Here is a 57671-nt window from a genome sequence, read left to right as displayed (position 1 = left end):
TTGCTCGAGGAGGCACTCATGACGAGCAGAACGACGACCGCCGCCATGCCCGCCATTGCGGGCGGCGTCCCGGCACTCCGCCCCATCCGCTGGCTCCAGCGGGGCTGGTCGGACATGACGCGACACCCGGGCCCGAGCCTTGCCTACGGGCTCATCGTGACCACCATCGGGTTGCTGGTGCTGAGTTTCGGCAACCATCCCTACTTCGTGGCGGCAGCGGTGACCGGCTTCCTGCTGATCGGCCCGATTCTGTCCACCGGCCCGTGCGAGCTGTCCCGGCGCGCTGCCGCGGGCGAGGCGACCGGCTTCGAGGCATCGTTGACCCCGCTCACGCGCAATCGCGAGGGACTGACGCGCTTCGCCGCTCTCCTGCTGGCCGTCGGGGCGATCTGGTTCGGGGTTTCGACGCTGCTGCTGAGCTGGACCTTCGGCGACGCGGTACCGGCGACCACGACGGTGATGTGGGGCGACGCGCTGGCATCCGCCACCGCGGCCCAGTGGCTGTCCTACCTGAGCGCGGGCGGTGCGCTGGCGGTGCTGGTCTTCGCGCTGTCGGTGGTCGCGGTCCCGCTGCTGGTCGCGCGTGCCGACACCGATGCCGGCGACGCCATGCGCGCCAGTCTCGCCGCCTGCGGACGCAACCTGCCGGCGGCGGCGGTCTGGGCCCTGCTCATCGCGGCACTGGTGGCGGTCGGCTTCGCGACGCTGCTGCTGGCGCTGGTGGTGATCTTCCCACTGCTCGGTCACGCCACCTGGCACGCCTACCGGGATCTGACCGATTGACGCCACCCGCAACGAAGAAGCCCCGCCGAGGCGGGGCTTCCGGTACGACCGAGTGACGCGAGGCTTCAGAACATGAAGCCGACGCCGACGCGGATGTCGTCGAAGTCGGTCTCGGCGTCGCCGTCCTCGAGCTGGGTGAGGCGGTAGTCAGCGAAGATGCTGAACTGCGGCCCGACCAGGAAGCGGCCGCCGAAGCGGAACTCCGGTCCGTCGGTATCGTCGATCGACAGATAGCCGATGGAACCGTCGACGATGAAGCGCGGCGTCAGCGCCGCCTCGGCGCCGACGTGCACGCCGAAGCCGCTCTCGTCGTCGGAACCGGCGCCCGGGGCCTCGAGCTCGGCGTTGATGAACTCGGCACGCGCCAGCCACGAGGCATCGGCGTTGATCGGCGCCATGAAGCCGACACCGGCGCGCAGCTGCGTGAACTCGAGGTCGCTGTCGTCGTACTCGTTCTGCTGATACTCGCCGGAGAAGAACAGCTGGTCGGCGAACTGGGCACGGCCCTTGACACCGTAGCCATCACCATCGTCGTCGGCCGGACCGAAATCGACATCCGCGCTGGGCACGTAGTAGCCGTCGATGTAGTTCATGGCGTCGGCCTGCGCGGCCAGAGGCAGCGCCGCACCGGCGCCGAGCAGGGTGATACCCAGCAACTGCTTTTTCATGGATTGCTCCCGGTCTTGTTGATTATGGATGCCCGCACCGATGTGGGGCATCGACAGCGTACCGCACTCGCGTGTCAGCCTTCCGGCGTGCGGCGCGGCGGCGGCCCGTAGGCGTTGTCGCCGCTGTTGCCCTCCAGCACCATCAGGATCAGCAGCCAGATGCCGCCGATCAGCGGCACGAAGGCGATCAGGATCCACCAGCCCACCCGGCCGGTGTCGTGCAGGCGGCGCATGGTCACGCCGATGCCCGGCAGCAGGATGGCGAGCGCGTAGATCGTGCCCAGCAGCCCCATGCCGCCCATCATCCCGATGGTGCCGAGGGCGCCGTCGATCACCGCCAGCACGATCCCGATGATGAGATTGAAGAGGAAGAACATCCAGTACTCGGTGCGTCCGGCACGCCCGTCGAACTTGGCGTAATCCTTGAGAACCGCCAGATACCAGTTCATGCGCTGCTCCCTGCTCGTTTGCGAAGGGGCCAGACTATCCGGGGCCACCGATCACGGCAGCCCCGGGAATCCGTGACATCGTGATGCGCGTCTCAGCGCGCGGGCACGACCGCGTCGGCGGGCACCACCGGCAGCACCACGCTCGACGGCCGGTCCGGACCGGCATGGATGCTGATGACGCCGAGCAGCTGGTCGATGAGATCCGCCACCGGCGGCAGACCGTGCGGGAAGTCGCCCGGGCCGATGGCCACGCGCAGGCGGTGGCCCTCGGGGATGACGAAGCTGCTCGGGAATATCTCCACATTCACCGGCACCACGTTGCCGATGCCCGGCACGTCGCGTGCCTCACGCGTGAACAGGTGCCACGGCTGGATCATCTCGCCGTCGAGGTAGCGCGAGCGCTCCGGATCGACGGCGCGCATCGAGGCGTTCAGCAGCCCGTGCGTGAGCTCCCGCGAGCGGCCCTGCTCGTCGACCAGCGTGAGGCGCACGTTGACGCCGGTATCGGGCGCCGAACTGCTCACCCAGAGATCCGCCTGGATGGGACCGTTGACGGCGTAGTCGGCCTCCATCGGCGGCGTCGTGTAGGTGAGCTCGATGATCTCGTTGAGCCGGTTGTCGGCCGCGCACGGCGGCGCCACGATGCCGAGGATGCCGGCGGTCCACTGCGACGCGCTCGACGAGCACAGGCCGTTCACCGGGATCTGCAGCGTGCGGTCCACTCCGGCCTCCGCGGGCGCCTCGGGCGCCAGCTCGCCGCCGGGCTGCAGATACCAGCGCTCGGCGCGTGCGGCCGGATGCGGCCAGTCGGCGGCCACGGACCAGTCCTCCCGGCCCCAGTAGTACTGGGTGACGGTGGGCTGAGCCTCGGTACCGCTGCGCATGTCGCGCAGGTGCCGGTCGAACCATTGCAGCGCCATCTGATCCATGCTGGGCAGGCCGGCATCCTCGAGCCCGGCGCCGAATGAACCGCCGACGTGCTCCCAGGGTCCGATCAGCAGCTTCGCTTCGTTGTTGCGCCGGATGGCCTCGTAGAGCATGGGCTCGCCGCGCTGGAAGATATCCTTGAGCCCGCCGACGATGAAGGTCGGCACGCGCACGTCATCGGCCACCTCGATCGGCGAGCGCGTGCGCCAGAACGGGCCGTCGTAGGCGATGTCCCCGCCCAGCACGGCCTGCGCGATGATCGGCACCTGGAAGGTGGTGATGGCGGCGGTCAGGTTCTGCAGCGCCGAGCTGATGTAGAGCGCCGGGTTCTGCAGCGTGTCCACGGTCGGCACGACGCTGAGGGCGGTGACCAGGCCCATCCACAGCGGAATGAAGCCGATGTTGGTCTGCCCGCCGGAGAACACGATGTCGCGGTAGCCATCGCCCATGGGCACGATGGCGAAGGCGGCCTCGTGCGCCGGGTGCTGCTGCGCTGCCGCCAGCAGCTGCGTGATGCCCATGAAGGAGGCGCCCCAGGTGCCGATGCGCCCGTTGCTCCAGGGCTGACTGGCGGCCCAGTCGAGGACCTCGTAATAGTCCGCCTGCTCGGTCTCGCTGAATGCCTCCCAGGCGCCCTCCGAACTGCCGGTGCCGCGCACGTCGACCGACACGTGGGCGTAGCCGCGCTCGACCAGGTAGTTGTTGAAGGCGGGGATGGCGGGAATGCCGCGGTTGTAGCCGGTCAGCGTCACCAGTACCGGGAACGGCCCCGCTGCAGGCTCTCCGTCTTCGCCGGCCGGCAGCCGAACCGCCGTGGCCAGACGCACGCCGTCGCGCATGGTGATGGGCTCGGCGGGCAGCGTGACCGAGCCCGGATACTCGACGGGCCGTTCGTACGCCGTCCAGCGTGCATCGATGGTCGATTGCCCTGCGGCACCCTGGTCGCTGCCGGAGCAGGCCGCGAGCACGGCCACGGTTGCCGGTAGCAGGAGCACGCCCGCGCGGCGCAGTAGTCGGTTCACTGGTGGATCCCCCGTATCAGACACTTGTCATTTTCAGTATACGTCGTCGCGCGTTGTGGAAGCCAAAAAAAACGCCGGCAACCGAGGCTGCCGGCAAGACCCCCAACACAAATCGTCACGCCCTCGACTACGGCGACCCCCGTACCTGCACCACCTGCTGGAAGGTGGGGCGGTTGGTCCAGTGAATGGCGGGAACCGGCAGGAAGGTAAGCGGAACGTGCTCGACCGCATCGCACGCTTCGACCGTTCCACAGTCCGCGCCTTTCGCGTAACTGTCAAGCTGCGTGCCGTCCCACGCGGCGACGTTGCCGATGCCGCCGAGATCGGCGAGCGCATCGTCCAGCGCCGTCAGAACGGCATCCCGGCACACCGCCGGATCGTCGCTGCCGGCGCAGCGCAGCGCGCGGTACGGCGTGTGACCGGGCACCTCCAGTGCCATCTCTAGCAGGCGCTTCATGTGCTCGTACCAGCCGGCCTGATAGGCGGAGCCCTGGGACCGCGGAGCGTCGTACCGGCCCTGCAGCACGGTGGGCAGCCCCTCGAACTGCGGCAGCATGGTGTCGATCAGCCGCTCGTACCAGGCGTCCATCAGCACTACCGCGGCGCGCTGGTCGTAGGCACCGTCGTTGTCGCGGTCGCGACGGTAGGCACCGAGCCCGCTGCCGCCGTCGATCCAGTTGCGCGAGCCGGCATCCATCCAGTTGCGCATCAGCCCCGCCACCTGCTGCTGGGCATCGTCCAGATCGCCGGTCTCCATCAGCCGCAGCAGCAGCGGCAGCACGGTCTGGCCGCGCAGATCGGTGAACGCGGCGTCGGCGAGGATCTCGGTGACCGTGCCGATGTCGTGCTTGCGCCCGGCGTCGGCGACGGCATCGAGCCGGTCCACCAGCATGTCGACGCGATGCGTCGGACCGTAGCTGCCGTTGGCGTCCGACGCCCACCAGCCGCGCGCCGGCGCGTTGTTCCACTGCGCGATGTAGGGCTGGTTGACGACCTGCGGGTGTGCTTCCATGGCCAGATAGCCGTCGAACTCGAAGTAGCCGTCACGCAGGGGGTCGCCCTGCGCCACCGGCGTGGCCGGGTTCGGGAAGCTGACGGCACCGGCGTCGTCGTCGCCGCCGTAGGCATCGAAGAAGCCGGCGTTGAAGGGCACGCTGGCGCTGGCGATCTGGCCCTGCCATTCGAAGCGCCCGTCGCCCCACACCGGCAGCTCGGGATGGTGCTCGGGATGGCGCTCGGGATACAGGCCGCTGTGGAAGACAGCGGCGTCCTCGGCATCGGCGTACAGCCAGTTGAACGAGCCGGTGACGCTGTTGAACAGCTTGCGGAAGCTGTCGAAATCCTGCACCACGTTGGTGGTGGCGAGCGCGAAGGACGGCGCGGTCTCCAGCTCGCCGAAGAAGGTCGCCCGCTGCAGCGACAGCGCCACCGGCTCGCCACGCACGGTCCCGGTCGCGAAGATCGGTCCGTAGTGCGTGCGGATCACCGAGCGCACCACGCGCTGCGGCAGCGGCGGCCCGCCCAGCGCCACCGACGCCACCGTGGGCAGCGCCGTCCACTCGTCCAGGCGGCGATACAGCGCCCGGCACTGCATGCCCTGGCCGTCGCCGACGTCGACCAGATAGCCGTCCGCGAGCAGCGTGCCGTTGTCGTCGGTCTCGCGCGTCGCGGGCGTGCCGTCGGTATTGCAGAGCTTCGACACGCGCACGTCGACCAGATCGGAGTTGCCGGAAGTCGCGCTCCAGGCATGGTCGGGCCCGCGCCCGATGTTGATGTAGGGCAGGTCGCCGAACACCACGCCGCGGCCGTTGAAGTCGAGCGGCCCCGGATCATCGCCGCCGGACTTGATGGCGACCTCCCACAGCAGCTGCGGCGCGAAGTAGCTCGCCTGCGGTCCGAACACCGCGATGGGCGCGTTCTCGCGCGTCCGGGAGGCCGCCACGACGACGCCGTTGGACATGGTCCGGGGCAGCGGCAGACCGGCGGCAGCGAGGTGCCGGCGCGCGCTCTCGCCGGGCGAGACCCCGGCGCGGATCGCGCGCCGCCCCGGCCGCACCCGCCCGGGCCGCATCGGCGGTTCGGTGAGCGCGACCCGGACGCGGGCTGCGCGCGCATCCGACGACGCGGCGGACTGGATCGTCAGACAGGTCTCCAGCGCGCTGCCGGCATCGAGCAGGCAGCCGAGCAGGTCGCCCGCCAGCGGCAGATCCGGCAGCAGCGGCAGCCCGCCGATGCCGAGCCCGCCCAGCACGTTGCCCGTCACCGCGCCCAGCGTTTCGCCCGGTCCGGCGTTGCCGACCAGGAAGGTGGCGCGGGTCTCGAAGCTGCCCGGGTCGAGAATGGCAGCGCCTTCCGGCAGGGCCTGCGGGCAGGCCTCGCTGACCGAGGCCGGCGACTGCGTGGCGAAGGTGCGCGCGTTGACGCTGTAGTGCGTGCCCGGATCCTGGGCATGGCGCACATCGCGCCAGAACTCGCAGGCCTGCTGGGGCACCGCGCCGCTGTCCGGCCCGAACCCGGGATCGAGCGCCTGCAGCAAGCGCAGGTTCTGGTGCTCGCCGCCGCCGCCGATGGCGAAGATCGACTGGATCAGCGTGGCCGATGCCACGATGTCGGTGCGCGTCCAGTCGCGCGGCGGAAACACCGGCGGCACGCTGGGCAGATCGCCCACCTGCAGCGCCAGCGTGGCGTACTCCGGCGGGATCTCGGCGACGCCCGCACCGTTGAGGGTGTCGAGGTAGGCGTTGATGCCGTCGACCATGGCGTCGACATCCTGGACGATGAGATCGCCCAGCGCCCCGAACTTGGCGCGGGCGCGTTCGACCATCGCCTCCAGCTCGGCCTCGCTGTAGCCGGCGAATGCGGCGAGATCGGCGTCGAAGCCCAGCGTGTCGGGCGCCGCGCCGAGGAACTCGCTGAAGCGCCCGCGCCCGACGTTGCGCAGTGCGTCGTGCAGCCAGAGGCGGTCCTCGGCGGAGGCATAGCCGAAGCCGTACATCGCGTCGCGGCGGGTATCGCCCTCGACGAAGGGCACGCCCCAGCCATCGCGCCGGATGGTGACCTGCCCCCCGAACGGGGTCGCCAGCGTGGTGGTCTCGGCGACCGTATCCGGCTCCAGACCGGCCGGCTTGTAGTAGTTGCAGGCGAGATCCGACCGGGTGGCGTGCTCGCCGATGCTCCGTGGCGGCTCGCAGGGTGCTGCGCGCAGGTTCTCCTCGGCATGGGCGAGGTTCTCGTAGAGCTGCAGCTGATCGTCGTAGTTGTCCGGATAGCTGAGCACCGGCCCGACCGGCGCACCGACGCCGCCCGCCGAATTGCCGTTGCTGCCCGGCGGCACCGCGTTGAGGAACACGCTGCCGGCAGGCGAGGCGCGGTCGGGCGGGTCGCCGGGACCATCACCGGGCTGCGCGGCAGGGGGCTCGCTGCCACCGCACGCGGCCAGAAGCAGAGCGGCCGCAGCCGTCAGGCCACGGTACGGTCGGGGGTGCATCATCGGTCTCCTCCCAATCGAGATGCGCATTTCTTGTCGTGTCGCTGTGTTGCACTATCGTGAAGCGCGACCCGATGCGCCATCGTGAAAATGCACCAAGTCACCACCCTCGCCTGCCTGCCCGACGACGCCATGGAACGCTTCCTGGCCGCGCACGGCATCGCCCTGACGCGCGTCGCGGACGGCGCCGACATCCCCGCCAGCTACTGGGGCGCGCCTGAGGCCGGTGTCATCGGCGACACGCTCTACGCGCGCGGCGACACGCCGGTGCACTCGCTGCTCCACACCGCCTGCCACGTGCTCTGCATGGGCGACGAGCGGCGCGCGGCGCTGCACACCGACTGCGGCGGCAGCGACATCGAGGAAGCGGCCGTCTGCTACCTGCAGTGCCTGCTCGCCGACACGCTGGCCGGCTACTCGCGCGACCGGCTCTTCGCGGACATGGACGCCTGGGGCTACAGCTTCCGGCTGGGCAGCGCGCGGGCCTGGTTCGAGAACGATGCCGACGATGCGCGCGCTCATCTCGAAGACGCCCCGCTGCCGGACGGGACGCGCAACCACCTGCCAGGACTGCAATTTTCCTGACAGTGGCGTTCAGTCGATGCTCACCGGGCGCGCGGTACACAGGCGCCTCATTCACGACAAGGGGCGTGTCCATGCAACCCCAGGCATTGATCAGAGGCATTCTGGTGGCAGGCGCCGGCGCGACGATGCTGGCCACCGCAGGCTGCAGTGACAGCAACGACGGCAACGGACAGGGGGGTGATTCGGCTTCGGTACGCCTCTCCGTCACCGATGCGCCGGTCGACGATCTGGCAGCGGTCAACGTGCGCTTCACCGGCGTCACCTTCAATCCGGCCGGCGACGATGGCGACGATGACGGCAGCGACCGCATCAGCTTCGACTTCGAGCCGCGCACCATCGATCTGCTGTCGTTGACCGGCGGCGATACGGAGATCCTCATCGAGGAGGAGATCCCCGCCGGCAACTACGAATGGATCCGGCTGGAGGTCGAGGCCGAGCGCGGTGCCATGGATTCCTTCGTCGTGGAGAACGGCGGCGGCGAAGTCTCGCTGTTCATCCCGAGCGGATCGCAGCGCGGCCTGCAGCTCAACGGCCCGTTCGCGATCACGGCCAACCAGGGGGCGCGCTACGCCGTGGACTTCGATCTGCGGGCATCGGTCAACGATCCGCAGGGCTTCCCCGACTACATCCTGCGACCGACCCTGCGCGTGGTCGACGTCCGCGAGGCGGGCAGCATCGGCGGCACGGTCGATCCGGCGCTGTTCACCGACGTCGCCGCGTGCGACGCCGACGCGGCCACCGGCGCCGGCACGGCGGTGTACGTCTACGACGACACCGACACTGCACCCGACGACATCGGCTCCGGCAACCCGCCGGTGGCCACTGGACGCGTCACGCTGGACGAGACGTCGGGCGAGTTCGTCTACACCGTCGCCTTCCTGCCGCCCGACGACTACCGCGTCGCGTTCACCTGCCAGGCGCGCGCCGATGATCCGGAACGGGACGACGACATCGCGTTCCCGGTCGTGAACGACACCGCCGTGGTGGCGGGCGCCACCGCCGAGGTCGACTTCGCCGCCCCGGCCGACGAGGGCGAGCCCCAGTAGAACGCGCGGTCAGTGCTGCGCGGAGGGGGAATCGTCCCCCTCCGCGTCTGCCTCGTTGACCGCGTCGACGTAATGCCAGGCGCCGTTGCGGCCCTGCGACTTGACGCGGTAGAGCGCTGCATCGGCCTCCTCGATCATGAGGTCGATCTCCGCGACCTCGGCCTGCGCGGGCTCGCATGTCGTCGCTCCGACGCTGACCGTCAGCACGCCCTGCGGCGCGCGCTGATGCGGCATCCCGGCCGCCTCCACGGCTGCCCGTATGCGCCGCGCCACGCGCAGCGCGCCCGCCGCGTCGGTGCTCTGCAACAGCAGCGCGAACTCCTCGCCGCCGAAGCGCGCCGCGACGTCCACGCTCCGCCGCGCGCACCCCGACAGGAATCCGGCCACCGCGACCAGCGCTTCGTCACCGGCGCTGTGCCCGTAGTGATCGTTGTACGGCTTGAAGTGGTCGATATCCACGATCAGCAGGGAGAGCGCCTCGTGATGCCGGCGCGCGCGTCCGAGCTCGTGCTCGAACTGGTCGAGGAAGTAGCGGCGGTTGCGCAGCCCGGTCAGCGCGTCGTGATAGGCCAGATACTCCAGTCGCGCATTGCTGTCGGCAAGCGCCTGACGGCTCTGCACCTGATCGTCGATGTCGACGATGGCCCCCACCGCCTCCCGGATGGCGCCGTCCTCGGTGCGCACGACGTGGCCGCGCACGTTGAACCAGCGATGCTCGCCGCTGCGCACCCGCAGGCGGGCCGTGGCGTCGAACAGCGCGCCGTGCCCGAGCTGCCGGTCGAGCGTGGCCCCGAAGTCGACGCGGTCATCGGGATGCAGGAGCGCGACCACCGAATCGGGGGCGTCGGGATCGTCCGGCTCCCAGCCCAGCAGCTCGCAGAAGCGCGGCGAGACCCAGCGCTTCTCGCTGCCCTCCACGCGCCATCCCCATGCGCCCGCCTGGATGCTGTGCAGCACGAGCTGCAGGTAGGTCTCGCTGCTGCGCAGCGCATCCGCCGCCACCGCCTCGGCGCCCACCACGCGCAGGGCGCGGGCGTAGTACTCGAGGCTCGCCAGCATCAGGATGAAGAAGAGATTGCCGAACACCAGCCACAGCAGTAGCGCCACCATGCCGTCGCGCGCCAGATCGAAACCGGTGTGCACCGCGACCGCGGCGAGCACGACCACGAGCTGCGCCGCGTAGAACGCCCACAGTCGGCGCAGGCCGGCGCGGGTGGGCTTGAGCACGATGAGCCCGATGTAGACCAGGCCGGTGAAGCCGAAGATCGGGCGGAAGGCGCTCTGTGCCGGGTCCTGCATCGGCGGGCCCCAGGCACTGAACAGCAGGGGCAGCGCGTAGGCCGCCACGATCAGCGCCGACAGCACATCGGACAGCCGTGCCCGCGCGCGACGCGAAAGCGGCAGCAGGGCAATGCCCATGGCCACCACGCAGAGCGCGCTGACCACGAGCATCGCGGTGGCCTCGATGCGGCCGAAGGTGCCGTAGCTCTGGAGGATCAGGATGCCGGAAACCGCGCTCACCGCGGCGAAGAAGGCCCCCAGCACCTCCGTCCGGCGCCGGTATGCGGCCACGTCGGCGACGGCCGCGTGCTCGAGCGGGCGCTCGGTGTCCACGCGTCCTGCTCCGGGTCAGGTCACGATTTCGGCGCTCCGGAAGCCTGCGCGGCGACCGCTTCGGCGGCGCGCTGGGCGGCTTCGGGATCGCCCAGATAGCGGTAGTCCGTCACGCTCAGATCGTCGCCGAGCTCGAACTGCAGCGGAATACCGGTGGGGATGTTGACCTCGGTGATGGTGTCCTCGGGCACATCCAGCAGATACTTGTAGAGCGCCCGCAGCGAATTGCCGTGGGCGGTCACCAGCACGGTGGCGCCGGCGCGCAGCTGCGGTGCGATGTGGTCGTGCCAGTAGGGCAGCACGCGCTCCAGCGTCGTGGCCAGCGACTCGGTCGCCGGCAGGACGCGGGCATCGAGCGCGGCATAGCGACGATCGAAGCGCGGGTGGCCGGCATCGTCTTCGGCCATCGGCGGCGGCGGAATGTCGTAGCTGCGCCGCCAGACCTTGACCTGGTCCTCGCCGTGCCGCGCCGTGGTCTCGGCCTTGTCCAGTCCCTGAAGGCCGCCGTAGTGGCGCTCGTTGAGCCGCCACGACTTGTGCACGGGCAGCCACATCTGGCCCATGGCGTCTATGGCCAGGTTGAGCGTGCGGATGGCGCGCATCAGCACGGAGGTATGCGCCACATCGAAGGCCAGCCCCTCGGCAGCCATCAGCTCGCCGGCGGCGGTGGCCTCGGCGCGGCCCTGATCGGTGAGATCGACATCCACCCAGCCGGTGAAGCGGTTCTCGAGATTCCACTGGCTCTGGCCGTGGCGCAGGAGTACAAGCTTGCGGGTCATCGTCCTTCCCTGTTGCGTATGGGATTGCGGCGCGGCGCCTTCAGGACGCCGCATGCCGGTTCTTGAGCCGCACGTAGTGTGCGGCCGAATAGCGCAGCCATTCGCGCTCGTCGTCGGTCAGGGGCCGCGCCGCCGTGGCGGGCGCGCCCCGATACAGCCAGCCGCCCTCGAGGTGCTTGCCGGGCGGCACCAGACTGCCGGCAGCGAGATAGACCTCGTCGTCCAGCACCGCGCCATCCAGCACCAGCGACCCCATGCCGATCAGGCAGCGATCGCCGATCGTGCAGGCGTGCAGCGTGACGCCATGGCCGACGGTGACATCGTCGCCCACCACGAGGGGCTGGCCGCCCGGGCTGTAGGGCCCGTCGTGCGTGACGTGCAGCGTGCTGTTGTCCTGGATGTTGCTGCGCGCGCCCACGGTGATGCGATGCACGTCGCCGCGCACCGCCGCCATCGGCCACACCGATGCATCGGCGCCCAGCGATACCTCGCCGAGCACCAGCGCCTGCGCGTCCACCCAGGCGCCGTCGCCGAGCACCGGCGTGTGTGCCTCGAAGCTACGGATCACTGCTGCAGCTCCACCTCGTCGTCGTCGCCGATCGCGCGCGGCTTGCTGCGTTCCACCGGAGCCGGTGCGCTGGGAGTGGTCTCGGCGACGCCGGCCTGCTCGTCGATGAACGACACGATCTGGTCGAGCACGTCGACATTCTTGCGGAACGGACGCGACAGCGCGGTCACCGTGCAGCCGTGACTGCCCACGCCCGGCACGCAGGGAATGCTCTCGTAGAACACCGTGGTCACCGGCGCGCCCGCCTTGCGCAGCGCCGCCGCGAGGTTCTCGGAGTTGCTGATCCAGGTGGTGACGTCGTCGCGCGCATGCACCAGCAGCGACGGCGGCGCGTCCGGGTTGGCGAAGCGCACCGGCTGCGACAGCGGGTAGCGGTCGGGCGGCCCGAATATCTCGGCGAGATCGGCGTCCTTGATGGGGAGGAAATCGTAGGCGCCGGCGAGACCGATGAAGCCGGACAGCGGGTCGCGCACGCCGGCGTTGTCGAGATAGCGCCGGTCCAGTGCCAGCAGCGCCGCCATGTGCGCCCCCGACGAATGCCCCATGACGAAGATCGAGCGCGGATCGCCGCCATAGGTGCCGACGTTGTCGCGCACCCACTTCACGGCCCGGGCGGCGTCGTCCATGAAGCCGGCCATGCGCACGTCGGGATACTTGCGGTAGTCCACCAGGGCCGCGACGATGCCGCGCGAGCTGAGCGCTTCGCCGACGAACTTGTACTCGTCCTTGCTGCCCTGCGACCAGCGGCCACCGTGGAAGAAGACCACCACCGGCGCGCGCGAATCGAGACCGCGCGGCGTGTACAGGTCGAGACGCCGACCGTCGCCCATGGCGTAGGCGATGTTGGCGGCAGCCTCGTACTGCGTATCCGGAGTGACCGCGTTGAGCATGCCCAGCCCGGAACAGCCGCCGAGCAGGATGCCGATCATCAGCAGGATTGGGAGGCGCATGACGGTTCGGGGGTGCACCGGAGCGGAAATGACGCCAGAATCATACCTGCCAAGACCGGTGCGAGCGGCGCACCGGCGCACGGGAACAGGGGGTAACCGTGATCGGATGGGTCGTGCTGGGCGTGATCGCCGCGGTGCTGGCGGTCTACACCATCATCATCTACAACGGTCTGGTGCGGCTGAAGCATGCCGTGGCCCAGGCCTGGTCCAACATCGACGTGCTGCTGCGCCAGCGCCACGACGAGCTGCCCAAGCTGGTCGAGACCTGCCGCCAGTACATGCAGTTCGAATCCGAGACGCTGGAGAAGGTGACGCAGGCGCGCGCCGCCGCGGACAGCGCCCGCCAGCAGGGCGACGTCAAGGGCGTCGGCGGCGCCGAGACCATGCTGCGTTCGGGGCTCGGCAAGATCATGGCCACGGTCGAGGCCTACCCGGAGCTCAAGGCCAACCAGAGCTTCGCGCAGCTGCTGTCGCGCATCAGCGGGCTCGAGGAAGCGATCGCGGACCGGCGCGAGTTCTACAACGCCGCCGTCAACGCCAACAACGTGCGCGTCGAGCAGTTTCCGGACGTGCTGGTGGCGCGCATGATGGGGTTCGGCGCGGCGGAGCTGCTGGTGTTCTCGGAAGAGGAGCTCGCCGACGTCGACGTGCGCAGCCTGTTCGCGCCGGACTGACATGCACGATGCGCTGGCGGCGCTGCGCGGCTGGGCCGCGTCGGCGCCGGACAACGAGTTCTGGATCGCCTGCGCCGTGCTGGCGGCGCTGCTTGCCATCGGCACCTGGCAGGGCTTCGCGCGCCTGCGCCGCGCGCGTCTGATCGAGGACACCCCGACCCAGCGCGTGCGCTCCGCCGCGCAGGGCTACGTCGAGCTCGAGGGCCGCGCGCGCTGGATGCCGGGCCCCGGGATCTTCTCGCCGCTGTCGCGCTCGCCGTGCGTATGGTGGACCTACAAGATCCAGCAGCAGCGCGGCAGCGGCCGCAACCGGCGCTGGCATACCCTGGAATCGGGCACCAGCGACGATCTCTTCCTGCTCGACGACGGCACCGGCGAATGCGTCATCGACGCCGACGGCGCGCTGGTCTACGCCGACGTCAAGCGCCAGTGGCGGGGTGCCACCCGCCGGCCCATGCGCATCCCGAAGCCGGATTCGGGATGGCTCGGCCGGATCGGCTTCTCGTTCGGCTCTTACCGCTATGTCGAACGATGCATCAGCGCCGAGGCGCCGCTGCATGCCATGGGACGCTTCGATACCGCCCGCGCCGCGCGCGCCGACGACGAGGCCTCCGAGGTACGCGCGCTGCTCGGCGAGTGGAAGCGCGATCGTGCCTCGCTCATCGAGCGCTTCGATGCCGACGGCGACGGCACCATCGATCTCGACGAGTGGGAACGTGCGCGCAGCGCGGCGCTGGAAACCGTGCGGCAGCGCCAGGCCGAAGCGCCGGTACCGGACGACGTGCATGTCATGCGGCGCAGCGGCGATGGCCGGCCCTTCGTGCTGTCGACCTGGCCGCAGGACAAGCTGGCGCGCTACAAGCGCATCACCGGCTTCGCGCTGCTCGCCGCCGCGAGCGGCGCGGCGGTCCTCCTCGCCGCGCTGCTCGAAGCGCGCGTGCTGCCGACCTGAGCCGACCGCCTAGAAGCGATAGCCCACGCCGATGGCGAGGACCCACGGATCCAGGTCCACGTCGACCCGCGTGGTGCCGTCGTCCATGCGCACGCTGGCCGTGGTGTCGATATCGATGACCCGTGCATCCGCGTTCAGCAGCCAGCCACCGCCGAGCAGCCAGTCGGCGCCGATCTGCCCGGCCAGACCGAAGGAATCGTCCACGCTGATCTCGCGTACGCCGATCGCGCGCGCATCGGCGCCGACGCTGTCGTCGAGCATGAGCGTCGCGTTCAGCCCGAAGCCGACGTAGGGCTGCAGCTGCGCCCCGGGGCGGAAGTGATACTGCAGGCTGAGGGTCGGCGGCAGCTGCTCGACCTCGCCCAGCGATGCGCCGTCCAGCGCCCCGCCCTCGATGTGCAGCGCGTGCGTGAACGGCGTGGCCGCGAGCAGCTCGACCGCGAGATGCTCGGTCAGTGCATAGGACACGGTCAGCCCGAGCTGGAGCTCGTTGTCGACCGCGACCGTGGAGCCGGTCAGCGTGCCATCGTCGGCGCGCGGACCCCGTGCATTGGCGGTGCTCTCGTCCGGCACCACCCAGACCGCACCGCTGCGGACCGTCCAGTCCCCGGCGGCGGCGTGTGCCGCTCCGGCCGTCATTGCCACGCCGGCTGCGATGAGCCGTACCGCATTGCTGATTGGAAACATCGTTTTCTCCCGTTCGACGAGCCACTCCGGGCTCGGCGCCACACTAGGCGGCGCCCGGCACGCGGGCACTGACCCAGGTCAGCGCCCGCTCGCCGCCCGCGCGCTCTGCAACAATGGCGGCATGGACGACACCACCGGCTTCAACCCCCTCCTCGATCTCGCCGAGCGCGAGGGCGCCCTTCCCGACTACGCCGCGATCCGGCCCGAGCACGCCGAACCCGCGCTGGACACGGTGCTGACCGAGAACCGCGCCCGCATCCAGTCGCTGATCGCGAGCGGCGCGTCGAACTGGCACGATCTTGCCGAACCGCTGGAGCTGCTCGACGAGCGCGTGCACCGGGTCTTCGGACCGGTATCGCATCTCTTCGCGGTCTGCTCGACCGCCGAGTGGCGTGCCGCCTACAACGCCTGCCTGCCGAAGCTGACCGCCTACTCGCTGGAGCTGGCGCAGTCGCGCCCGCTCTACGAGGCCTGGCAGCGACTGCGCGACAGCGATGCCTTCGATGCGCTCGACGAGGCCCGCCGCGCCACCGTCGAGCACAACCTGCGCGACTACCGGCTCGCCGGCGTGGCGCTGGAGGACGGGCCGCGCGATCGCTTCCGCACCCTGTCCATGCAGCTCTCGGAGCTGGGCACGCGCTTCGAGGAGAACGTCCTCGACACCACCCAGGCCTGGCGCATGACGGTCCCCGACCGCACCCGTCTCGCAGGCATGAGCGAGGACGCCATCGAGGCGGCGGCCGAGCGCGCGCGTACCAACGGCGAGGACGGCTTCCGCCTCACGCTCGACTTCCCGAGCTTCGATGCGGTGATCCGGCACGCGGACGACCGCAGCCTGCGCGAGACCGTCTACCGGGCCTGGAGCACGCGCGCTTCCGACGCCGGCCCGCACGATCCGGCCCGCGACAACACCCCGATCATGGCCGATATCCTGGCTGCGCGGCACGAGCAGGCGCAGCTCCTCGGCTTCAGCGACTACGCCGCCCTGTCACTGGCGCCCAAGATGGCGGACAGCCCCGACACCGTCGAGCGCTTCCTGCTCGACCTCGCCGCGCGGGCGCGGCCGCGTGCCGAAGCCGAGCTCGCGGAGCTCACCGCCTTCGCCCGCACGCACGGCGGGCCCGAGACCCTCGCCCCCTGGGACACCGCGTACTACGGCGAGAAGCTCCGCGAACAGCGCCTGGGGCTGTCGGATGCACAGCTCAAGCGCTACTTCCCGCTCGACGCGGTCATCGATGGCCTGTTCGAGCTCATGCGCACGCTCTACGGCGTGCATGCGGAAGCGGTATCGGGCCTGCCGGCATGGCACGAGGACGTCACCGCCTATCGTCTCAGCGAGGAGGACGGGACCGAGATCGGTCTCTTCTTCCTCGATCCCTACGCCCGCCAGCACAAGCGCGGCGGTGCCTGGATGAACGACGGCCGCTCGCGGCGGCGCAACGCCGAGGGCCTGCAGACGCCGGTGGCCTACCTGGTCGGCAACTTCACGCCGCCGCTGAGCGGACGCCAGCCGCTGCTCACCCACAGCGAAGTGCTGACCCTGTTCCACGAGGCCGGCCACGGGCTGCATCACCTGCTGACGCGCGTCGACGTCGCGGCGGTGTCGGGCATCAACAACGTCGCCTGGGACGCCGTCGAGCTGCCCAGCCAGTTCATGGAGAACTTCTGCTTCGATCGCTCCTTCGTCAAGCGCATGAGCCGCCACGTCGACACCGGCGAGCCGCTGCCCGACGCGCTGCTCGACAAGCTGCAGGCCGATCGCCGCTTCGGCGCCGGCATGGCCACGCTGCGCCAGATCGAATTCGCGCTGTTCGACCTGCGTCTCCATCGCGATTTCGATCCCGCTGCCGGGGCGCGCGTGCAGGAAACGCTGAACGCAGTGCGCGATGCGGTCGCCGTCATCCATCCGCCGGCCTACAACCGCTTCCCGAACAGCTTCTCGCACATCTTCGCCGGTGGCTACGCCGCGGGCTACTACAGCTACAAGTGGGCCGAAGTGCTGTCGGCCGACGTCTTTGCGGCATTCGAGGAGAACGGCGTGCTCGATGGCGAGACCGGTCGCCGCTTCCGCGACACCGTGCTCGCGCTCGGCGGCACGCGCGACGCGGGCGAGCTGTTCCGCGCCTTCCGCGGCCGCGATCCCTCGATCGATCCGCTGCTCAGGCAGGACGGGCTGCTCGACGCCGCCTGAAACCGCGCCTGCGCGCGTCGGCGGCGCGCAGCGGGGTGCCGCGCGGCGCTAGTCGCCGGAGTCCGCCCCCGCGGCATTGCCGGTGCGCGCGACGATGGCTGCGCGCAGCGCGCGCAGCTGCTCGCGCACCGCCTGCGAATGCTCGGGCCCCAGCCGCAGCATCAACTTCTGGCCGGAGGAAAGCGCCTCCAGCCCCGGGTCGGCGAACTGGTAGAGGACGCGCGGCCGCACCAGGCGATAGCGCTCGCGCGCGGGCGGCGCCGCCAGCAGGTGGTCGATGATCGCGATGAAGCGGTCGTTGAAGTAGTCCTCGTCCTGGCCGAGCGAGGCGAAGGCCTCCTGCAACAGCGGGTAGTAGCGCACGTAGAGGGCCGCGAGCGTCTCGGCATCGGGGGTCGTGAAGGCGGCGACGTAGGGTTCGTAGCGATCGGCATTGGCAGCGCTCCATTCGAAGCGATCCTCGCCCTGCCGATCCACTTCGGGCACACCCTCGGCGTCCTCGACCGGCCACATGCTGAGCGGCGCGATGGTGCCGTCCAGGCTGTTGACGGTCACGACGAACTTCTCGATCAGGCGCTCCGGTACCAGACGCGCCTCCAGCAGCGCGGCACCCGGCAGGGCGCCGGTGGCGTCGCGCACGGCATCGTCGGAGTTCCCGAGCGCGGGCAGCGGGGTACGTTCGGGAGCGGCCGCGTCTCCGTCGGGATCGTCGCCGGCGTCATCGGTGCCGGTCCCGGCCGGCGACTCGACCAGCGGGTAGTCCGGCGGTTCGGGCGGCGTCGTTCCCTCGTCGTCGCCGTCACGGTTGTAGGTGACCGATGTGGCGGGGCGATCGGCATTCCGCTCGCCCTCGCCGTCGAGATACCACCACGCACCGCCGCCGATGACGGCGACGACCACCAGCGCGGCGATCCAGCCGGCACGGCTCATGCGCATCCTCCCGGTGAACGGAACGCGGGGCTCGGAGTGAACGGGGTCATGCGGGCATCTCCCGGCGTGCCTGCTGACGCAGGCTGTCGATGAGTTGATCCTTCTCGGACCAGAATTCGCTCACCCAGTTCTGCACCCGCTTGCGGAAGGCCTCGTCGCCTGCGTAGTCGCCGTGATAGAAGTCGCTCGGCACGCGGATCTCGCGCACGCGGACCACGACGCGCTTCATCCTGCCGCCGAAGAACTGCCAGAAGCCGCAGGCGCCCTCGGGGTAGACGATGGTGACGTCGAGGATCGACGACAGCTTCTCGCCCATGGCCTGCAGCGCGAAGATCAGGCCGCCGGCCTTCGGGCGCAGCAGGTTGTGGTGGGGCGAGCCCTGGGCATCGTGCTTGGCGCGCGTGAAGCGCGTGCCCTCGAGGAAGTTAAGGATCATCACCGGCTGATCGCCGTAGCGCTCGCAGGCGCGGCGGGTGGTCTCGATGTCCTGCGTGGCGAGCGCCGGATTGGCGGCGATGGCCTCGCGGCTGTGGCGATGCATGAAGGGAAAGTCCAGCGCCCACCACACCGGGCCGAGAATCGGCACCCACATCAGCTGCTTCTTGATGAAGAACTTGAAGAAGGGGGCGTCGGTGCCGAAGGTCTTCATCAGCACGTAGATGTCGTTCCAGGTCTGGTGATTGGCCGACACCAGATACTGGCCGCTCAGGTCGAGGTTCTCGACGCCCTCGATATCCCACTGCGTCGCCAGCATCCAGTCGCCGATCAGCACGTTGGTGCGCGCCCAGCGCTGGGCGAGGTTCGACATGATCACCGAGACGCGATCGCGCCAGCCGCCGCGCGTCAGCACCTTGATCAGGATCATGACGTAGACCGGCACGGCCCAGACCAGCAGATTGAGCACGAACAGCAGGAACATGATCGTGGCGCAGACGGGTGACGGCAGAAAACGCAGCATGGAAGGAAACCTGTCTCCTCGGAATGGGTATCGCGTCAGTCCGGCGTCGCCGCGACCAGCCGCCCGGTGCTGTCCAGGACCCGCACGCGCGTGTCGCCGTCGACCGGACCCGGCAGCGCTACCAGCACGCACGGGGACGCGGCGGCGGCGCTCTCGCTGCTGCCGAAGACGCTCGCCTGCAGCTCCAGCGCGCCGCCGCGCCGCAGGGCGTCGCGCGCGATCGCGAAGCCGGACACCGGCCCCGCCTCGCTGCCGAGCGCGATCACCGCATGGGGGCGGCCGGGCTGCGCATCGGCGACCAGCGCCTGCAGGCCGCGCCCGTCGGCCCACGCGCGCAGCGCGTCGGTGGCCGGAAACACGCGAACCCGGTCGCCCGCCCTGCAGTCGGGCGCAGCCCCGATCTGCTCGACGGTAACGGGTACCGGCTCGGCATCGCCCCACATGGTGGGGAGGCCCGAGCACGCCGACAGCGCGATCAGGCTCAGCGCCGCTGACAACCCGGCAACGGTGCGATTGACAAGAATGGCGGTTCTCCGGAACGGCGTTGCTCGGGCGCATGATGCCAAATCCCGACGGCCGCGCGGCCCCCGATGCGGACTTCGGCTCGACCGGGCGTTCATCACCAATGCATGGCAGTCATCGGAAGGGGTGACAATACGCGCCTCCGATACACCGAGAATCACCCGCAATGCTGCTTGCCACCTGGAATCTCAACTCGCTGCGCGTACGGCTGCCGCACCTCCTCGACTGGCTCGGCCATCAGGACGACGGCGTGGTGGCGCTCCAGGAGCTCAAGCTGGAGGACCGCGACTTCCCCGCCGATGCGCTGCGCGAGGCAGGCTGGCAGGCGGTGTCCAACGGCCAGAAGACCTACAACGGCGTCGCGCTGCTGTCGCGCCAGCCGCTGGAGGCGGTCTCGCGCGACATCCCTGGCCTCGACGACCCGCAGAAGCGGGTCATCGCGGCCACCGTCGGCGACACGCGGGTGATCAGCGTCTACGTGCCCAACGGACAGGCCGTCGACTCGCAGAAGTACGCGTACAAGCTCGACTGGATGGCGCGCTTCGCCGACTACCTCGCCGACGAGCGCGCGCGTCACGACCGCCTGGCCGTGCTGGGCGACTACAACGTCGCGCCGACGCCGGAGGACACCCACGATCCCGAGTCCTGGGAAGGGCACATCCTGTGCTCGGGCCCGGAGCGAGAGGCCTTCCAGAAGCTGCTGGACGCCGGCCTCGTCGACGCCTTCACGCGCGTGCCGGCACCCGAGCAGCGCTACACATGGTGGGACTATCGCGGCGCCGGCTTCCGCCGCAACCTCGGGCTGCGCATCGATCACGCCCTGCTGTCACCGGCGCTGGCCGATTCGGTGGGCAGCTGGCACGTCGACCTCGCGCCGCGGCGCCTGGAGCGGCCCTCGGATCACGCACCGCTGGTCGTCACCGTCTGAGTGACGAGCCGGCCGCGGAGGCCGGCCCGCACGCCTTCAGTTGCGCCGCCCCGATGCCGACTGCACGCGGGCGCTGCCCTGGCCGCGCGGGTCGCTCGCGGCCTCGACGCGGCGGGCACCGGTGTCCCAGTGCACCGCCTGCATGTTGCCGAAGCTGGTATCGGCGACATCGAGACGATGACCGCGCTCGCGCAGCTGCTTCTGCTGCGAGATGGTCAGCGCGCGCGACTCGAACTCGACGACGTCGGGCAGGAACTGATGGTGGAAGCGCGGCGCATTGACCGTCTGTTCCACGCTGAGCCGGTTGATGTGCCCGAGCACCGACAGCATGACGCTGGTGATGATGCGCGAGCCGCCGGCCGTTCCGGTGATGAACACGCCGCGCGGCCCCTCGACGAAGGTCGGCGCCATGGTCGACAGCGGCCGCTTGTGCGGCTGGATGTGATTCGCCTCCAGATGCAGGCGACCGGTCGCGTCGCGTACCAGCGGCGCGGTGGCGAAGTCGTCCATGGTGCTGTTGAGCATGACGCCGGTGCCCGGCGGCATGTAGCCGGATCCGAACCATTCGTTGATCGACAGCGTCGCGCCGACCCGATTGCCGTGCCGATCGAGGATCGAGAAGTGGGTCGTGTTGCGCCCCTTGTCGCGCGCGGCCTCGCGCAGCACGGCCACGTCCATGGACCGGCTCTGGCGCGCCGTGCGCCCGATGCCGCGGGCGAGCTCGCCGATGTAGCCGGCGCTGGTGATGCGCTCGACCTCGGCGTTCACATAGGCGGGATCGGCCAGATACTTGGCGATGTCGCGATACGACAGCCGCATGGCCTCGATGATCTCGTGCCGCGCCGCGGTGTTGTCGGGCGGCGGCCAGTCACGCGCTTCCATCATGCCGAAGATCTGCGCCAGCGCCACGCCGCTCGCGGACGGCAGCGGCACCGTGGTGATGCGATGCCCGCGATGCGCGAAGGTCGCGGGCTGACGCTCGACGACCCGATAGGCGGCGAGGTCGCCCAGCGACCAGATGCCGCCGTCGCGGAACACGCCGGCGCGCAGGCGGCTCGCCACCGGGCCGGCATAGAAGCCCTCGCGACCGCGCGCCGCCACGGCCTGCAGGGTCGCGGCCAGGTCGCGCTGGACGATCTTCTGCCCGACGCGCGGCGCCCGCCCGCCCGGCATGTAGACCGTCCTGGCGGCCGGGGACAGGCGGTGGGCCGACTTCCGCACGCGCTCGCTGAGCGTGGCATCGGCCGGGAAGCCGTCACGGGCCAGCGCGATGGCGGGCGCCAGATTGGCGGCCAGCGGACGCGAACCGAATGCGGCCGTGATGTGATCAAGGGCGGCCACCGTGCCGGGAATGGCCGCGGCCAGCGGGCCCTCGGTGGAGAAATGCGCTACCGGACGCCCGTCACGGTCGAGGTACATGTCGCCGGTGGCCGCACCGGGCGCGGTCTCGCGCGCATCGACGACCACGTCGCGGCCGTCGCGTGCGCTGTGCATCAGGAAGAAGCCGCCGCCGCCGAGGCCCGAGTCGTAGGGTTCGACGACGGCCAGCGCGGCCGCCACGGCGACCGCCGCATCGAAGGCGTTGCCGCCCTCGCGCAGCACGCGCAGTCCGACCTCGGTGGCGAGCGGGTGGGAGGTGGCCACGGCCTCGGCGGGGGGCGCGGCACCGCCGTGCCGCTCGGTACCCGCCGCCAGGCAGGCGGAACTCAGCGCGGCACCCGCGAGGGCGACGGTTGCGATGGCGAAGGACTTGATCATGGCTCGGCTTCCGATGCGATCCGGTCCATGCATCATGTTTCCGCGCGCGCGGGCTCCGGCCCGCGCGGCCGACACGCGGAGCCCTTCGCCCGACGGGCCCGCGAATGCCGCCATTGATCGGCCGAGCGCAGCCGCTCGGCGCCGCGCTCGGCACGGCGCCGTCGCGTGTCGCGCAATCGACCGCTGCCGCTAGTCGGCGCCGGCGCCGGCGCCGGCTTCGACCGGGACCTCGCGCACGACGGCCCGTCCGAAGCCGCGCGGATCCGACGCGGCGTCGACGAAGCCGCGCCGCAGGTCCCAGTGGATGGCCTGCATGTTGCCGAAGTCGCGGGTGACCTCTTCCAGCTTGTGCCCGCGCTCGCGCAGCTTCTCGCGCTGCGGTTCGGTGAGCGCGCCGGACTCGAACTGCACCACGTCGGGCAGGAACTGGTGATGGAAGCGCGGCGCGGTGACGGCAAGCTCGGCGGGCAGTCCGTTCATGTGCGCGAGCGTCGACAGCAGCACCATGGTGATGATGCGGCTGCCGCCCGGCGTGCCGGTGATGAAGACGCCGCGCGGGCCGTCGACGAAGGTCGGGCTCATGCTGGACAGCGGACGCTTGTGGGGCGCGATCGAGTTGGCCTCGGTGTGCACCAGGCCGTAGGCGTTGGGGACCAGCGGCGCGGTGGCGAAGTCGTCCATCTCGTTGTTGAGCAGCACGCCGGTACCGGGCGGCATGTAGCCCGAGCCGAACCAGGTATTGATGGAGAGCGTCGCCGACACGCGATTGCCCCAGCGGTCGAGGATCGAGAAGTGCGTGGTCTGACGGCCCTTGGCGCGCGCCTCCTGCATCGACGCCACTTCCATCGACTCGCTCGGCGTGGCGCGGGTGCCGATGCGCCCGGCGATGTCCGCGATGTAGTCGTCGCTGGTGATGCGCGCCACCGGCACGTCGACGAAATCGGCATCGCCCAGGTAGACCGCCCGGTCGCGGTAGGCGAAGCGCATGGCCTCGATCAGCTCGTGGCGCGCGGCGGTGTCATCGGACGGCGGCCAGTCGCGCGCCTCGAGGATCTTGAAGATCTGCTCCAGCGTGACGCCGCCCGCCGACGGCAGCGGCGCGGTGGTGATGCGATAGCCGCGGTAGTCGATGCGCGCCGGGGCGCGCTCCTTGACGCGGTACAGCGCAAGATCGCCGAGCGACCAGATGCCGCCGTCGCTGAACACGCCGCGCTGCAGCTTCTCGGCGACCGCACCCTCGTAGAAGGCCTCGGCGCCGTCCTCGGCCATGGCGCGCAGAGTGCCGGCGAGATCCTTCTGCACCAGTGTCTCGCCGCTGGCGGGAACCTCGCCGCCCGGCATGAAGACGGCCTGCGCGGCCGGCGAGAAGCGGTGCGCCATCGCGGTGATGCGCGCGGACAGTTCGGCGTTGACCGGGAAGCCTTCGTCGGCGAGACGGATGGCCGGGGCGAGGTTGTCGGCCAGCGCGCGCTCGCCGAAGGTCTCGCTGAGGTGCTGGAGCGCCGCCGCCGTGCCCGGAATGCCCGCTGCCAGCGGCCCCTCGCGCGACAGCCGCGCGATGGGCTCGCCGTTGCGGTCCAGGTACATGTCGCCGGTGGCGGCGCCGGGCGCGGTCTCGCGCGCATCCACCAGCAGGTCGAGCTTGTCGCCCTCGCGGTGCAGCAGGAAGAAGCCGCCGCCGCCGAGACCGGACCCATAGGGCTCGACCACGCCCAGCGCCGCGGTCACGGCCACCGCCGCGTCGAAGGCGTTGCCGCCCGCGGCGAGCACTTCCAGCCCGGCCTCGGTGGCGAGCGGATGCGCGGTCGCCACCGCCTCGGCGGGCGGATGGTAGACCTCGGTCACCTGGGCGGTCGCGGGCACTGCAGCGGCCAGCAGCGCAAGCGCGGCGAGCGTGCGCCGGATCGGTCGATTCATCGGTGGGGCTCCGTTGGGGGTCTCGGGCGTTCGCGGTTCTGGGGAATCAGTCGTTGGCGGCGGTGAGCCGCCGGTACTTGCGCATCAGGGTGTCGTGCGACTCGACATGGTCGGGGTCGAGCGGAATGCAGTCGACCGGGCACAGCGCCCGGCACTGCGGCTCGTCGAAGTGCCCGACGCATTCGGTGCACAGCGCCGGGTCGATCTCGTAGATCTCCTCGCCCTGGTAGATCGCGCCGTTCGGGCAGACCGGCTCGCAGACATCGCAGTTGATGCAGGCGTCGGTGATCTTCAGCGCCATGGGCTCGCGGACCTGACCGGTTCAGCTCTTGCGGCCGAAGCGCGCCAGCAGCTCCGGGACCACCGCCTTCGGCACAAACTTCTCCACCGGCGCGCCGAGCCCGACCAGCTCGCGCACCAGCGACGACGACAGATGGGCGTACGCCGGCGACGGGGCCAGCATGACCGTATCCAGCGACGGGTAGAGATCGCGGTTCATGATCGCCATCTGCTTCTCGTAGTCGACATCGGTCACGGTACGCACGCCGCGTACCAGCACGGTGACGCCGTTCTCGCGCGCGAAGTCCACCACCAGACCGTCGAAGGGCAGCACGCGCACGTTGCCCAGACCGGCGTCGGCGACGGTCGCCTCGATCAGGCGCACGCGCTCGTCCAGCGAGAAGCGCGGATTCTTCGACGGGTTCAGTCCCACCGCGACGATGAGCTGGTCGAACATCGCCGCCGCGCGCGCGATGATGTCGGTATGGCCGAAGGTGACCGGGTCGAAGGTGCCGCTGTAGGCCGCCGTCACCGGGGTCATGGGCGTTCTCCTGACGGTGCGGGTGGAAGGCTCGCGAGCCCGTAGCTTACCTGAGCCGCGTGACTTCTCCGGTGCCAGTCGAGCGCGACGCCGAACTCGGGCTCCCGGGTGCGCGGCCATTCGATGTAGATGCGGTGCACGCCGGCCAGCCGGCCGGCGAGTCGCGGCAGGATATCGGACCACAGCGCGCGGTCGAAGGGCGGATCGACGAAGGCGATGTCGCAGGCGTCCCCGGCGCGCGCGAGCCAGCCGGCCGCATCGCCGTGGACGAGCTCGGCGCGGTCGATGCCGCCGAGGTCGGTCAGCGCCGCCCGGATGGCCGCGATCTGCGCCCGGCCGGTGTCCACGAAGACCGCATGGGCCGCGCCGCGCGACAGGGCCTCCAGGCCCATGGCGCCGCTGCCGGCACAGAGGTCGACCACGCGCGCGCCGCGGATGCGCGGGGCCAGCCAGTCGAAGGTGGTCTGGCGGACGCGGTCGGGGGTCGGGCGCACCTGCTCGACGGCGAAGCGCACGCGGCGCGAGCGCCACTGGCCGCCGATGATGCGCAGCTCGCCGCGCGGGCGCCGCCCTGCCATCGGCTATCCGGTCTGCGTGCCGCCGACCGTGAGCCCGCCGATGCGCAGCGTCGGCTGACCGACGCCGACCGGTACGCCCTGCCCCTCCTTGCCGCACACGCCGATGCCGGGGTCGAGCATGAGGTCGTTGCCCAGCATGTCCACCTGCGCCAGTGCCTCGGGGCCGTTGCCGATCAGGGTCGCGCCCTTGACCGGTCGCGTGATGCGCCCCTTCTCGATGAGATAGGCCTCGGAGGTCGAGAACACGAAGTTGCCCGAGGTGATGTCGACCTGACCACCGTTGAAGTTGACCGCGTAGAGCCCCTTGTCCACCGAGGCGATGATCTCGGCCGGATCGTGCGGCCCCGGCATCAGATAGGTGTTGGTCATGCGCGGCATGGGCAGGTGCGCATAGGACTCGCGCCGGCCGTTGCCGGTGGGCGCGGCGTCCATCAGGCGGGCGTTGATGGTGTCCTGCATGTAGCCGCGCAGCACGCCCTTCTCGATCAGCACGTTGCGCTGCGTGGGGGTGCCCTCGTCGTCGACGGTCAGCGAGCCGCGCCGGTCCGGGATGCAGCCCTCGTCCACCACGGTGCACAGATCGGACGCGACCTTCTCGCCGACCTTGCCGCTGTAGACCGAGCTGCCCTTGCGGTTGAAGTCGCCCTCCAGACCGTGACCGACGGCCTCGTGCAGCAGGATGCCCGGCCAGCCGGCACCGAGGACCACCGGCATGGCGCCGGCCGGCGCCGCTTCCGCGTCGAGCAGCACCAGCGCGATGCGCACCGCCTCGCGGGCGTAGGCCTCGGGCTTGTCGCCGTCGAGGAAGAAGCCGTAGCCGCTGCGGCCGCCGCCGCCGGCGGCGGCCTGCTCGCGGCGGTCGCCGGACTCCACCGTGACGCTGACGTTGAGCCGCACCATCGGCCGGATGTCGGCGGTCACCAGGCCGTCGCTGCGCGCCACCAGCACGGTCTTGTGGGCGCCGGTCAGCGACACCTGCACCTGCTTCACGCGCGCGTCGGCGGCACGCGCGGCGGCATCGGCACGGCGCAGCAGATCCAGCTTCTCTTCGGTACCGAGGCTGTCGAGCGGACTGTCGCCGGTGTAGACCGGCTGATGGCTGCGCGCCTGCGGCGCGGCGACGCGGCCCTGCTGACCCTGGCGGATGATGGCGCGCGCCTGGCCGGCGGCGTCCTGCAGCATCGGTGCGGTGATCTCGTCGCTGTAGGCGAGCCCGGCCTTGTCACCGGCGATCGCGCGCACGCCGACGCCGCGCTCGCTGCTGTGGTGCCCGCGGCGGACGATGCCGTCCTCGAACAGCCACGATTCGGACTGCCCCTCGGAGAAGAACAGGTCGGCCGCATCGATGCCGGGCTTCATGAGCGCACCGAGCGCGTGCTCGATGTCGGACAGGCCCAGCGCGCCGGGCGCGAGCAGGCGGGACTCGGCGAGAGCGAAGGTTTCGGACATGGGTCAAGTGTAAATGCGGCGATGGCTCAGCGCCGGGAACCGTCGACGCAGCTGGGCCTGCGCCCCGAAATCGAGCTCGGCCGTCGCCAGACCGGGCTCGCTGCCGCAGTCGGCCAGCACGTCGCCCCACGGCCCCACGATACGGCTGTGCCCCCAGGTCGCACGGCCGTCTGCGTGCGTGCCGCACTGGTTCGGCGCCAGCACGAAGCACTGGTTCTCGATGGCACGGGCGCCGAGCAGCGTCGCCCAGTGCGCGCGGCCGGTGGCGTGGGTGAAGGCCGAGGGCACGCTCAGCCAGAGCGCGCCCTCGGCAACCTGGTGCCGGTAGAGCTCCGGAAAGCGCAGGTCGTAGCACACCGACAGTCCGCCGCGCGCACCGGGTCCGTCGCAGACCACGGCGCGCGCCGGGCCGGGCGCGATGGTGGCCGACTCGCGATAGGCACCGCCGGGCGTCTGCACGTCGAAGAGGTGCGCCTTGTCGTAGCGCGCCCGCGCGACGCCGGTGTCGTCGAACACGATGCTGGCCGCGATGATGCGGTCGGCCTCGTCGGGATGCGCCAGGGCGATGGTGCCGGCGACGATCCACATGCCGTGACGCTGCGCCAGCGCGGCGCAGGCATCCTGGATGGGGCCGCGACCGGGCGCTTCGGCTATCGCCAGCTTGTCGCGCGCCCGCGCGCCCATGAAGGCGAAGTTCTCGGGCAGCACCAGCAGGCGCACGCCGGCATCGGCTGCAGTGGCGGCGGCAGCCTCCACCGCGGCCAGGTTGGCGGCCACGTCGTTGGCACTGTTCATCTGCAGCACGGCGGCACGGATGCGGCTCAAGGCGAACGCTCCTCCGACGGAGTGTCGATGTCCTGCGGGATGAACTGGGGATCGTCCCAGGGCCCCACAAGGCGGTACTGGATGCGCGTGGCGGCATCAATGGGGGTCTCGAACAGCTCGCGTGCCAGCAGCGCAATACCCACCCCGACCGGCCCGCCGAGCACGGCGCCGCCCAGCGTCATGCCGCCCGAGACATCGGGGTAGATGCTGATCAGCTGATCGTAGTCCCGCGCCGCCAGCCCGACGCGTCCGTCGACCTCGACGCGCAGCGACGGCCCGTCGAGCACCAGATCGTCGGTGCGCGCCTGCCCGCCGCCGAGCGCGAAGCTACCGGCGAGACGGTCGAAGGCCAGCCCGCTGGCGGTGACGTCGCGGAAATCCAGCCCCAGGCGGCGCGGCAGCGCGTAGAAGTTGAACAGCCCCAGCATGCGGCCGGCGCCGGGTTCGACGGCGGCGATGTTGCCCTCGGTGGCCTCCACGCTCAGCGTGCCCTCGGCGCCGGCGAGCCGCGCCAGCGCGTCCATGTCGGACCAGCGCAGCGAGGCCTGCGCGCGGAACCGGTCGGCCGACAGCGTGCGGGCGTAGCCCAGCGCCGTCAGCAGCGGATCGATGGCCCCGGTCTCGAGGTCGGCGTCCAGGTGCATGCGCACACCGCCGTCGGCATCGCCCGCATCGCCGGCCGGCACCGTGCGCCACTCGCCGGTGGCATCCAGCGCCAGCGCGCCGTCGGTGATGCGCAGATTGCTCAGGCGCAGTCCGTCGTCCAGCCCCCGCAGCCGCATGTCGAGCTGGCCCAGATCGAGATCGTCGAGCACCAGCTGGCCGACCAGCACATCCGCCGACGGCATGCGCCGCGGATCGAGTCGCTGCCCGCCGTCGCGTCCGTCGTCGCCGTCCGCTTCCGGCGCGCCGGGGCCGTCGGCGGCATCGGGCCGCCGCCGCAGGCGCAGCCGCTCGAAGCGCACCTCGAGCTCACCGCGCCCACCAGTGTCGACACGCACCTCGCCGCGCGAGCCACCGTCGATCGCGAAGCGGTAGCTGTGCGCATCGCGCGTCAGCTGTACCGCCAGATCGGGAATGGACAGGGGCCCCGCCAGCACGTGCTCGGCCGTGAGGTCGATGCGCGTCAGCCGTTCGGCCGGTGCGGTCTCCGCGCCGGTCGCCGCGGCCGCGCGCTCGCTCGCGAACCGCAGCCAGGGCAACAGCGCCACGCGCCCGGCGTGCCCGGTCACGGTCAGTCCCGCCGTCTCGTCGGCGCGGGCGCGCCCGGGCCCGAGGTGCACGCGGGTGCTGTTGCCGAAGCGCTGGACCTCGAAGCGCCCCGGCAGACGCACGCGCAGGCTGGCGATGTCCGGCCCGCGCAGCGCGACGTCGACCCGCAGGGCATCGCGTCCGGCGTCCGGGACCAGATCGAAGGGCGCCGGCAGATCGACGCGCAGGTTCTCGCTGCCCAGCTCGAGCGCCAGCGCGGTGGTGCCGTCGCGCGGCCCGAGATCGAGCGTCAGCGCCAGCGGGAGCACGCCGGCGAGACGGGGCTGAAGCCAGTCGGGCACGAAGCGCGCCAGCTCGTCGCGGGCCGCGAGGTCGACATCGGTCTCGGCGCGCAGCCGCGGCATGCCGTCCTCGGTCGCGATCCCGGCGCGCAGGGGTCTGCCGTGGAGCGTGCCGGTCAGATCCTCGGCGGCGACGGCGTGATTGATGAAATGGATGCCACCCCGGACATCCTCCACCGTGGCATCGATGCGATCGACGCGCAGGTCGACCCGGTCGAGTCCGATGCGCCCCTCGGCCACCGCCGCGGCCTTGTCCTTGAGCGGCAGGTCGAGCGCAAAGTCGACGCGCGCGCGGCCCACCCCGGCGGTGCCCTCCAGGAGTCCGCGCAGTCGCGACGCCAGGGGACTCTCGGCGAGCATCGCGTACCAGTTCTCCAGACTGTCGGCGTGGACCAGCTCGGCGCGCAGCTCCGCGGCCCTGAAATCGGGGATGGCGACGCGCACGTCGGCCAGCGCGAGGCCGGCGAGGTTCCCGCGCTCGGCATCGATGGTGATGCTGCGCGCATCGATGGCCAGATCGGCGCGCAGCCCGGTCAGCACCGGCCACTCGGGATGGAAGCGCATGCGCCCGTCCGATACCGACAAGGCGATGTCGAAGCGCGTGTCCGGATCGCGCCAGAAGCCTTCGGCGAGCGTGGCGTCGAAGCGCAGCCGACCGTCGTCGACGGTGCCCTGCCGGATGGCGCCGGCGAGGTAGTCGCGCAGCTCCGGCCGCCAGCGTCGCGGCATGAAGGGCTTGGCATCGGCCGCGCGCTCGCCGCTCAGCGCGACGTCGAGCTGCAGATGCGGCGGCGCGTCCGCCGGCATGCGCAGACGCCCGCCACCCTCGGCGCGCAGGCTGTCGAGCGCCATCGCCAGATCCTCGAACGCCAGCTCGCGGCCGCCTTCCCCGCCCGGCGACCATCGCACCGTGCCGGCGGCGCGGTCCATGCGCAGCGGCGCGAACAGGTGGTCGGGCAGGCGCACTTCGAGCGGACCGTCGTCGAGCACGAAGCGGCCGCTGTCGCCGCTGCCGTCGACCGATCCGGACAGACCGATGATCGTGACGGCGTCACCGGCCACCCGCAGCCCGTCGATCCGTGCCCGGTAGCGCGCCGGCAGCGACGGCGGCATGGCGCCCTCGCCCTGCCAGGCGAGTTCGACGGCCCGCAGCCGGCCACTCACCGCCGGCAGCGCTTCGCCCGAGGCCGCACGCAGCCAGTCCGATACCGGATCGACGGCCAGCCAGTCGGCGCGCAAGGTGAGCGCGGGCGCGGCGGTATCGAGGCGCAGCGAAACGCCGGCACCGCGGGTTTCGCCGGCAGCCGACAGCCGTGTCACGTCGACATCGAGCGCGCCGTCGTCGAAACGGCCGGTGGCCTCGGCGCGCAGGTCCTCCAGCTGCTGTCCCTGCCGACCGTGCAGATGCCGGGCACGCAGATCGGCGGTCATCAGCCAGGATGCGTCGCCGGCGCCGCCCTGACGCCGCAACTCGGCGCGCAGGCGCCCGCCCTCGATGCGCGGCAGATCGTGCAGACGCGGCAGCACGTGCCCGACGCTGGCCGCAAGATCGTGGTTGCCGTCGAAGGCCAGCTGCCAGCTCTGCCGCCAGTCCGACGGCCGGTCCGCATCGCCCTCGATCATGCCGGCGACCGTGAGGCGGCCGCTGCGCTCGCCGTCCAGCAGGGTCGCATTCAGGCGCCAGCCGCCGCGCTCGGGCAGCAGTCGCGCATGCTCCACGAAGGTGTCCACCGGCTGGTCGCTGCCGTGCGCCAGCATGCCGAGCTCGACGCGCTCGGCGCGCAGATCGTCGAAGCGCGCCGCGAAGCGCAGGATATCGCCGAGGTCCGGTCGCACGCGGCGTTCGCGATCGCCGATGCGCCAGCGGCCCTCGGCATCCTGGTTGAGGCGCAGGGCCAGCCCCGCCAGCTGCAGACTGTTGGGCCGCACCTCGCCCCGCAGAAGCGGCAGCACCTCGACACCGAGCCGCAGGTAGGTCACCCGCAACGGGGCGGCCTCGGTCTCGGCCAGCAGCAGCCGGGCATCGCGCAGCTCGAGCCGCGGCCGGAAGTCCTTCCACACCAGCCGCACGCCGCCGATGCGCGCCGGCGCCCGCGTGACCTCGGCGACCATCGCCTCGATGCCGCCCCGCTGCGCCGAGAGCCAGGCATTGGCACCGGTCTGCAGCACGGTCGACAGCAGCACGCCCAGCGCCAGCGCGAACAGCGCGGCGCGGCCGACGACGCCCGTGTTGTGGCTGCGCGCGCGCATGCCGCTAGTCCATCACAGCGGCACGACGTCGAAGGTGTCCTGCAGATAGCCGGTCTCGGTCTGCAGGCGCACCGGTCGCGCCAGCTGCTCCTCGAGCTCGGCCATGCCCACGGAGAGCTCGTCGCGCAGTCGGTCGACCACCGGCGGCGCGGCGATCACCAGGAAGGCCTGCGCCTCGAACTGGCGCGCCGAGCGCTGGATCTCGCGGAAGATCTCGTAGCAGACGGTTTCCACGGTCTTGACGTAGCCGCGCCCCTCGCAGGCCGCGCACGGTTCGCACAGGATGTGGCCGAGCGATTCGCGGGTGCGCTTGCGGGTCATCTCCACGAGCCCCAGCGGCGACACCGGGCACACCACCGTGCGCGCCGGGTCGCGCGCCAGGCAGCGCTCGAGCAGGCGCGAGATCTGCTCGCGATGCGCGGCGTGCTCCATGTCGATGAAGTCGATGATGATGATGCCGCCGAGATTGCGTAGCCGGAGCTGGCGCGCGATCGCCTGCGCTGCCTCGAGATTGGTCTTGAGCGCGGTCTCCTCGAGATTGCGGTGGCCGGTGTAGGCGCCGGTGTTGACGTCGACCGTGGTCATCGCCTCGGTCTGGTCGATGACCAGATGGCCGCCCGACTTGAGCGGCACGCGCCGGTCGAGCGCGCGGTTGAGGTCATCCTCGACGCCGAACAGGTCGAAGATCGGCGCGGCGCCGTCGTAGTGCTCGATGATGTGCACCGCGTCGGGGATGAAGGTCTGCGTGAAGCTCCTGAGGCGCGCGCATTCCTCGGCGCTGTCGACGCGCACGCGATCGACATCGACACCGAGCAGGTCGCGGAGGATGCGCATCGACAGCGGCAGATCGCCGTGCACCAGCGTGCGCGGGGGCGCGCCCGCCGCCTGCTCGCTGATCGCCTGCCAGAGCTTGCTGAGGAAGCGCAGATCCTGCGCCAGCTGATCCTCGCTGGCACCCTCGCCGGCGGTGCGCACGATGACGCCGTAGCCGGGCGCCAGCTCGGCGCTGAGCCGCCCGACCACCTCGCGCAGCCGCTCGCGCTCGCCGTCGTCCTCGATGCGCGCGGAGACGCCGACGTGCTGGTCGAAGGGCAGCAGCACCAGATAGCGCGACGGAATCGAGGGCAGCGTGGTGAGGCGCGCGCCCTTGCTGCCGAGCGGGTCCTTGAGCACCTGCACCAGCACCCGCTGACCCTCCTGCAGCAGCGCGCCGATCTGCGGCAGCGCGGCGTCACCGGTCTCGTTGAGACGCACCATGTCGGAGGCGTGCAGGAAGCCGGTCCGCTCCAGGCCGATGTCGATGAAGGCCGCCTGCATGCCGGGCAGCACGCGCTGCACCTGACCGACGTAGAGATTGCCCACCAGCCCGTGGCGCAGCGCGCGCTGGACGTAGGCTTCCTGCACCACGCCGCTCTCCACCAGCGCCACGCGCGTCTCCTGCGGCGCGATGTTGACCAGGATCTCGGTGCTCACGCCGCTTCCGCACGCGGCTGCACACCGAAGCGCGCCAGCAGCTCGACCGTCTCCACCAGCGGCAGCCCGATGACCGCGCTGACGCTGCCGTGCACCTCGCGCACCCAGCGCGCGGCGAATCCCTGGATGGCGTAGCCGCCGGCCTTGTCGGCGGGCTCGCCGGTGTCCCAGTAGTGCGCGGCCTCGTCCGGCGCCACGCGCGCGAAGCGCACCGCGGTCACGGTCTGCACCAGCACCGGTTCGCCGCCGCCGTCGGCCACCGCCACCGCGCTGTGGACGTGATGGGTGCGATCCGACAGTGCCGCCAGCATGGCGATGGCGTGGTCGCGATCGCGCGGCTTGCCGAGGATGCGACCGTCGAGCGCGACATCGGTGTCGGCCGACAGCACCAGATGCCCCGGGCAGTCGGCGGCCACCGCCAGCGCCTTGCCGCGCGCCATGCGCGCGGCGAAGGCATCGCCGCCCTCGCCCGGCAGCGGGGTTTCGTCGATGTCGGCGGAGCCCACCGAGAAGTCGAAGCCGAGCTCGGCGAGCATGGTGCGTCTGCGCGGCGAGCGCGAGGCGAGAAGCAGCGGACGGGGTTCGGTCAAGGGCTGGCGGCGCAAGGCGGGGACGAGCGATGCATTGTCACACCGCACGCGGGCGGTGTCAGCGCCGGTCTCACGCGTCGTCGGGCAGCTTGCCGGCCTCGTCGCCCCAGAGCTTCTCCAGCCGATCGTCGCGCCCGCAGTTGAAGCGGTAGATCTTGTAGCGGATGCTGTTCCGGTCCGCGTAGTCCTGATGATAGGCCTCGGCCTCGTAGAACGTGGTGGCCGGCGCGATCTCGGTGCGGACCTCGTCGAAGCGCGCCTCCACCTGCTCCAGGCTGGCCTCGGCGATCGCCTTCTCGGCGTCGTCGCGATAGTAGATGCCGGCGCGGTACTGGCTGCCGCGATCGCAGAACTGCCGGTCGGCGACGGTGGGATCGATGTTGCGCCAGTGGAAGGCCACCAGCTGCGCGTAGCTGATGCGCTCGGGGTCGTAGTGCACGCGCACCGCCTCGGTGTGCCCGGTGCCGCCGCGGCTGACCTGCTTGTAGGTGGGATCGGGGACATCGCCGCCCATGTAGCCCGACACCGCTTCGGTGACGCCGTCGAGCTTCTCGAAGTCGGCCTCGGTGCACCAGAAGCAGCCGCCCGCGAAGTAGGCCACCTCGCCGCCGGGGTCCGCGTCGTCGGCGGCCATCGCGGTACCCGTCGCCAGCAGCAGGCCGGCCAGCCATGCACGTGCCGTCATGCGGCCGCTCCGTCCGGCAGGCGCGCGTCGGGCAGCGACTCGCCCTCCGGCACGAAATGCAGCGCCAGCCCGTTGTTGCAGTAACGCAGTCCGGTGGGTTCGGGGCCGTCCTCGAAGACGTGCCCCTGATGCCCGCCGCAGCGCGCGCAGTGATACTCGGTGCGCGGGATGATCAGCTTGAAGTCGCGCTTGGTGGCCACCGCATCGGGCAGCGTGTCGTAGAAGCTGGGCCAGCCGGTGCCGCTCTCGTACTTGGTGCCGGCGTCGAACAGCGGCAGGAAGCAGGCGGCGCAGGTGTAGGTGCCGGCGCGCTTCTCGGCGTTGAGCGGCGAGCTGCCGGCGCGCTCGGTGCCCTCCTCGACAAGGATGCGATAGGCGTCGGCATCGAGCACCGACTTCCAGTAATCCTTCTCCTCGCGCGTGTAGGCGCCCAGTCGCATGCTCAGCATGCCCACGGGCAGTGCGGCGCCCAGCGCCGCCAGGACGTGCCGTCTCTGCATGCGGATCTCCTCGTTGGCCATCGATCGTTCATGGATCCATCGACCGTGCGCGCGCGGCGACGGTTCCCGGCGACCGCCGATTCCGGATTCACGAACGCAGCAGGTGGACGATCAGACACAGCCAGCCCGCGATCAGGCCGACGCCGCCGATCGGCGTGACGGCGCCCCACACGCGCACGCCGGACAGCGCCAGCACGTAGAGGCTGCCGGAGAAGACCAGCACCCCCAGCGTGAAGGCCACGCCGGACGCGGTCAGCCATGCACCGGCGGAGTGACGCGCCAGCAGCCCGATCCCCAGCAGCGCCGCGACGTGCCAGAACTGGTACTCCACCGCGGTGCGGAAGATCGCCAGCATGTCCTCCGGGAGCCGGCCGCGCAGCGCGTGCGCGCCGAAGGCGCCGGCCGCGACACCGAGCAGTCCGTAGACCGCGCCGATAAGCATCCAGGGACTGGTCATAGCTGCCTCCGCAGAAGAACGAGCGCGGCGGCCGCGCCCAGCCATTCGATGGCGATGAAAGCGAACACGAAGCCGGGCGGCACACCGTCCACGATCACCGACAGCGTGCGTCCCGCCGCGAGTCCGCCGAGAAAGACCAGCATGACCGCCAGCCCCGTGCGCCGCCAGTCCGGCAGCCAGGCGCCGAACGCGAGCAGCAGCCCGATGCCGAGGTGCATGCCGCCGTAGTTGGCGCGTACTTCGCCCAGCCACGCCGGTGAACGCAGCGCCAGATCGTAGGGCGCCAGATGCCCGACCGGATTCACCAGCCCGTTGGCGCCCAGCGCCAGAAACACCAGTGCGCCGATGCCGAGCAGCCAGCGCGCGGCCATGCTCAGCGCGACTCCACCACCGAGAAACGGATGCCGATGGCATCGAGCCGCCGGCGCAGCGCATCGCCCATCGCCACCGCCGGCGTGAGCTGCCCGGCGCGATCGGGGAGCGCGTCGAAGGCCGTGCACAGCACCGACTCGCCGAGCATCCGCGCGGTCTCGCCGTAACCGGGATCGCCGCCGGTGACGTCCACGATCACCGAGCGGCCACCGCCCTCGCCGAAGAAGCGCACGCGGAACCATCCGCGCTCGCGCTGCGCCTCGCTGGGCCCCTCGCCCGAGGACTTGCGGGCCATCAGCCAGCGGCGCAGCGGCGGTACCTGCGCACCGGCGAGCAGCGCACCGGCGCCGCCGGCCAGCATCAGCACGTTGCGCAGCGTCCGCACCTGGATGTAGTGCCCGTAGCGGAACGACGGGCCGTACACCGAGAGCGCGCGCGCCGAGCGCATGACGATCTGCGGATCGACGCTCGGGAAGGGCAGCACCCAGGTATCCAGGCGCTTGTCGAAATGCGGCCGCGCCGAGCCGCCGCCGACCCGACGCGCGCTGGTCACCGGCTCGCGCCCGCGCCGCTCGCGATGCGCCGCACGCGCCTGGCGCAGGCGCGAGAACGCCAGCAGGGCCGAGTGATAGGTACCCGCCGAGAAGGTGCCGCCGGCGCGCACGAAGCCGTCGATGCGCTTCGGCGCCTCCTCAGGGAGCTGCTGCGCGGTGAACAGCGCGCCGAGATCGTGCGGGATGCTGTCGAAGCCGCAGCAGTGGATCAGCTTCGCGCCGGAATCCAGCGCCATGTCGTGGTAGCGCAGCCACATGGTGTCCACGAACTCGGGCTCGCCGGTGAGATCGAGGTAGTGCGTCCCCGAGAGCGCGCAGGCGGCCACCACCGGCTCGCCGTAGCGCACGTAGGGCCCCACCGTGGTCGCCAGCACGCGCGTGGACGCGGCCAGCGCGCGCATGCTCTCGGCGTCGCCGATGTCGGCCTCGATGATGCCCGGGGCCGCTGCCGCCGAATGATGCCGGGCCAGATCCGCGCGTACCGCCTCGAGCCTGCCGCGGTCGCGCCCGGCGATGGCCCAGCGCGCCCCGGCCGGCGCGCTCGCGGCCAGATAGGCCGCGGTGAGGCCGCCGGTATAGCCGGTGGCACCGAGCAGGACGAAGTCGTAGGTGCGTTCGCCTGCACGTTCCGCGGAGACCTTGCGGGCCGCCTGCTTGCGCGGTGCGGCCTTCTTCGCGCCGCCCTTGGTAGCCGCGCGCTTGCCGGCGGCCTTCTTCGCTGCCTTGCCGGCAGTCGCGGTCTTGCGGGCCGCCTTCTTGCCGGCAGCGGTGCGCTTGCGGGCGGTCTTCTTCGCGGGCGGGGGCGTCTGCTGATCGTCGTTGTCGGCCATGGCGTCGGAGCGGGTTCGGAAAGGGAGCCTGATTATGCCCGCGCCACCGGGCAGGGCTCGATCGGGCTGGACACGCCGCCGGCGCCGCGCTACTGGTTCAGCGAACGGTCCGCATCGATCGACAGCGCGTCGCGCAGGGACTGCACGCGCTCGCGGTTGTCATCGGACAGCTGCAGCCCCGAGCGGCTCGCCGAGCGCACCTCGATGTAGCCCGGCCGACTGCAGAACCAGAGCTCGAGATCGTCCGGTCCGCGGATGACGCCGCCCTGGAAGACGGCGTGCACGTAGCAGTCGCTGTTGGTGACGACCTCGCTGTCGTCCTGCGCCTGGATGAAGCGCACCAAGCGCTCGCGCGCCGAGCGCGAGCTGCCGGCATAGCGCATGGGCGGGACGTGGTACTCGGGATTGTCGGCCTGGGAGGACACGCAGTGCCGCCCGTCGCAGGCGGCGAGCTCGCCGTCCGACCGGATCAGCTTGGGGTCGCCGGCACAGGCCTGCAGGAGCAGCGCCAGCGCCGGCAGGCTAGCTGCCGCGATCCAGCGTGCGCACATCGGTGATGACGGCGTTATCAAGGGTGTACTCCCGCACGAAATGACGAGGACCGAAATCGTAGCGCCATCGCTGGCGATGCACAGCCCGCTGTCCCGAACGCGTGCTGCCCATGCCGCTCAACGGACGGGCGGGCACCAGCAGATTGCCCACCACTTCGCGGCTGTCGGGCGACCCGCAGTAGGCCACGAGCCGGTAGGCGGACCAACCGCGCTGCGCCGCTCCGGGCCGGCAGTCCGCGCGCGCCGGCGGGGTGAAGCCGTAACCGTCGGACCCGATGGCGACCAGCCGATCACCGCGGAAACGCAGCACGCGCAGCAGGCGGGAGGAACCGAAGTTGTAGAACCACACCGCGCCGGCCGCCAGCGGTGGTGCCGCCTCCCACGACTCGATGTGATCGGGCTGCGCGCACCGGGCGCGGACCTCGTGGCCACGGTCGCCGCGGTCGACGATGCCGTCGGGGCAGCGCAGCGGATCGGCATATGTGACATCTGTCAACAACGCCGCCGTGAGGCATAATGCCACCCGCACCGCCCGCGTCGGGAACCCGGCGCCGCTTTCGTGCGTCCATGCACCCGTTGCCCGGCCATTCCGCACCATCGCCGTTACCGATTCACGAATGCGCTCATCGTACCGACTGCTCATCGCGCTGACCGCGCTGCTGGTCGCTGCCACCGGACACGCCGAGCCGACGCGCACCGACCACGCCGAGGCCGAGCTGCACAGCCAGCGCGACCATGCGGTGCCCGGCACCGCGTTCCGGGTGGCGCTGCGCCTGCGACCGGATCCGGGCTGGCACACCTACTGGCGCAATCCGGGCGACTCGGGCCTGCCCACGACCCTCGAGTGGACCCTGCCCGAAGGTGTGGAGGTCGGCCCCATCCAGTGGCCGTGGCCGGCGACCTACCGCCTTGCCGACATCGTCAACTACGGCTACGGCGACGAGACGATGCATCTCGTCGACGTGCAGCTGCCGGCCGACTGGCCGGTGGGCGAGCCGGTGACGCTGCAGGCGCAGGCCGACTGGCTGATCTGCAGCGACATCTGTGTTCCCGAGTCGGCGACGCTGTCGCTCGAGGTCCCCACGGCATCCGGTCCGGCGGACATCGATCCGGTGTGGGCGCCCGACTTCGAGCGCGCCGCCTCGCGCGTGCCGGAGCCCGCGGACTGGCCGGCCACGGCGACGCACGACGACGGCGCCATCCGGCTGCAGGTGCAGCTTCCGGATCTCGCCGCCCTGCGCGACGCGCGCTTCACGGTCTTCCCGGTCGCCATCGAGCTGCTGCACCACTCGGCGCCGCAGGGCGTCACGCGCCGCGGGAACACGCTGTGGCTGGAGCAGGCCGAGAATCCCTACTTCGAGCGCCTGCCCGCCGAAAGCGACTGGGTGCTGGTCGCCGATACCGCCGACGGCGCGCGCGCCTGGCGGGTCACCGCGCAGGCCGGCGCGGTACCGGCGCCGCCGGCCGACGCCGCAGACGCCGCCTCCGGCGACTACGACGCGCCTGATGCCGCCGCGCCTGCCCACGGGGACGGATCCGCGAGCGGCAGCGGCGAGCCCGCGGCCGGCGGCGGGCCCGGCCTCGCCACCATGCTGGCGCTGGCCTTCGGCGGCGGACTGCTGCTGAACCTCATGCCCTGCGTCTTCCCGGTGCTGGCCATCAAGGCGCTGAGCGTGCTGTCGGCGCGCGGCGAGAGCCGCGCCCACCAGCGCCTGCACGGACTCGTCTACACCGCCGGCGTGGTGGCCACCTGCCTGGCGGCCGCCGGCCTGCTGCTCGGCCTGCGCGCCGGCGGCGCGGCGCTGGGCTGGGGCTTCCAGCTGCAGTCGCCGGTGGTCATCGGCGTGCTCGCGTACCTGTTCTTCGCCTTCGGCCTGTCGCTGTCGGGCGTGTTCATGCTGGGCACGCGCGTCATGGGGCTCGGGCAGAGCCTCACCGAGCGCCAGGGCCTGAGCGGCTCCTTCGCCACCGGCGTGCTCGCCGTGATCGTGGCCAGTCCGTGCACGGCACCGATGATGGGCACGGCGCTGGGCTTCGCGGTGACGCAGCCGGCGATCATCGCGCTGGCGATCTTCGCCGCGCTCGGCCTCGGACTGGCCTCCCCCTTCCTGCTCATCGGCCTGATACCGACCCTGGCGCGCCTGCTGCCCAGGCCGGGCGCGTGGATGGAGCACTTCAAGCAGGCCATGGCCTTCCCGCTGTATCTCTCGGTGGCCTGGCTGCTCTGGGTGCTGTCGCGGCAGGCCGGCAGCGAAGCGCTGCTGGCGGTGATGGTCGGGCTGGTGCTGGTGGCCTTCGCGGCCTGGCTCTGGCACCGGCCGCACAGGCTCGTGCTGGCGCTGCGGGTCGCGGCGCTCGCCGGCGCCGCGGCGCTGCTCGCGACCCCGGCCATGCGCACCGGGGCGACCGCGGTCGCCACCGGCTCGGAGTCCTTCGAGAGCTGGTCACCGGAGCGGCTCGCCGAACTGCGCGCGGCCGGCGACACCGTGTTCGTCAACTTCACCGCGGACTGGTGCATCACCTGCCTCGCCAACGAACGCACGGTGCTGTCGCGCGACGCGGTGCGCGACGCGCTGGCGGCGGACGGGGTCCACTATCTGAAGGCGGACTGGACACGCAGCGACCCGCGCATCACCGAAGCGCTCGCCGGATTCGGGCGCAACGGTGTGCCGCTCTACGTGGTCTATCACGGCGAGGCCGAGCCGCAGGTGCTGCCGCAGATCCTCGGCACCGAGCTGGTGCTGGACGCGCTGGACCGCTGAACGCGGGCCGCGGAGGCGGCTACTGCAGGCGCAGCGGCGTCACCGGTTCGGGTAGTCCCTTGAGCGTCAGCGCTTCCGGGAGGCGCGATGCCGGCCCGCCTGCGGCTTCGATGTCCATGTCCGGCGCCAGCAGGACGTCGCCGTCGTCCGCGCTCGCGCACAGCCGCGCCGCGAGATTCACCGGCGTGCCGACGGCGGTGTATTCGCGGCGCGCGCCCTCGCCGATCAGCCCTACCGTCACCATTCCGCTCGCCACGCCGACGCCCACGCCGAGCGCCAGCCCCTGGGAACGCCATTCGCGACTCAGGTCGGCACCGGTCTCCCGGATGGCACGCGCCATCGCCAGCGCATGCTGCCGATGCCGGGGGTCCGGCACCGGCGCTCCCACCAGGATCAGCACCCCGTCGCCCGCCTGATCCTTGATGGTGCCGCCGAAACGTGCGGCGATGCGGCCGATCTCGCCGTAGTAGCGGCGAAGCACCGCCAGCACCGTGTGCGAATCGGTCTCGGCGGTGACCGCCGTGAAGCCGCGCAGATCGACGCAGACCACGCTGATCGTCATGCGCGCCGGTGCGGTGGCGCCCTCCAGGCCGCGCCGGCGCACCAGATCGGCCACCTGGGGCGACAGGAACTGCGCCATGAACTCGCCGCGGCGCCCCTGCTCGACGTGGTACTGCACGGCGCCCACCAGGAACACCATGGTGCCGAGCACCAGCGTCAGCGGCGCGTAGGAGGGCGGCAGCGCGATGCTCACCGCCAGCAGCGGAATGGCCAGCAGCATGGCCACCACGCGCCGCCGCTCGACCGGATCCGGCCGCCGGTTGAGCAGCAGCAGCAATGACGCGGTGCCGGCGAGCGACGCGAACAGCAGCGGCGTCGCGAACAGCCAGAACCAGGGCGACGCGAGCTCCACCCCGGTGCTCACCGCGTTGAGGAAGTGGGTCGAGCGCGCCTCGGGTGCGGTGACCGCGAGCACACCGTAGACGACGCAGGCCAGCTGGCCCCAGCGCACCAGCGTGTCGCCGCTCGCGGTGTGGAAGTCGGCGCTGGGCAGGGTGCGACGCACGTACAGCACCCACTGCAGCAGCGCGGCACCGGCGAGCATCTCCAGGAGTCCGAAGAAGCGCGTGATGATGGCGGGCACCGGCACCAGCTCGGGCAGCACGGCGTTGAGGAAGAGCCCGGCGCCGATGCAGTCGAAGGCCAGCGCCAGCGCTCGGCTGCTGGGTGTGGCGCGATCGGCGACGTAGAACACCACGCCCATGCCGCAACACACCAGCGCGACCACGCCGTACGCGAGCAGATGAGTCTCTTCCACGACACCTCCCCGGACCCGATCCGCACTATAGCGGCAGTGGTGCTGCACTACACTGGACGTCCCGCTCCGAGTCCGCCCCCGTAACCCCATGCCGCTCCGGCCACCGCACCGGCTCGCGCCGGCCATGCTCTGCGCATGCGCTCTGCTGTCTTCCCTGCCCCTGCACGCCGCCGAAGCGCCCGTGGACCTCGCGGAGCGGGACACGCCGGGAGACGCCGCACCCGCTCTCGGTGACAGCGGCGAGGGAGCCTACGGATTCAACGTGCGCAGTGAGGAATGGTCGCTGATCTCCAGCGCGCGCGGACTGTCGCTGCACAAGCCGATCTACGTGTTCCCCGCGACCTACAGCCCGTCGTACAAGGGCACCGAGACCGAATTCGTGTTCCAGTTCAGTGCCAAGCACCGGCTGCTCGGTACCAGTGTCTATTTCGGCTATACGCAGAAATCCTTCTGGCAGCTGTACAACGAGGACGACTCGCGACCGTTCCGCGAGACCAACTTCAACCCGGAGCTGTTCTATCGCTGGGAGCCGCAGTGGGAGCAGCTGCCCGAGCTGGGCATCGACGCGGGCATCGAGCACGAGTCCAACGGCCGCGACCTGCCGCTGTCGCGCTCCTGGAACCGCATCTACGGCGCCCTCTTCCTGCCGCGCGGCAAGTCGCTGTACTACCTCAAGGGCTGGTGGCGGATTCCCGAGCGCGCCCGACGCGACCCGGAGGACGCCGGCGGGGATGACAATCCCGACATCCAGGACTACCTCGGCTACGGCGAGCTGCACTACGCGCGCCAGATCGGCGAGCAGCAGCAGCTCACGGTGATGCTGCGCGGCAACCCGGCCACCGGCCACGGCGCCGCGTCGGTGACCTGGACACGACCCAACAGCAGTCAGACCTTCTTCTACGCGATCCGCCTCTGGCACGGCTACGGCGAATCGCTGATCGACTACGACCGGGTGGTCACGCGTCTGAGCGTCGGCGTCATGCTGGCGCGCTAGGACCTAGGACGCGGCCGTCTCGCCCGCCACCACCACGCGATTGCGGCCCGCCCGCTTGGCCTCGTACATGGCGTCGTCGGCAGCGGCGACCAGCGCACCGAGCGAGACGCCGTGATCGGGCAGCACCGCCACTCCCAGCGATACCGTGACCGGTGCGATGCCGGCCACCAGATCGGCAGCCGCAACCCGCCGGCGGATGCGCTCCGCGCAGTCGCGGGCGGCGGCGGCATCACTTTCCGGCAGCACGATGACGAACTCCTCGCCGCCGTGCCGACAGGGCAGATCGGAACTGCGCAACTCCGCGCGCAGGACCGCGGCGAGGCGGCGCAGCACCTGGTCGCCGGCCTCGTGACCATGGCTGTCGTTGACGCGCTTGAAGTGATCGATGTCGGCAGTGAGCACTGCCAGTGGCCGACCGTGCCGTGACGCGGCGGCGACCATCTGGGCCCCGACGGTATCGAGATAGCGGCGATTGTAGAGCTGGGTGAGCGGATCGCAGGTAGCTTGTTCCTCGAGCGTCCGTCGCAGACGGAGGTTGGCGATGCTCAGCGCGAGGTTCTCGCAGATGCGCGCGAGCAGGATCTCGGCCTCTTCCATGGTGCCCGCGCTGGCGGTGGTCACCCCCGGCGGCAACCGGCAGCGCAGCCAGCCGACGGGGCCTTCGGCGCTCATCAGGGGCACATCGAACTGCACCCCGCCGGCTGCGGTGTCGGCCGGTCGCGAGGCGTGCGCGAGTCCGTCGCTCAGCGTCTCGGGAAGTCCTGCCTCCGGCCCGGCGTCGGCGGCCTCGTCGCTGCCCCAGCGCGACTGGCGCAGCCATGCCCGGTCGGTCTCGATGTAGAGCGCACCACTGGAATACGGGAAAAGCGCCGGCATGTAGGCCGCGATGGTCTCGCCGAGATCGGCCTCGCTGGCACAGGTGGGCAGACGGGAAACCAGTTCGCCGACCTGCTGGAGCTGGGCGTTGTGGCGCTTCCAGCGATCATTCGAGGCCTGCAGCTGCCCGGTGCGCTCGGCAACCTCGTGCTCGAGCTTGGCAGCGAAGCTCTCCAGCGCCCGCTGCGCCTTGCGCCGGTCGGAGATGTCCGAGATCGCGGCGATGGCGTAGCGACCGTGCTCGACGGGCAGCGGGTTGAGACCGATCTCCACCGGCAGGCGGTGCCCGTCCGCGCGCACCAGCTCGAGGTCGCGTCCACCCCCCATCAGGCGCGCGCTGGGGTCGGCGAAGTAGCCGGCAATCAGATTCGGGTGCCGGGCCACCGACTCCGGGGGCACCAGGCGGTCGATGGCGCTGCCGATGAGCGCGCTGCGTGCGTAGCCGAGCAGGCGACCGGCCTGCTCGTTGGCCATGGCGATGCGCCCCTCGCGGTCGACCAGCAGCAGGGCCGTGGGCACGGCCTCGAACATCGCCCGTTGGGCGCTCTCCGAGGCGCGGCGCTCGGTGATGTCGAGCGCGGAGGCCACCAGGTAGTCGATGTTCCCGTCGGCATCGTGCAGCGGCCGGATCGCGAAGTCGGCCCAGATGGTCCCGTGCGCGGCACGGGCGCGGATGTCGAAGCGGAGCGTCTCCCCCGCCGCGGCGCGGCGCACGGCGTCGGCCACGGTCTCGCGCGCCGTCTCGTCCTCCCACCACTGCGCACGATCGATGCGGGCACCGATCAGCTGCTCGCGCGGCACGCCGGACACGGTCGCGAGCGAATCGTTGATCTCGACCAGGGCGCCGTCGGTGGTCAGCAGGCCGACGAACATCTGCGGTCCGAGACCATCCAGTACCGCCTGCATGACACCGGCCTGCCGCAGCTCCTGTTCGCAGGCGATGCGTACGCGCTCGGCGAGCTGTCGGCGCAGCTCCACGGCCAGTGCCAGCAGGAGCACCACCACGCACGCCAGGACCTCGAGGACGACGGTCTGCACCGCGGGCCCGACCAGGGCCGCCAGCGAGTCCGGCGCAAAGCGCACGACCATCAGCAGCGCTAGCACGCCGAGAGCGCACAGCAGCCCGGCCACGGCCCCGCCGACCACGACCGCGTATGCGACCGACAGGGCCATCGCCGTCATCAGCGCGACGCTGCCGAACAGCGCGTGGATGATCGTGGCCGTGGTCAGCGTCAGCAACGCCATCAATGCGACGTTGCGCACGACCGCGCCCCAGTCGCGCACGCGCGGCCGGGCGGCAAAGGCATCCGTGATCAATGCAGCCCCGTTCCCGCGCGATCGCGCACGGGCGGTGGAATCTCTGGACTGTTGCACAGTGAAGCCGCTGGAACGCTGGATGGTCAGGTTAGCGGCACCCGCACCCCCGTGCGAAGCGCAGCATCCGTCAACAGCTACCTTTTGTCAGCTTTCCGGCCCGATCACCTCCGGGATGCGCCCCTCGGTGCGCGAAACCCGCAGGGTGAGTGCGCCGGGACGTCACTGACGCTTGGCTACGGCCCGCAACCGCAGTGCGTTGAGCCGGATGAAGCCTTCCGCATCCTTCTGGTCGTAGGCACCCTCGTCATCCTCGAAGGTCGAGAGCCTGGGGTCGAACAGCGAAGCGCTGGAGCTGCGCCCCTCGACGATGACGTTGCCCTTGTACAGCTTGAGGCGCACGCGCCCGCCCACCTGCTGCTGCGACGCGTCGATGGCGGCCTGCAGCATCTCGCGCTCCGGGCTCCACCAGTAGCCGTTGTAGATCAGCTCGGCGTAGCGCGGCATCAGCTCGTCCTTGAGATGCGCCGCCTCGCGATCCAGCGTCAGCGACTCGATGGCCCGGTGCGCCTTGAGCAGGATGGTGCCGCCGGGGGTCTCGTAGCAGCCGCGCGACTTGATGCCGACGTAGCGGTTCTCGACCAGGTCCTGGCGCCCGATGCCGTGACGGCCGCCGAGCGCGTTGAGCGCCTCCAGCAACGCGTGCGGGCTCATGGTCTGGCCGTTGAGCGCGACCGGGTCGCCGCTCTCGAAGTCCAGGGTGATGACCTCCGCGGCATCGGGGGCGTCCTCGGGCGACACCGTCCAGCGCCACATGTCGGCCTCGGCCGTCCAGTCCGGATCCTCCAGACCGCCGCCCTCGTAGGAGATGTGCAGCGCGTTGGCGTCCATCGAGTAGGGCGAGCCGCCGCCCTTCTTCTTCTCGACGGCGATGCCGTGCTCGGCCGCATAGGCGAGCAGGCGCTCGCGCGAGTTGAGATCCCACTCGCGCCATGGCGCGATGATGTGGAGATCCGGTGCCAGCGCGGCCACGCCGAGCTCGAAGCGGACCTGATCGTTGCCCTTGCCGGTGGCGCCGTGCGCGATGGCATCGGCACCGGTCTCCTGCGCGATCTCGGCCAGCCGCCGCGCGATCAGCGGACGCGCGATCGAGGTGCCGAGCAGGTACTCGCCCTCGTAGACGGCGTTGGCGCGGAACATCGGGAACACGTAGTCGCGCACGAAGCGCTCGCGCAGATCCTCGACGTAGATCTCCCTGACGCCGAGCGCCTCGGCCTTGCCGCGCACGTGCGACAGATCCTCGTTCTGGCCGAGGTCGGCGGTGAAGGTCACCACCTCGCAGCCGTAGGTGTCGGCCAGCCACTTGAGAATGACGGAGGTGTCGAGACCGCCGGAGTAGGCCAGCACGACCTTGCGGATGGCGCTCATGGGAATCGGGGCGTGGGGATGAAGCCGCACATTATAGAGGCGGTGATAGAGTCTCAGGCCCGTTCGCCTCCCGCAGCCCATGCCCGCCTCCGAGAACCGTGTCATCGCGCGCCGATTCCGCGGCTTCCTGCCCGTGGTCGTCGACGTCGAAACCGGCGGCTTCAACGCGCAGACCGACGCGCTGCTCGAGGTGGGGGCGGTGATCCTCTCGGTGGAGCCGGACGGGCGGGTGGTGCAGCGCGAGTCGCTGGCGGTTCACGTCGAGCCCTTCGCCGGCGCCAACATCGAATCGGCCGCGCTGGCGGTCAACGGCATCAAGGTCGACAACCCGCTGCGCATGGCCGTGCCCGAGCGCGAGGCGCTGGACCGCGTGTTCCGCCCCATCCGCCGCGCGGTATCGGAGCTGGGCTGCCGCCGCGCCATCCTGGTCGGCCACAACGCCCACTTCGACCTCGGCTTCCTCAACGCCGCCATCGCGCGCACCGGCTACAAGCGCAGCCCGTTCCACCCGTTCTCGGTGTTCGATACCGTGACGCTGGCCGGTGCCGCGCTCGGCCAGACCGTGCTGAGCCGGTCCCTGGAGGCCGCCGGGCTGCCCTACAGCGCCGACGAGGCCCACTCCGCGCTCTATGACGCCGAGCGCACGGCGGAGCTCTTCTGCCTGCTCGCGAACCGCTTCAGCGACGCCTTTGCGGTTGGCGGCGACGATGACGACGGCAGCGGACAGGACGCCTGAGACGATGAAGCGGGCCCTGCACCAGCGGCCCGCGACCACCTGGAGAGGCATTCACCGGCGGCGCGCCGTCGCGATCCGCCGCGGTCGATACCGCCGACCGGAGCGGTGGCTGCCCGCAACGACCCGCATCGGCAGTCTCCGGTAGCACCGCGCGCGCCGCCATGGGGCATTTGACGTACAGATGCCCGCCACTGCGCGCGGCACACTGCGAGATCCATGCACCAATTTGGCACGGATCTTGATTCGTAGGGCCGGCGGAGACCGCGCCTGCGCGCCAACACGGACTGCCCTCGCACCATGACCACCATCGCCGTACCGATGCGCCCCGGCGGCGCGCCAGCGGCACGCACAGCGACCGCGCAGCGCGCGGACGGCAGCGCCCGCGTGGCATTCGACGCCCGCGCCGACGGCGTCACGCGCCTCGACGATCTGTACCAGCGTGCGCCCTGCCGCGTGCTCTTTCCGCGCAGCGCGGCCGGCGAGCCGCCACAGGCCGTGCTGCTGACCACCACCGGCGGCCTCACCGGCGGCGACCGCGTGCACGTGCGCTTCGCGGTGGGCAGCGGCGCGCGCGCCACGCTGAGCACGCAGGCCGCCGAGAAGATCTACCGCGCGCTGCCGGACGAGCCCCCCGCGCGCGTCGACGTCGCGATCACCGTCGACGATGCCGCCTGGGCCGAATGGCTGGCGCAGGAGACCATCCTCTTCGACGGCGCCCGTCTGCACCGCCGCGTCGAGGCCGATGTCGCGCCCGGCGGACGGCTGCTCGCCATCGAGAGCGCGGTGTTCGGCCGCAGCGCCATGGGCGAGACCATGCGCCGCGGCCTGCTGCACGACGCCTGGCGCATCCGGCGCGGCGGCCGCCTGGTCTGGGCCGACGGCCAGCGCTTCGCCGAGACCGATCTGGCGCCGACGCCGCCGGCCTTCGGACTGGACGGCGCGCGTGCACTGGCCACGCTGATCTACGTCGGCGACGACGCCGCCGCCATGCGCGACCGGGTCCGCCCGCTGATCGCCGATGCCGGCTGCGACGGCGCCGCCACCTGCATCGACGGGGTTCTGGTAACGCGGCTGATGGGCGCCGAGCCCCCGGTCCGACGCGCGGTGATGGCGCTGGGCGCGGCGCTGCGCGCTGCCGCCGCCGGCCTTATGCCCGAGCTGCCCCGCGTCTGGCACTGCTGACCCTGATCCCGTGCGAGTACATCCCATGAACGATCTGCCCCGATTACCCGCCCTCACCCCGTCGGCGCCGCTGCGCGGCAGGAGTTCCGGCGCATGAACCTGACCCCCCGCGAGAAGGACAAGCTGCTAGTGGCCACCGCCGCCATGGTGGCGCGCCGCCGGCTGGAGCGCGGCGTCCGGCTCAATCACCCCGAGGCGGTGGCGCTGATCACCGACTTCGTCGTCGAGGGCGCGCGCGACGGCCGCAGCGTCGCCGACCTGATGCAGGCCGGCGCCCAGGTGATCGGCCGCGACCAGGTCATGGAGGGCGTTCCCGAGATGATCCACGACATCCAGGTCGAGGCCACCTTTCCCGACGGCACCAAGCTGGTGACCGTCCACAACCCGATCCGATGAGAGGGTGCTCACAGAACTACTGCGCTCGGCATCTCGGCCGCCGGCGGTGCTCGGAAGCTCATGTATCGATTCATACACTGCGCTCCCTGTGCTCCGGCGGCGGCCGACCTGCCTTCGCTCGCTACGTTCTGTAAGCACCCTCCGGTGCCCATTCAACGGAGCCCACAAACCATGGAGATGATTCCCGGCGAGATCCTGACGCAGCCCGACGACATCGTGCTCAACGCCGACCGCCCGACCGTGACGCTGGAAGTCGCCAACAGCGGCGACCGGCCGGTGCAGGTGGGCAGCCACTACCACTTCGCCGAAGCCAATCCGGGGCTGGTCTTCGACCGCGACGCCGCGCGCGGCATGCGGCTCGACATACCGGCCGGCTCGGCGGTGCGCTTCGAGCCGGGGCAGACGCGCGAGGTCACGCTGGTGGCCTTCGCCGGCGCGCGCACGGTGATCGGTTTCCGCGGCGAGGTCATGGGCGCGCTCGACACCACGGAGGGCTGCTGACATGGCCTTCACCATCGACCGCGCCGCCTACGCCGGCATGTACGGCCCCACCGTTGGCGACCGCATCCGTCTGGCCGACTCGACGCTGCTCATCCGCGTCGAGGAGGACCGCACCATCCACGGCGAGGAGGTCAAGTTCGGCGGCGGCAAGGTCATCCGCGACGGCATGGGCCAGAGCCAGGTCACGCGCGCCGAGGGCACCGCCGACACCGTCATTACCAACGCCGTCATCCTCGACCACTGGGGCGTGATCAAGGCCGACATCGGCATCCGCGACGGCCGCATCAGCGCCATCGGCAAGGCCGGCAATCCGGACACCCAGCCGGGCGTCGACATCGTCATCGGCCCGGGCACCGAGATCGTCGCCGGCGAGGGCAAGATCGTCACCGCCGGCGCGGTCGACCCGCACATCCACTTCATCTGCCCACAGCAGATCGAGCACGCGCTGTGCTCGGGCGTCACCACCATGCTGGGCGGCGGCACCGGCCCCGCGCACGGCACGCTGGCCACCACCTGCACGCCCGGCCCCTGGCACATCGGCCGCATGCTGCAGGCGGCCGAGGCCTACCCGATGAACATCGGCTTCTTCGGCAAGGGCAACAGCAGCCGTCCGCAGGCGCTGGAGGAACAGATCCGCGCCGGCGCCTGCGGGCTCAAGCTGCACGAGGACTGGGGCTCGACGCCGGCAGCCATCGACTGCTGCCTGGGCATCGCGGATGCCATGGACATCCAGGCGATCCTGCACTCGGACACGCTCAACGAGGCCGGCTTCGTCGAGAGCACCATCGCCGCCTTCAAGGGCCGCACCATCCACGCCTTCCACACCGAGGGCGCCGGCGGCGGCCACGCGCCGGACATCATCCGCGTGTGCGGCCAGAGCAACGTGCTGCCGTCGAGCACCAACCCCACGCGCCCCTACACGGTGAATACCGTCGACGAGCATCTCGACATGCTCATGGTCTGCCATCACCTCGACCCGCGCATTCCCGAGGACGTGGCCTTCGCCGAAAGCCGCATCCGCAAGGAGACCATCGCCGCCGAGGACATCCTCCACGACCTCGGCGCCTTCTCGATGATGGCCTCCGACAGTCAGGCCATGGGGCGCGTCGGCGAGACGCTGATCCGGTGCTGGCAGACCGCCGACAAGATGAAGCGCCAGCGCGGCAGCCTCCCCGGCGACGACGGCGAGGCCGACAACCTGCGCGCGCGGCGCTACATCGCCAAGGTCACCATCAATCCGGCCGTCGCCCACGGCTTCAGCGATCACGTGGGCTCGGTGGAAGTCGGCAAGCTCGCCGATCTGGTGGTGTGGTCGCCGGCCTTCTTCGGGGTCAAGCCGGACCTGGTGCTCAAGGGCGGCAGCATCGCCACGGCGCCGATGGGCGACCCCAATGCCAGCATCTCCACGCCGCAGCCGGTGCACTACCAGCCCATGTTCGGGGCCATGGGCCGCGCCTGCGCACCATCGGCGCTGCACTTCGTCAGCGGAGCGGCGGTCGAGGACAGCATCGCCGAGAAGCTCGGCCTGACGCGCCCGGTGGCCGCGGTGCGCAACACGCGCGCCATCGGCAAGGCGGACATGCACCTCAACGATGCCACGCCCGACATCGACGTCGACCCCGAAACCTACGAGGTGCGGGCCGACGGCGAGCTGCTGGTCTGCGAACCCGCCACCGAGCTGCCCATGGCGCAGCGCTACTTCCTGTTCTGACATGAGCCCGCGCGCCACCACCGTCCTCCCCGCGGGCCACTGGCCGGCCGAGTCCACCGCCGACACGCTGACCCTCGACTACGAGCAGCGCCACCGACGGCGCTTCCACTACCAAGCCGCCGGCGGCACCGCCTTCCTGCTCGACCTGCCGCGCACGGTGCTGCTGCGCGACGGCGACGGCCTGCAGCTCGACGATGGACGCACCATAATGGTGCGCGCCGCACCGGAGGCGCTCGTGCGTGTGAGCGCCGCCGACGGCGTCGCGCTGATGCGACTGGCGTGGCACATCGGCAACCGTCATCTCCCCGCCGAACTGGCTGCCGACCACATCCTGATCCGCGATGACGCGGTCATCGTCGCGATGCTGCGCGGCCTCGGCGCCACAGTGGAGACCGTGACGTGCCCGTTCACGCCCGAGGCCGGCGCGTACGCGGGCGGACATCACCATCACGATCATGCCCATGCCCACGCCTGAGCGGCAGGCACTCCCGCCCGGCGAAGCCGCGCAGCCGGCCGCGGCGCGCGATACCGCGGACCTGCACATGCTGCTGGCCTGGAGCTCGCCGTCCTACCCGACCGGGGCCTTCAGCTACAGCCACGGGCTGGAATGGGCGGTGGAGGCGGGCGCGGTCCGCGACGCGGCCGGCCTGCAGGCCTACGTGGACGCCGTCATGCGCCGCGGCGGCGGCTGGGTCGACGCGGTCTGCTTCGCGCACGCCCACGCTGCCGCGGAGCAGCCCGAAGCGCTCGACGCCGTCGCCGAGCTCGCCGCCGCCTTCCGCGGCTCTGCCGAGACCGCGCTGGAGAGTCACCAGCAGGGCCGCGCCTTCCTCGACATCACGCGGCGCGCTTGGCCGCACCCGGCGCTCGACGCCTTCGCCGAGCGCCACGCCGGGCGACCGGTGGCGCACGCCGTGGTGATGGCGCTGGCCGCCGGCGCCCACGGCGTCGCGCTCGACGCCGCGCTCAACGCCTATCTGCACGCGCTGGCCGCCAATCTGGTGTCGGCCGGCGTGCGCCTGATCCCGCTCGGCCAGACCGACGGCCAGATCGCCACCGCGCGCCTGGCGGCGAGCATCGACGCCATCGCGGTGGCCGCACGCCGCGCCGGGCTCGACGACCTCGCCACCAGCGCCCCGGCGCTGGAGCTCTGCGCCATGCACCACGAAACCCAGTACACGAGGCTCTTCCGCTCATGAACCTGCCCATGAACCCATCCGCGAATCCGCCCGCGCCGGGCAACGGCCCGCTGCGCGTCGGCATCGGCGGCCCGGTCGGCTCCGGCAAGACCGCGCTCACCGAGCGCCTCTGCCGCCTGATGGGGCCGCACTTTGATCTCGCCGCCATCACCAACGACATCTACACGCGCGAGGACGCCGAGTTCCTCACCCGTTCGGGGGCACTGGCCGCCGAGCGCATCGCCGGCGTAGAGACCGGCGGCTGCCCGCACACCGCCATCCGCGAGGACGCCAGCATCAATCTCGCGGCGGTTGCCGACATGCACGCGCGCTTCCCGGGCCTGGAGCTGATCTTCATCGAGAGCGGCGGCGACAACCTCGCTGCCACCTTCAGTCCCGAGCTCGCCGATATCACCATCTACGTCATCGACGTCTCGGCCGGCGACAAGATCCCGCGCAAGGGCGGCCCCGGCATCACGCGTTCGGACCTGCTGGTGATCAACAAGATCGATCTCGCGCCGCTGGTCGGCGCCTCGCTCGAGGTCATGGACCGTGACGCCCGCCGCATGCGCGGCGAGCGCCCCTTCGTGTTCAGCAACCTCAAGGAGCAGCAGGGGCTGCAGGAGATCGCCGACTTCATCGTCCGCGCCGGCGGGCTGGCCGTGGCGGATTCAACCTAGGCGCCCGACCGTGGGAAGGAAGAACCACAGATTTCACGGATTGCGGGGATTGGTTGCTCGTCTTCTCGCGAACGACGCGCGCGCACCGGCACTGCACCGTCTACCGGAAGGCAATCTGCGTGAATCCGCGAAATCCGTGGTTCCCTTCGCCTTGCCCGCACGAAGCGCAACGCAGCCATGACCGCCGCCCGGCAACGCATCGTCCGCGAGCGGCGGCAGTACAACAAGTGGGCCAACAGCCAGACCCTCGAGGACTACGCGCTGCGCTTCACCGCGCAGAAGGCGCGGCGCTGGTCGGCGTGGCGCATCGCCAATACCGCGATGGGCTCGATCGCTTTCCTCGCCTGCGAGGCCATCGGCGGGACCCTGACGCTGGCCTTCGGCTTCGCCAATGCCGCCACCGCCATCGGGCTGGTGTGCGGGCTGATGTTCTTCATCGGCCTGCCCATCGCCTACTTCGCGGCGCGCTACGGGCTCGACATCGATCTGCTCACCCGCGGCGCGGGCTTCGGCTACATGGGCTCGACCATCACCTCGCTGATCTACGCCTGCTTCACCTTCCTGCTGCTGGCGGTGGAGGCCAGCATCATGTCGGTGGCGCTGCAGGCGGTGTTCGGCATTCCGCTGTGGCTGGGCCACATCATCAGCGCGCTGCTGGTGATCCCGATCGCGATCTACGGCATCCGCTTCATCAGCCGCATGCAGCTGGCCACCCAGCCGATCTGGGTCGTCCTGCAGATCGCGCCGCTGATCTTCCTGGCGATGCATGCCGGCCCCGAGCTGGCGGCGTGGACGCAGTTCACCGGCGAGCGCGGCAACCCCGACGGCGGCATCGATCTGATGGGCCTGGCCTCGGCGTCGTCGATCCTGCTGGCACTGCTGCCGCAGATCGGCGAGCAGGCCGACTACCTGCGCTTCCTGCCCGACCGCGAGCGCACCGGCCGCACGCGCTGGTGGGTGGCGCTGCTGACCTCCGGGCCGGGCTGGGTGGTGCCGGGCGGGCTCAAGCTGCTGGCCGGCTCCTTCCTGGTGTTCTTCGCCATCGAGCACGGCGTGCCGCGCGCCGCCGCCGAGGAGCCCACGGGCATGTTCCTGGCGGTGTTCTCGCGCATGGTCGAGAACCCCGGCATCGCCCTGCTGCTGACCGGCGTCTTCGTCGTGGTGTGCCAGCTCAAGATCAACGTCACCAACGGCTACGCCGGCTCGATCGCCTGGTCGAACTTCTTCTCGCGCCTGACTCACGCCCATCCCGGACGCGTGGTGTGGCTGGTGTTCAACGTCGTGCTGGCATTGCTGCTCATGCTGGTGGGCGTGCTGACCGTCATCGAGAACGTGCTGGTGCTCTACGCCAATCTCGCGGTGGCCTGGATCGGCGCGCTGGCCGCGGATCTGGTGATCAACAAGCCGCTCGGCTACAGCCCGAAGGGCATCGAGTTCAAGCGCGCGCATCTCTACGACATCAACCCGGTGGGTGTGGGGGCGCTGGCGCTGTCCATCGTGTTCTCGACCCTGGCGCTGGTCGGTGCCTTCGGCGCGCTGGCGCAGGCGCTGGCACCCTTCATCGGGCTGGGGGTGGCCTTCGTGGCCACGCCGCTGATCGCGATCGCCACGCGCGGCCGCTACTACATCGCGCGCACCCCGGAGACGCTCGAGAGCCACAACGGCGAGGTGCGCTGCTCGATCTGCGAGAACGCCTTCGAGGGACCGGACGTGGCGTTCTGTCCGGCCTACGCCGGGCCGATCTGCTCGCTGTGCTGCACGCTGGAGACGCGCTGCAACGACCTCTGCAAGACCAACAGCCGCTTCAACGAGCAGATCACGGCGGCGCTGCGCCGCCTGCTGCCGACCGGCGCGGCGCATTCGGTGCACGGCAGCATCGGCCACTTCGTCGGCATCCTGGCGCTGTTCATCTTCGCCACCGGCTATCTGCTGTCGATGATCTACATGCAGTACTCGGCGGTGGCGCCGGAATCGGCGGCGACCATCCGCACCACGCTGTGGGTGGTGTTCTTCAGCCTGCTGGTGCCCTTCGGCATCGCCGCCTGGCTGATGGTCCTGGCCCACGAGAGCCGGCGCGCGGCGGAAAGCGAGTCGGAGCGCCAGACCAGCATGCTGATGGACGAGATCGCCGCCCACGAGCGCACCGACACCGCGCTGCAGCAGGCCAAGGAAGCGGCCGAGGCGGCCAACGAGGCCAAGAGCCGCTACGTCGTCGGCATCAGCCACGAGATCCGCTCGCCGCTCAACGCCATCTTCGGCTACGCCCAGCTGTTGGAGCGCGACCCGCAGCTCACCGGCAGGAACGCGGTGCGCGTCATCCGGCGCAGCGCCGAGCACCTGTCGAATCTGGTGGAGGGCCTGCTCGACATCTCGCGCATCGAGAGCGGGGTGGCGCGGCTGAGCCGCGACACCGTGCCGATCCGCGAGCTGCTGGAGCAGATCGCTGACATGTTCCGCGTGCAGGCGGTCGCCAAGGGCATCGACTTCCGCTTCGAGCAGCCCGACGAGCTGCCGGCCACGGTCTACACCGACCAGAAGCGGCTGCGCCAGATCCTCATCAATCTGCTGTCCAACGCCATCAAGTACACCGAGCGCGGCGAGGTCGGCCTGCGCGTGCACTACCCGAGCAGCGAGGTCGCCGAGTTCCGCATCAGCGATTCCGGCATGGGCATCCGCGCCGATGATGTCGAGAGCATCTTCGAGCCCTTCGAGCGCGGCGGCATGCCGGGCGCGCGCGCACTGCCCGGAGCCGGGCTCGGCCTCGCCATCACGCGGGTGCTGGTGCAGATCATGGGCGGCGAGATCCTGGTGCGCAGCCAGCCGGGCGAAGGCAGCACCTTCACGGTGCGCATCCGGCTGCCGGCCGCCTGCGGAGCGCGCGACGAGCGTGCCCAGCGCCGGCAGGTCGTCGGCTACGAGGGACCGCGCCGACGCATCCTGCTGGTCGACGACAATCCGGCGCACCGCGAGCTGGCGCGCAGCCTGCTGGAGCCGCTGGACTTCGATCTCGTCGAGGCGGGCGAGGCCGCCTCGGCGCTGCAGATCGCGCGCGAGCTCAAGCCCGACCTGGCCATGCTCGACATCGCCATGCCCGGGATGGACGGCTGGGAACTGGCGGCCGCGCTGCGCGCGCTGGCGCTGCCCGGTCTGCGCATCATGATGGTCTCGGCCAATGCCCACGACAGCCACGTCGGCGGGGGCCCCGACGCGGTACACGACGCCTTCGTCATGAAGCCCATCGACATCGACCTGCTGCTGGAACGGCTCGGCGAACTGCTCGCACTGCAGTGGCGCCACCAGCCGACCGAAACGGACGCGACAACGGAAGGCGCCGACGCCGCCGAACCCCCGGGGGCCGAGGCCGTGCATTTTCTCGATGCGCTCGAGCAGCTGGGCCGCATCGGCTACATGCGCGGCATCGAGGCCCAGCTGCGCGCCATGGAGGCCGAACATCCCGGCACCGCCGCCTTCGCGGCGCGCCTGCGCGGCCATCTGGCCGACTACGACCTCAAGGGCTTCCTCGCCCTGCTGGAAGCGGCGAAGCACCATGGCTGACGCTCCGAAGCGACGCGACATCGTGCTGGTGGTGGACGATGCCCCGGACACGCTCAGCTTCCTCACCGACACGCTGGAGGGTGCCGGCGTCACCGTGCTGATCGCCACCGACGGCGCCAGCTGCCTGGAACTGGTCGACCAGATCACCCCGCATCTCATCCTGATGGACGCGATGATGCCCGGCATCGACGGCTTCGAGACCTGCCGGCAGCTGAAGCAGGACAAGGGCCTGCAGCATGTCCCGGTGGTCTTCATGACCGGCCTCGGCGATACCGAGCACGTGCTGGAGGGACTCAAGGCCGGCGGGGTCGACTACGTCACCAAGCCGATCGTGGTCGAGGAACTGCTGGCCCGCATCCGCGTGCATCTCGCCAACGCGCGCGTCGCGCACGGCTCGCAGATGGCGCTCGACGCCACCGGCCGCTTCCTGCTGGCGGTGGACGGCGACGGCCAGCCGCTGTGGTGCACGCCGCGCGCCGAGCAGCTGCTCGCCGATGTCTTCGCCATCGAGCAGGTCGAGGCCCCGCACTTCCCCGACATCGCGTCCGAGCGGCTCGCGCGCGTCTGCCGCGAACCGCCGGCGACGCAGAGCGCCTTCTTTCTCAACATCGACGACCGCCGTCTGGAGTTCACCTTCATCAGCGCCACCGGCGACAACGAGTTCCTGTTCCGCATCCACGACCTCAGCCCCGGCCGCGAGGAAGCCATGCTGCAGGAACTGCTCCAGCTCACCCGCCGCGAGGCCGAAGTCCTGCTCTGGATCAGCCGCGGCAAGGCCAATCGCGAGATCAGCGCCATACTCGACATCAGCCCGAGGACCGTGAACAAGCATCTGGAGCAGGTGTTCGAGAAGCTGGAGGTGGACAACCGGGCGGCGGCTGCGGCGCGGGCGGTGCGGGCGTTGTCGTGAGGGGTTTACGGGTCACTGAGTGACCTGCCCGCTGGTGTCGCGACCGCGGCGCGTCTCGCTTTCTCGTTGACTCGTTCGCGCTCGCGGATTCCGTGCCTCGGTGCTACAGCCCTCCTCGTTGACCCGGTCGTGCTCCCGGGTTCCGCGCCTCGGAACCTCAGTGCTACCGAATGATGCCGCTCGACCGGCGCGGGCAACTTTTCTGTTTTGCGACAGAAAAGTTGCCAAAAGAGCGCACCCCGCAGAAG

At 70.9% G+C, this 57671-nt stretch carries 51 protein-coding genes; 19 read left to right on the top strand and 32 right to left on the bottom strand.

Features of this window, described 5'->3' with window-relative positions; all coding sequences use genetic code 11:
* Positions 1-18 precede the first annotated feature (18 nt).
* Positions 19-783, top strand: a complete 765-nt coding sequence (locus KAH28_RS15330; protein WP_290578097.1) for a DUF2189 domain-containing protein — start codon at positions 19-21, stop codon at positions 781-783.
* 65 nt (positions 784-848) lie between these two features.
* On the opposite strand, the gene KAH28_RS15325 is transcribed toward KAH28_RS15330, so the two are convergent.
* The 4 genes from KAH28_RS15325 to KAH28_RS15310 form a co-directional block, all read right to left on the bottom strand.
* Positions 849-1451: an outer membrane beta-barrel protein gene (locus tag KAH28_RS15325; protein ID WP_290578095.1), complete on the bottom strand. Its 603-nt coding sequence runs from the start codon at positions 1449-1451 to the stop codon at positions 849-851.
* A 74-nt stretch (positions 1452-1525) separates the two neighbouring features.
* Positions 1526-1900 carry a DUF805 domain-containing protein gene (locus KAH28_RS15320; RefSeq protein ID WP_290578093.1) on the bottom strand — a complete coding sequence of 125 codons (375 nt, stop codon included), beginning with the start codon at positions 1898-1900 and terminating at the stop codon, positions 1526-1528.
* Positions 1901-1992: 92 nt separating this feature from the next.
* Complete coding sequence (locus KAH28_RS15315; RefSeq protein ID WP_290578091.1) at positions 1993-3849, bottom strand: CocE/NonD family hydrolase; 1857 nt, start codon at positions 3847-3849, stop codon at positions 1993-1995.
* A gap of 127 nt (positions 3850-3976) precedes the next feature.
* Positions 3977-7339, bottom strand: coding sequence for a penicillin acylase family protein (locus KAH28_RS15310; RefSeq protein WP_290578089.1), 3363 nt, complete (start codon positions 7337-7339; stop codon positions 3977-3979).
* A 129-nt stretch (positions 7340-7468) separates the two neighbouring features.
* Between KAH28_RS15310 and KAH28_RS15305 the strand changes: the two genes are divergently transcribed.
* Together KAH28_RS15305 and KAH28_RS15300 are read left to right on the top strand one after the other, a co-directional pair.
* The gene (locus KAH28_RS15305; protein WP_366918208.1) at positions 7469-7921 is read left to right on the top strand and encodes a hypothetical protein; all 453 of its coding nucleotides are present in this window, start codon (positions 7469-7471) and stop codon (positions 7919-7921) included.
* A gap of 125 nt (positions 7922-8046) precedes the next feature.
* Entirely contained in the window at positions 8047-8967 is a 921-nt protein-coding gene (locus KAH28_RS15300) for a DUF4382 domain-containing protein (RefSeq protein ID WP_290578087.1), read from the top strand.
* A gap of 9 nt (positions 8968-8976) precedes the next feature.
* On the opposite strand, the gene KAH28_RS15295 is transcribed toward KAH28_RS15300, so the two are convergent.
* Genes KAH28_RS15295 through KAH28_RS15280 form a run of 4 tightly spaced genes read right to left on the bottom strand, consistent with a single transcriptional unit; the run spans position 8977 to position 12878 of the window.
* Positions 8977-10581 carry a sensor domain-containing diguanylate cyclase gene (locus KAH28_RS15295; protein ID WP_290578085.1) on the bottom strand — a complete coding sequence of 535 codons (1605 nt, stop codon included), beginning with the start codon at positions 10579-10581 and terminating at the stop codon, positions 8977-8979.
* A 20-nt stretch (positions 10582-10601) separates the two neighbouring features.
* Positions 10602-11360: a 2,3-diphosphoglycerate-dependent phosphoglycerate mutase gene (gene gpmA, locus KAH28_RS15290; protein ID WP_290578083.1), complete on the bottom strand. Its 759-nt coding sequence runs from the start codon at positions 11358-11360 to the stop codon at positions 10602-10604.
* A 40-nt stretch (positions 11361-11400) separates the two neighbouring features.
* Entirely contained in the window at positions 11401-11928 is a 528-nt protein-coding gene (locus KAH28_RS15285) for a gamma carbonic anhydrase family protein (protein WP_290578081.1), read from the bottom strand.
* Positions 11925-12878 (bottom strand): alpha/beta hydrolase, encoded by a 954-nt coding sequence (locus KAH28_RS15280; protein WP_290578079.1) that lies wholly within the window; start codon positions 12876-12878, stop codon positions 11925-11927. The genes KAH28_RS15285 and KAH28_RS15280 overlap by 4 nt, the downstream gene beginning before the upstream one ends.
* Before the next feature lie 98 nt (positions 12879-12976).
* Between KAH28_RS15280 and KAH28_RS15275 the strand changes: the two genes are divergently transcribed.
* Both KAH28_RS15275 and KAH28_RS15270 read left to right on the top strand, forming a co-directional pair.
* A complete protein-coding gene (locus tag KAH28_RS15275; protein ID WP_290578077.1) occupies positions 12977-13552 on the top strand; it encodes a LemA family protein in 576 nt (191 codons plus the stop codon).
* 1 nt (position 13553) lies between these two features.
* Positions 13554-14504, top strand: a complete 951-nt coding sequence (locus KAH28_RS15270; RefSeq protein WP_290578075.1) for a GIDE domain-containing protein — start codon at positions 13554-13556, stop codon at positions 14502-14504.
* A gap of 9 nt (positions 14505-14513) precedes the next feature.
* Here the strand turns inward: KAH28_RS15270 and KAH28_RS15265 are convergent, their stop codons facing one another.
* A complete protein-coding gene (locus KAH28_RS15265) occupies positions 14514-15191 on the bottom strand; it encodes an OmpW family outer membrane protein (protein ID WP_290578073.1) in 678 nt (225 codons plus the stop codon).
* Positions 15192-15312: 121 nt separating this feature from the next.
* Here KAH28_RS15265 and KAH28_RS15260 point away from each other — a divergent pair, with 121 nt between their 5' ends.
* Positions 15313-17382: a M3 family metallopeptidase gene (locus KAH28_RS15260; RefSeq protein WP_290578071.1), complete on the top strand. Its 2070-nt coding sequence runs from the start codon at positions 15313-15315 to the stop codon at positions 17380-17382.
* A gap of 48 nt (positions 17383-17430) precedes the next feature.
* Here KAH28_RS15260 and KAH28_RS15255 read toward each other — a convergent pair whose 3' ends face one another.
* Genes KAH28_RS15255 through KAH28_RS15245 form a run of 3 tightly spaced genes read right to left on the bottom strand, consistent with a single transcriptional unit; the run spans position 17431 to position 19767 of the window.
* Complete coding sequence (locus KAH28_RS15255; protein ID WP_290578069.1) at positions 17431-18312, bottom strand: DUF3014 domain-containing protein; 882 nt, start codon at positions 18310-18312, stop codon at positions 17431-17433.
* Positions 18313-18358: 46 nt separating this feature from the next.
* Positions 18359-19270 carry an acetyltransferase gene (locus tag KAH28_RS15250; RefSeq protein WP_290578067.1) on the bottom strand — a complete coding sequence of 304 codons (912 nt, stop codon included), beginning with the start codon at positions 19268-19270 and terminating at the stop codon, positions 18359-18361.
* A 35-nt stretch (positions 19271-19305) separates the two neighbouring features.
* Positions 19306-19767: a hypothetical protein gene (locus KAH28_RS15245; protein ID WP_290578065.1), complete on the bottom strand. Its 462-nt coding sequence runs from the start codon at positions 19765-19767 to the stop codon at positions 19306-19308.
* Between the two features lie 191 nt (positions 19768-19958).
* Here KAH28_RS15245 and xth point away from each other — a divergent pair, with 191 nt between their 5' ends.
* Positions 19959-20720 carry an exodeoxyribonuclease III gene (xth, locus tag KAH28_RS15240; protein WP_290578063.1) on the top strand — a complete coding sequence of 254 codons (762 nt, stop codon included), beginning with the start codon at positions 19959-19961 and terminating at the stop codon, positions 20718-20720.
* A 36-nt stretch (positions 20721-20756) separates the two neighbouring features.
* On the opposite strand, the gene ggt (KAH28_RS15235) is transcribed toward xth, so the two are convergent.
* From ggt (KAH28_RS15235) to KAH28_RS15155, 17 genes are all read right to left on the bottom strand, one after another.
* Positions 20757-22478 carry a gamma-glutamyltransferase gene (gene ggt / locus KAH28_RS15235; protein ID WP_290578061.1) on the bottom strand — a complete coding sequence of 574 codons (1722 nt, stop codon included), beginning with the start codon at positions 22476-22478 and terminating at the stop codon, positions 20757-20759.
* A gap of 189 nt (positions 22479-22667) precedes the next feature.
* Positions 22668-24395, bottom strand: a complete 1728-nt coding sequence (ggt, locus tag KAH28_RS15230; protein WP_290578060.1) for a gamma-glutamyltransferase — start codon at positions 24393-24395, stop codon at positions 22668-22670.
* A gap of 46 nt (positions 24396-24441) precedes the next feature.
* A complete protein-coding gene (locus KAH28_RS15225; RefSeq protein WP_290578059.1) occupies positions 24442-24696 on the bottom strand; it encodes a YfhL family 4Fe-4S dicluster ferredoxin in 255 nt (84 codons plus the stop codon).
* A 21-nt stretch (positions 24697-24717) separates the two neighbouring features.
* Positions 24718-25215, bottom strand: coding sequence for a pantetheine-phosphate adenylyltransferase (gene coaD / locus KAH28_RS15220; protein ID WP_290578058.1), 498 nt, complete (start codon positions 25213-25215; stop codon positions 24718-24720).
* A complete protein-coding gene (locus KAH28_RS15215; protein ID WP_290578057.1) occupies positions 25212-25793 on the bottom strand; it encodes an RsmD family RNA methyltransferase in 582 nt (193 codons plus the stop codon). The genes coaD and KAH28_RS15215 overlap by 4 nt, the downstream gene beginning before the upstream one ends.
* 3 nt (positions 25794-25796) lie before the next feature.
* Positions 25797-27242, bottom strand: coding sequence for a metalloprotease TldD (gene tldD / locus KAH28_RS15210; protein WP_290578056.1), 1446 nt, complete (start codon positions 27240-27242; stop codon positions 25797-25799).
* 3 nt (positions 27243-27245) lie between these two features.
* Complete coding sequence (locus KAH28_RS15205; RefSeq protein WP_290578054.1) at positions 27246-28067, bottom strand: carbon-nitrogen hydrolase family protein; 822 nt, start codon at positions 28065-28067, stop codon at positions 27246-27248.
* On the bottom strand, positions 28064-31870 hold the full coding sequence (locus KAH28_RS15200; protein ID WP_290578052.1) for an AsmA-like C-terminal region-containing protein: 3807 nt from the start codon (positions 31868-31870) through the stop codon (positions 28064-28066). Before KAH28_RS15200 ends, KAH28_RS15205 begins: the two co-directional genes overlap by 4 nt.
* Positions 31871-31882: 12 nt before the next feature.
* Positions 31883-33343: a ribonuclease G gene (rng, locus tag KAH28_RS15195; protein ID WP_290578050.1), complete on the bottom strand. Its 1461-nt coding sequence runs from the start codon at positions 33341-33343 to the stop codon at positions 31883-31885.
* On the bottom strand, positions 33340-33933 hold the full coding sequence (locus KAH28_RS15190; RefSeq protein ID WP_290578048.1) for a nucleoside triphosphate pyrophosphatase: 594 nt from the start codon (positions 33931-33933) through the stop codon (positions 33340-33342). The genes rng and KAH28_RS15190 overlap by 4 nt, the downstream gene beginning before the upstream one ends.
* A 70-nt stretch (positions 33934-34003) precedes the next feature.
* Positions 34004-34618: a peptide-methionine (S)-S-oxide reductase MsrA gene (gene msrA / locus KAH28_RS15185; protein ID WP_290578046.1), complete on the bottom strand. Its 615-nt coding sequence runs from the start codon at positions 34616-34618 to the stop codon at positions 34004-34006.
* A complete protein-coding gene (gene msrB / locus KAH28_RS15180) occupies positions 34615-35118 on the bottom strand; it encodes a peptide-methionine (R)-S-oxide reductase MsrB (RefSeq protein ID WP_290578044.1) in 504 nt (167 codons plus the stop codon). Before msrB ends, msrA begins: the two co-directional genes overlap by 4 nt.
* 88 nt (positions 35119-35206) lie before the next feature.
* Positions 35207-35575: a DUF423 domain-containing protein gene (locus KAH28_RS15175; RefSeq protein WP_290578042.1), complete on the bottom strand. Its 369-nt coding sequence runs from the start codon at positions 35573-35575 to the stop codon at positions 35207-35209.
* Positions 35572-35946, bottom strand: a complete 375-nt coding sequence (locus KAH28_RS15170) for a DUF4345 domain-containing protein (RefSeq protein WP_290578040.1) — start codon at positions 35944-35946, stop codon at positions 35572-35574. The genes KAH28_RS15175 and KAH28_RS15170 overlap by 4 nt, the downstream gene beginning before the upstream one ends.
* A 2-nt stretch (positions 35947-35948) precedes the next feature.
* The gene (locus KAH28_RS15165; protein ID WP_290578038.1) at positions 35949-37331 is read right to left on the bottom strand and encodes a saccharopine dehydrogenase NADP-binding domain-containing protein; all 1383 of its coding nucleotides are present in this window, start codon (positions 37329-37331) and stop codon (positions 35949-35951) included.
* Between the two features lie 89 nt (positions 37332-37420).
* Complete coding sequence (locus tag KAH28_RS15160; RefSeq protein WP_290578036.1) at positions 37421-37882, bottom strand: DUF1499 domain-containing protein; 462 nt, start codon at positions 37880-37882, stop codon at positions 37421-37423.
* On the bottom strand, positions 37854-38378 hold the full coding sequence (locus KAH28_RS15155; RefSeq protein ID WP_290578034.1) for a DUF2845 domain-containing protein: 525 nt from the start codon (positions 38376-38378) through the stop codon (positions 37854-37856). Before KAH28_RS15155 ends, KAH28_RS15160 begins: the two co-directional genes overlap by 29 nt.
* 121 nt (positions 38379-38499) lie before the next feature.
* Here KAH28_RS15155 and KAH28_RS15150 point away from each other — a divergent pair, with 121 nt between their 5' ends.
* Entirely contained in the window at positions 38500-40644 is a 2145-nt protein-coding gene (locus KAH28_RS15150) for a protein-disulfide reductase DsbD domain-containing protein (RefSeq protein ID WP_290578032.1), read from the top strand.
* A 19-nt stretch (positions 40645-40663) separates the two neighbouring features.
* On the opposite strand, the gene KAH28_RS15145 is transcribed toward KAH28_RS15150, so the two are convergent.
* Entirely contained in the window at positions 40664-41962 is a 1299-nt protein-coding gene (locus KAH28_RS15145; protein ID WP_290578030.1) for an adenylate/guanylate cyclase domain-containing protein, read from the bottom strand.
* A 181-nt stretch (positions 41963-42143) separates the two neighbouring features.
* On the opposite strand from KAH28_RS15145, the gene KAH28_RS15140 reads away from it, so the two are divergent.
* The gene (locus KAH28_RS15140) at positions 42144-42956 is read left to right on the top strand and encodes a phospholipase A (RefSeq protein ID WP_290578029.1); all 813 of its coding nucleotides are present in this window, start codon (positions 42144-42146) and stop codon (positions 42954-42956) included.
* Positions 42957-42959: 3 nt separating this feature from the next.
* On the opposite strand, the gene KAH28_RS15135 is transcribed toward KAH28_RS15140, so the two are convergent.
* Both KAH28_RS15135 and KAH28_RS15130 read right to left on the bottom strand, forming a co-directional pair.
* Entirely contained in the window at positions 42960-45149 is a 2190-nt protein-coding gene (locus tag KAH28_RS15135) for a diguanylate cyclase (protein ID WP_290578027.1), read from the bottom strand.
* Positions 45150-45368: 219 nt separating this feature from the next.
* Entirely contained in the window at positions 45369-46574 is a 1206-nt protein-coding gene (locus KAH28_RS15130) for an argininosuccinate synthase (protein WP_290578025.1), read from the bottom strand.
* Positions 46575-46653: 79 nt separating this feature from the next.
* On the opposite strand from KAH28_RS15130, the gene rnt reads away from it, so the two are divergent.
* The 10 genes from rnt to KAH28_RS15080 all read left to right on the top strand — a co-directional run bounded on the left by rnt (position 46654) and on the right by KAH28_RS15080 (position 57423).
* On the top strand, positions 46654-47310 hold the full coding sequence (gene rnt, locus KAH28_RS15125) for a ribonuclease T (protein ID WP_290578023.1): 657 nt from the start codon (positions 46654-46656) through the stop codon (positions 47308-47310).
* Positions 47311-47607: 297 nt separating this feature from the next.
* The gene (locus tag KAH28_RS15120) at positions 47608-48492 is read left to right on the top strand and encodes an urease accessory protein UreD (RefSeq protein WP_290578021.1); all 885 of its coding nucleotides are present in this window, start codon (positions 47608-47610) and stop codon (positions 48490-48492) included.
* A gap of 93 nt (positions 48493-48585) precedes the next feature.
* Positions 48586-48888, top strand: a complete 303-nt coding sequence (locus tag KAH28_RS15115; RefSeq protein ID WP_290578019.1) for an urease subunit gamma — start codon at positions 48586-48588, stop codon at positions 48886-48888.
* Between the two features lie 177 nt (positions 48889-49065).
* Positions 49066-49389, top strand: coding sequence for an urease subunit beta (locus KAH28_RS15110; protein ID WP_290578120.1), 324 nt, complete (start codon positions 49066-49068; stop codon positions 49387-49389).
* A gap of 1 nt (position 49390) precedes the next feature.
* A complete protein-coding gene (locus KAH28_RS15105; protein ID WP_290578017.1) occupies positions 49391-51100 on the top strand; it encodes an urease subunit alpha in 1710 nt (569 codons plus the stop codon).
* A gap of 1 nt (position 51101) precedes the next feature.
* Entirely contained in the window at positions 51102-51575 is a 474-nt protein-coding gene (gene ureE / locus KAH28_RS15100; RefSeq protein WP_290578015.1) for an urease accessory protein UreE, read from the top strand.
* A gap of 67 nt (positions 51576-51642) precedes the next feature.
* A complete protein-coding gene (locus KAH28_RS15095) occupies positions 51643-52299 on the top strand; it encodes an urease accessory protein UreF (RefSeq protein WP_366918207.1) in 657 nt (218 codons plus the stop codon).
* An 8-nt stretch (positions 52300-52307) separates the two neighbouring features.
* Positions 52308-52958, top strand: coding sequence for an urease accessory protein UreG (gene ureG / locus KAH28_RS15090; RefSeq protein WP_290578011.1), 651 nt, complete (start codon positions 52308-52310; stop codon positions 52956-52958).
* A 177-nt stretch (positions 52959-53135) separates the two neighbouring features.
* On the top strand, positions 53136-56513 hold the full coding sequence (locus tag KAH28_RS15085; RefSeq protein WP_290578009.1) for an ATP-binding protein: 3378 nt from the start codon (positions 53136-53138) through the stop codon (positions 56511-56513).
* Positions 56506-57423: a response regulator gene (locus KAH28_RS15080; protein ID WP_290578007.1), complete on the top strand. Its 918-nt coding sequence runs from the start codon at positions 56506-56508 to the stop codon at positions 57421-57423. Before KAH28_RS15085 ends, KAH28_RS15080 begins: the two co-directional genes overlap by 8 nt.
* The last annotated feature ends 248 nt before the right edge of the window (positions 57424-57671 follow it).

It is taken from the genome of Algiphilus sp., assembly GCF_023145115.1.
Lineage (GTDB): Bacteria > Pseudomonadota > Gammaproteobacteria > Nevskiales > Nevskiaceae > Algiphilus.
This window is presented reverse-complemented; position numbering and strand designations above follow the sequence as displayed.

What these genes read in the sequence shown, in the direction of transcription:
- KAH28_RS15215 (WP_290578057.1), bottom strand. Translation starts at nt 25,793, where the DNA reads ATGGCAGGGCGGCGCCCGCGCGGCGAGCTGCGCATCATCGGCGGCCAG.
- ureG (WP_290578011.1), top strand. Translation starts at nt 52,308, where the DNA reads ATGAACCCATCCGCGAATCCGCCCGCGCCGGGCAACGGCCCGCTGCGC.
- KAH28_RS15270 (WP_290578075.1), top strand. Translation starts at nt 13,554, where the DNA reads ATGCACGATGCGCTGGCGGCGCTGCGCGGCTGGGCCGCGTCGGCGCCG.
- ggt (WP_290578061.1), bottom strand. Translation starts at nt 22,478, where the DNA reads ATGATCAAGTCCTTCGCCATCGCAACCGTCGCCCTCGCGGGTGCCGCG.
- gpmA (WP_290578083.1), bottom strand. Translation starts at nt 11,360, where the DNA reads ATGACCCGCAAGCTTGTACTCCTGCGCCACGGCCAGAGCCAGTGGAAT.
- KAH28_RS15280 (WP_290578079.1), bottom strand. Translation starts at nt 12,878, where the DNA reads ATGCGCCTCCCAATCCTGCTGATGATCGGCATCCTGCTCGGCGGCTGT.
- KAH28_RS15130 (WP_290578025.1), bottom strand. Translation starts at nt 46,574, where the DNA reads ATGAGCGCCATCCGCAAGGTCGTGCTGGCCTACTCCGGCGGTCTCGAC.
- KAH28_RS15300 (WP_290578087.1), top strand. Translation starts at nt 8,047, where the DNA reads ATGCTGGCCACCGCAGGCTGCAGTGACAGCAACGACGGCAACGGACAG.
- KAH28_RS15225 (WP_290578059.1), bottom strand. Translation starts at nt 24,696, where the DNA reads ATGGCGCTGAAGATCACCGACGCCTGCATCAACTGCGATGTCTGCGAG.
- KAH28_RS15325 (WP_290578095.1), bottom strand. Translation starts at nt 1,451, where the DNA reads ATGAAAAAGCAGTTGCTGGGTATCACCCTGCTCGGCGCCGGTGCGGCG.
- KAH28_RS15115 (WP_290578019.1), top strand. Translation starts at nt 48,586, where the DNA reads ATGAACCTGACCCCCCGCGAGAAGGACAAGCTGCTAGTGGCCACCGCC.
- rnt (WP_290578023.1), top strand. Translation starts at nt 46,654, where the DNA reads ATGCCCGCCTCCGAGAACCGTGTCATCGCGCGCCGATTCCGCGGCTTC.
- KAH28_RS15170 (WP_290578040.1), bottom strand. Translation starts at nt 35,946, where the DNA reads ATGGCCGCGCGCTGGCTGCTCGGCATCGGCGCACTGGTGTTTCTGGCG.
- tldD (WP_290578056.1), bottom strand. Translation starts at nt 27,242, where the DNA reads ATGTCCGAAACCTTCGCTCTCGCCGAGTCCCGCCTGCTCGCGCCCGGC.
- KAH28_RS15095 (WP_366918207.1), top strand. Translation starts at nt 51,643, where the DNA reads ATGCTGCTGGCCTGGAGCTCGCCGTCCTACCCGACCGGGGCCTTCAGC.
- KAH28_RS15165 (WP_290578038.1), bottom strand. Translation starts at nt 37,331, where the DNA reads ATGGCCGACAACGACGATCAGCAGACGCCCCCGCCCGCGAAGAAGACC.
- KAH28_RS15150 (WP_290578032.1), top strand. Translation starts at nt 38,500, where the DNA reads ATGCGCTCATCGTACCGACTGCTCATCGCGCTGACCGCGCTGCTGGTC.
- KAH28_RS15160 (WP_290578036.1), bottom strand. Translation starts at nt 37,882, where the DNA reads ATGTGCGCACGCTGGATCGCGGCAGCTAGCCTGCCGGCGCTGGCGCTG.
- KAH28_RS15120 (WP_290578021.1), top strand. Translation starts at nt 47,608, where the DNA reads ATGACCACCATCGCCGTACCGATGCGCCCCGGCGGCGCGCCAGCGGCA.
- msrA (WP_290578046.1), bottom strand. Translation starts at nt 34,618, where the DNA reads ATGACGGCACGTGCATGGCTGGCCGGCCTGCTGCTGGCGACGGGTACC.
- KAH28_RS15200 (WP_290578052.1), bottom strand. Translation starts at nt 31,870, where the DNA reads ATGCGCGCGCGCAGCCACAACACGGGCGTCGTCGGCCGCGCCGCGCTG.
- KAH28_RS15110 (WP_290578120.1), top strand. Translation starts at nt 49,066, where the DNA reads ATGATTCCCGGCGAGATCCTGACGCAGCCCGACGACATCGTGCTCAAC.
- KAH28_RS15320 (WP_290578093.1), bottom strand. Translation starts at nt 1,900, where the DNA reads ATGAACTGGTATCTGGCGGTTCTCAAGGATTACGCCAAGTTCGACGGG.
- coaD (WP_290578058.1), bottom strand. Translation starts at nt 25,215, where the DNA reads ATGACCCCGGTGACGGCGGCCTACAGCGGCACCTTCGACCCGGTCACC.
- KAH28_RS15310 (WP_290578089.1), bottom strand. Translation starts at nt 7,339, where the DNA reads ATGATGCACCCCCGACCGTACCGTGGCCTGACGGCTGCGGCCGCTCTG.
- KAH28_RS15085 (WP_290578009.1), top strand. Translation starts at nt 53,136, where the DNA reads ATGACCGCCGCCCGGCAACGCATCGTCCGCGAGCGGCGGCAGTACAAC.
- xth (WP_290578063.1), top strand. Translation starts at nt 19,959, where the DNA reads ATGCTGCTTGCCACCTGGAATCTCAACTCGCTGCGCGTACGGCTGCCG.
- KAH28_RS15260 (WP_290578071.1), top strand. Translation starts at nt 15,313, where the DNA reads ATGGACGACACCACCGGCTTCAACCCCCTCCTCGATCTCGCCGAGCGC.
- KAH28_RS15175 (WP_290578042.1), bottom strand. Translation starts at nt 35,575, where the DNA reads ATGACCAGTCCCTGGATGCTTATCGGCGCGGTCTACGGACTGCTCGGT.
- KAH28_RS15080 (WP_290578007.1), top strand. Translation starts at nt 56,506, where the DNA reads ATGGCTGACGCTCCGAAGCGACGCGACATCGTGCTGGTGGTGGACGAT.
- KAH28_RS15305 (WP_366918208.1), top strand. Translation starts at nt 7,469, where the DNA reads ATGGAACGCTTCCTGGCCGCGCACGGCATCGCCCTGACGCGCGTCGCG.
- ureE (WP_290578015.1), top strand. Translation starts at nt 51,102, where the DNA reads ATGAGCCCGCGCGCCACCACCGTCCTCCCCGCGGGCCACTGGCCGGCC.
- KAH28_RS15255 (WP_290578069.1), bottom strand. Translation starts at nt 18,312, where the DNA reads ATGAGCCGTGCCGGCTGGATCGCCGCGCTGGTGGTCGTCGCCGTCATC.
- KAH28_RS15250 (WP_290578067.1), bottom strand. Translation starts at nt 19,270, where the DNA reads ATGCTGCGTTTTCTGCCGTCACCCGTCTGCGCCACGATCATGTTCCTG.
- msrB (WP_290578044.1), bottom strand. Translation starts at nt 35,118, where the DNA reads ATGCAGAGACGGCACGTCCTGGCGGCGCTGGGCGCCGCACTGCCCGTG.
- KAH28_RS15330 (WP_290578097.1), top strand. Translation starts at nt 19, where the DNA reads ATGACGAGCAGAACGACGACCGCCGCCATGCCCGCCATTGCGGGCGGC.
- KAH28_RS15105 (WP_290578017.1), top strand. Translation starts at nt 49,391, where the DNA reads ATGGCCTTCACCATCGACCGCGCCGCCTACGCCGGCATGTACGGCCCC.
- ggt (WP_290578060.1), bottom strand. Translation starts at nt 24,395, where the DNA reads ATGAATCGACCGATCCGGCGCACGCTCGCCGCGCTTGCGCTGCTGGCC.
- KAH28_RS15265 (WP_290578073.1), bottom strand. Translation starts at nt 15,191, where the DNA reads ATGTTTCCAATCAGCAATGCGGTACGGCTCATCGCAGCCGGCGTGGCA.